The sequence below is a fragment of the Bradyrhizobium sp. TM233 genome (assembly GCF_036247965.1).
Classification (GTDB): domain Bacteria; phylum Pseudomonadota; class Alphaproteobacteria; order Rhizobiales; family Xanthobacteraceae; genus Bradyrhizobium; species Bradyrhizobium ottawaense.
The window spans coordinates 285,137-341,520 of record NZ_BTIG01000007.1; the positions used below are offsets into that span (position 1 = coordinate 285,137).

Consider the following 56,384-nt stretch of genomic DNA (forward strand, 5'->3'; position numbering starts at 1 on the left):
GACGGTGGCGCCGAAGAACTTTCGCTCCGCGAGATAGCCGGCGAACGCGTCATGCCCGAGCACGACGTCGTCGTGGCCGCCTTTGGCATCCGGCGCGATCAGCGCCTGCAACACCGCGCCATGGGTGATGACGCGCGCCTCGAACCCGCCCTCACCGCGCAGCACGATGCGTTCGACCTCGCGGCCGTCCGGCAGCGTCCCGAAAGCGTCTCTTGTGATTTTTGATGCGGCCATGTCTAATCCACGAACGGTTCGACGACGGTGCGCCTGCCGAGCAGGAAGGCGTCGGCGACGAGGCGAAGCGGCGTCAGATCGACGTCGCTTGCGCCGGTCGCCGCGAGCTCGACGAAGCGCCGGTAGAGCCCGCGATATTCCTCATCGGGCGCCTCGGCAAGCACCTTGCCGTCGACCTCCAACCGTGCGCCACCGCTGGACAAAGTCATCCGGCCTCGGTCGGTTTCGACGAGGATATCCCAGCTCTGCGGTCCGGTCTGGCGGAAATCGAACTCGGCGGTGACGGGTAGGCCGTCGATGTCCGTCAGCGTCAGGTTCGCCGCGATAGGTGCCTGGCAATTGGCGGGAAACGCCAACTCGGCCGCAGTGACGAACACGGGCTTCGGCAGAATTTTGGTCAGGATCGACAGCGCGTTGATGCCGGGATCGAACACGCCGAGGCCGCCTGGTTCCCAGATCCAGCCCTGACCGGGATGCCAGACGCGAACATCCTCCTTCCAGCTGATGTGCACCGACTTGATGCGTCGCTCAGCGAGCCATTGTCGCGCGGGCTCGACCGCCGGCGCATGGCGCGAATGCCAGGTCGCAAACAGCGTTCGCTTTGCCTCCGCCGCCATCGCGATCAGCGGATCGAGCTCGGCGACACCGATGCCCGGCGGCTTCTCCAGCATGACATGCTTGCCGGCGGCGAGCGCCGCGGCGGCCTGCGCGCGTCTCACCTGCGGCGGCGTGCAGAGTGAGACAGCATCGACCGGCGGCCCCTTTTCCAGCAACTCCTCGATAGTGGCGAAATGCGGCAATCCCGGCAGCGAGGCATTGCGGCTGGCAATTGCGGTCAGCGTCGCGCCCTCCACGGCGGCGATTGCACTGAGGTGCTGGTCGCGGGCGATCTTGCCGAAGCCGACGATGGCGATACGAAGTTCAGTCACGATCTTTCTCCGGACTGCACGGATGGCAGCGCCTCGGCCGGCGCGGTCTCGATGACCGTGCCTTCATGGCGGTACATGCCGTTGTGAATGACGAAGACCATCGCTTCCGATGCGGCGTCCGCATCGCCCGCCGCGATCGCATCGACGATCTTCTGGTGCCAGAGCAGCACCGTGTCGCGGTCCGCCGATTCCACCGGGGCGCTCAGCAGGAACGAGGCGCGCAAGGCCGCCTCGATGACGTGGCCGATCGAGCGCATGAACAGGTTGCCGGAGGCGCGCGCCACAGCGACGTGAAGCGCGAGGTCGGCATCGGCAAAGCCGACCGAGTCGGACGCTTCGAGCCGCATGCGCTCCATGCTGAGCCGAAGCTCGGCCAGATCCTCCTCCGACCGCTGCGCGGCCGCCAGCATCGCCGCGCGCGGCTCGACCGCGAGACGGATCTCGGCGAGGTCGTTGAGGAAGCGCTTGTCGATGCCGGCGTCCAGATGCCAGGCCAGCACGTCGGCATCGAACATGTTCCATGCCGCGCGTTCGCGCACGACGGTGCCGACGCGCGCCTTGGTCGTGAGCAGGCCCTTGGCGACCAGGGTCTTCACGCTCTCCCGCAGCACCGGCCGCGACACGCCGAACATCGCGATCATCTCGGCATCGCCAGGCAGGCGCGTGCCCTCCGCGTAGCGGCCGGCGATGATGTCGACGCCGATCGAACGGGCGACCTCCGCATGGTTGGAGTGAGCCCGCCGCGTCGGGATGACAACGATGCGCGAGGTCATGTGGCGGCTCCTGCGCTCTTCGTCAACGGCCGGCGCGCCAGCGCGACCAGTCCCTGCTGCAACGCGATGAAGGCGAACAGCAAGACGCCGGTCGCGATCTTGGTCCACCAGCTCGACAGCGTCCCGTCGAAATTGATGTAGGTCTGGATCAGGCCCTGGATCAGCACCCCCAGGAAGGTTCCGATCACCGAGCCCTGCCCGCCCGTGAGCAGCGTGCCGCCGATCACGACGGCGGCGATGGTGTCGAGCTCGACGCCGACAGCGGAGAGCGAATAGCCCGCGCTGGTGTAGAACGAGAACACGATGCCGGCGATGCCTGCGAGCAGGCTCGACAGCATGTAGATCTTCACGGTCATCTTGCCGACCGCAACGCCCATTAGGCTCGCGGTCGTCCGGCTGCCACCGAGCGCATACACATTGGCGCCGAACCGGGTGAGATGCAGCAGCAGCGCCCCGCCGGTCACGATCGCGAGCATGATGATCGCGATCGCCGTCAATCGCCCTCCACCCGGCAATCGCAAGGCGAAATCCGACACGGTGGAATAGACCGGCGCGGTGATCGGTATGGATTCGGTGGAGAGCAGAAAGCTCGCGCCGCGCGCCAGGAACATGCCGGCGAGCGTCACGATGAAGGGGGGCAGATCGAAGACATGGATCACCGCGCCCATCGCCGCACCGAAGGCCGCCGAGAGTGCGAGGACGGCGACGAAAGCAACCAGCGGCGGCATGCCCCAGCGCTCGATCGCGAGCGCAACGAAGACCGTCGTGAAGCCGATCACCGAGCCGACCGAGAGATCGATGCCGCCGGAGATGATGACAAAGGTCATGCCGGCCGCGACGATGCCGAGGAAAGCGTTGTCGGTGAGGAGATTGCCGACGACGCGGGTCGAGGCGATGCTCGGAAACTGCACCGCGCAGGCTGCGAAGCCCGCGACCAGCACGATCGCTGTAATGAGGGCGGGCGGCAGACCTCTCATGCCTTCGTCCTCCGCAGCCGCGCAGCGATGCCGGCAAAACCGGTCAGCTTCGGCGATTGCAACAACAGCACCGTGAGCACCACTACCGCCTTGACCAGCAGGTTGAACTCCGGCGGATAGCCGGACAAAAGGATGCCGGTGTTCATGGTCTGGATGATCAGCGCGCCGAGTACGGCCAGCACGAGGCTGAAGCGGCCGCCGAACAACGAGGTGCCGCCGATCACCACGGCCAGGATCGCATCGAGCTCGAGCCAGAGGCCGGCATTGTTCGCGTCCGCCCCCATGATGTCGGCCGCCGCGATCACGCCGGCCAGCGCGGCGCAGACGCCGCACCAGACATAGACCGACAGGATCATCGCACGAGTTCCGACGCCGGCAAGCTCGCTCGCCCGCGCATTGCCGCCGGTCGCCTCGATTAGGAGCCCGAGCGCGGAGCCACGCACCACCGCGCCGGTCAGGATGAGCATGCCGAGCGCAATCGCGACCGGCACGGGCAAGCCGAGAATGGCACCATTGCCGAGCCAGACCAGATCGGGCGACGAGAAGGTCACGATGCGCCCCTCGGTGATGAGCTGGGCGATGCCGCGGCCCGCCACCATGAGGATCAACGTCGCCACGATTGGCTGCATGCCGAGCACCGCGACGAGGAAGCCATTCCACAGGCCGCAAATCAAGCCCGCGCCGAGCGCTGCCGCCAGAACGACGGCCAGACTGTGAGTGTCGGCGAGGCTCGCCGCGATCGCGCCCGCGATCGCCATGACGGCGCCAACCGACAGATCGATGCCGCGCGTCGCGATCACCAGAACCATGCCGAGTGACAGCAGCGCCACCGGCGTGCCGCGGTTGAGCACGTCGATCAGGCTGCCGAACAGACGACCGTCCTGGAGGCGCAGGTCGAAGAATTGCGGCGACACCACACGGTCGACCGCGAGGATGACGATCAATGCGAGGATCTGGGCAAGGCCGCGGCGCGGCAACAGCGCTGTCATGTGTGGGCCTCAAGCGCAACAGCGGCGCTATCGGCGGCAATGGCCGCGAGAATGTTGCCGACGTCGACCGCCTCGCCCGCGAGCTCCTCGACATGGGCGCGGTCGCGCAGCACCACGACGCGGTCGGAATAGGTCACGATCTCATCGAGCTCGGAGGAGATCACGAGCAGCGACAGGCCGTCGTCGCAGAGCTCGCGGATCAGGCGGATGATCTCGGCATGCGCGCCGACATCGATGCCGCGGGTCGGCTCGTCCAGCACCAGAAGCCGCGGCGAGGTCGCAAGCCAGCGCGCCAGCAGAACCTTCTGCTGATTTCCGCCGGACAACAGGCCGACGGGGCGTTCAGGATCGGGCGGACGGATGTCGAGCATCTTGACGTAGCGGCGCGCGATCTCGTCCTGCTCGCGGCGCGACAGCGGCCGATGCAGGCCGCGCTTGGCCTGGAGCGCGAGCACGATGTTCTCGCGCACCGTGAGCTCGGCGACGATGCCGTCGGTCTTGCGCTCCTCCGGGCAATAGCCAAAGCCGTGGCGTACGCCGTCGCGAGGCGACTGTAGCCGCACCGGCACACCTTCCACCCTCGCCTTCCCGCCATCGGCGCGCTCGGCGCCGAACACCAGCCGCGCCGTCTCGGTGCGTCCCGAACCGAGCAGGCCGGCGAGACCGACGACCTCGCCATGGCGCAGCTCGAGATTGAACGGGGCGACATAGCCGGCCTTGCCGTAATTCTCGAAGCTCGCGCAGACCTCGCGCGCTTTGTGCTCGCCCACTGATGCGCGCGCGCTGGTGGTCTCGGCCAACTCGCGGCCGAGCATCAGCCGGATCAGCTCGAGGCGCGGCAGCGAGGCGGTCTCGCGCTCGCCGACGAGGCGACCGTTGCGCAGCACGGTGATGCGATCGGAGATCTCGTAGACCTGGTCGAGGAAGTGACTGACGAAGACGATGCCGATGCCGCGTTTCGCGAGCTGGCGCATGATGCCGAACAGGATCTCGACCTCGTGACGGTCGAGACTCGCGGTGGGCTCGTCCAGGATCAACACCCGCGCGGAGAGATCGACGGCGCGCGCGATCGCGGTGACGTGCTGCACGGCGACCGAATAGCTGCCGAGCGGCGCGGCAACGTCGACATCGAGGCCAAACTCCGCAAGCAGCGCCTTGGCGCGGCGGCGCATCTCGCCCTCGCGCACGATGCCGAAGCGCATTGGCTGGCGATCGAGGAACAGGTTCTGCGCCACCGACAGGTTCGGCAGCAGATTGACCTCCTGGTAGACGGTGGCAATGCCCGCTGCCAGCGCTGCCTTGGCCGAGCGCGGCGCGACCTCTTCACCGCCGATCCTGACGATGCCGGCGTCGCGTGGGAATACGCCGGTGACGACCTTGATCAGCGTGGACTTGCCGGCGCCGTTTTCGCCGAGCAACGCATGGATCTCGCCGGCGCGCAGCGTGAAGTCGACCTCCTGCAGCGCGCGCACAGCGCCGAAGCTCTTGCTGATCCCGTGCACCTCAAGAAGGGGCAGAGCAGGATCGGGGCTGTTCTGCATGGCAAATTCGCTCCCACGGGTGCCCGCCATTGAAGCGGACACCCAGCCTAGTCGTTCGTGCAGCGGTTTCGAAGGGGGGCGACGGACCACCGGAAGCGGTCCGGCGCGGCGCCCGCCTCAGTAACCGAGGCCCTTCTTGCTGTCGTAGATCTTCTGCGGATCATCGGCGGCAGTATAGAGCTTGGACTCGGTCTGAATCCACTTCGGCGGAACCGTGCCCTTGCCCTTGAAGGCTGCGACGGCATCCAGTGCTGGGCCGGCCATGTTCGGCGTCAGCTCCACCGTGGCGTTCGCTTCGCCGGCAACCATCGCCTTGAAGATATCGGGGACCGCGTCGATCGAAACGGTGAGGATATCCTTGCCGGGCTTGAGGCCGGCTTCCTTCATCGCCTGAATCGCGCCCACCATCATGTCGTCGTTGTGGGCGTAGACCGCGCAGATGTTCTTGCCGCCGCCTTCGGCCTTGATGAAGCTTTCCATCACCTCCTTGCCCTTGGCGCGGGTGAAGTCGCCGGTCTGGCTGCGCACCACCTTCAGGTTCGCGTGCTTGGCGACGGCGGTGTCGAAGCCTTTCTTGCGGTTGGTGGCGACGCTGGCGCCGACCGTCCCCTGCAGCTCGACGATGTTGCAGGCCTTGGCGCCGACTGTCTTGGCCAGCCAGTCGCCGGCGACCTCGCCCTCATGCACGCTGTCCGACGTCACGGCGGTGAGATAGAGCTCCTTGCCGGAGGGATCGATGTCGCGGTCGAGCAGCACGACCGGGATCTTGGCTTCCTTGGCCTCCTTCAACACCGAGTCCCATCCGGTAGAGACCACCGGCGCCAGGAAGATCGCATCGACATTCTGCGCGATGAAGGAGCGGATCGCCTTGATCTGGTTCTCCTGTTTCTGCTGCGCGTCGGCGATCTTGAGATTGACCTTGCGCTTGGCGGCCTCCTGCTTGGAGACCGACGTCTCGGCCGCGCGCCAGCCGGATTCCGATCCGATCTGCGAGAAGCCGATGGTGAACTCGGCGGCAGTCGCCGGCAGCGCGAGCAGCAAGGCGGCCGTGGCGCTGGCCGCAAAGAGGGCTTTGAGGATCATCAGGCGAGTCTCCCAAGATGTTATCCGGGGCGCCGATTGGTAGCATGGCACCCGCAGGCCGGCCTTTGAGGCGGCGGAAGGGACTATTTCACGGAAGATGGGTTCCGACTAGTCATATTATTTGACTATTTGGAGGAAATCGCGGCTCAGCGATTGTGAGCAGCCAGATGACACGCCCAGCGCGATTTTGTTCCAGCGATGCAACGGGAAGATGAAGGCAGTTTATAGGTGGGTCCAGCCACGGACACCGTCATGGCCGGGCTTGTCCCGGTCATCCACGCCTTACCTCGCCTGACAAAGAACGTGGATGCCCGGGCCTTCGCCGCGCCGAAGGGGCTTCGGCCCCGCAGGCGGGACAAGCCCGGGCATGACGGCCTCATAGACGTTCGCGTGGGAGGTCAGCTGCGAGACGTGAAGCGCTAAATCAGCTTCCGCTGCGCCAGGTTCTTCATCAGCGCACCGATGCCGAAGGTCCAGGGCTCGCACTCGTCGCTGGTGCGCATGCGGTTGACGAGCTTGCCCAGCTGCGGCGCTGCGATCGTGACGATGTCGTCGCGCTTGTGGGTGAAGCCCTGTCCCGGCGCATCGCGATCCTTGACCGGCGCGAACATCGTGCCGAGGAACAGCACGAAGCCATCAGGATATTGATGCACCTTGCCGATGGTCTGCTCGACCAGATCAGTCGGATCGCGGCTGATCTTGCTGATCGAGGAATGGCCGTCGAGAACGAAGCCGTCTGCTCCCTTCACGTTCAGGCTGATGTCGAGCTTGCGCGCGTCGTCGAGCGTAAAGCTGTCGTCGAACAGCCGCAGCAGCGGGCCGATTGAGCACGACGCGTTGTTGTCCTTGGCCTTCGACAGCAGCAACGCCGAGCGTCCTTCGAAGTCGCGCAAGTTCACGTCGTTGCCGAGCGCGCCGCCGACGATCTTGCCGCGGCTGGAGACGAACAGCACCAGCTCCGGCTCGGGATTGTTCCAGGTCGATTTCGGATGCAGGCCCGCATCCATGCCGGTGCCGACCGAGGACAGCGTCGGTGCCTTGGTGAAGACCTCGGCGTCGGGACCGATGCCGACCTCGAGATATTGGCTCCAGGCGTTCTGATCGATCAGCACCTGCTTCAGGTGCATCGCCTGGTCGGAGCCTGGCTTGAGCTTCGACAAATCATCGCCGATCAGCCGCGTCACTTCCTTGCGGATCGCTTCGGCCGAGGCCGGGTTGCCCTTGGCCCGTTCCTCAATCACGCGCTCCAGCATCGAGATGGCAAAGGTGACGCCGGCAGCCTTCAGCGTCTGCAGGTCCACAGGCGCAAGCAGCCACGGTTTTTGGCGATCGCGCTGGTCCGGCGCCGTGTTGGCCACGATGGCATCGAGATCGCCGATGCGCTCGCCCTTGGTCAGGCCAAGAGCCTTGGCCGGATTGTCCTCCTCGCAGAGCGCGCTGATGGTCGGAAATCTTGCGGTGACGTCGTACACGCCGTCGCCACGAACGGCGACCACGGCCGGGCCGTTCGCCTGCGGCAGCCAAACGCGACCGGCGAGTGTGCCGCGTGTTCCGTCCTCGGGGAGAAGGTCTTTCACCGTCAACGTCGTCATGGCCGCGCCCTCGCTGTTTTTAAAGATCAGCCGCAGCCGATCACATTGGCGAAGACCAATAAACGTCTGGCGGGGGAAGTCCAGAGAGCGCGCCCGCTCACTTGAACCAATGCACCAGTGCGATGCTGATGCCGAGCAGCAGCATCAGGGACAGCGTCACCGCGGCCGTCACCCGCCCGCCAACATTGGCGAGCACGCGCACGTCGACGCCGAGACCGAGGGCCGCCATCGACACCACGGTCAGAAAACTCGTGATCTTGGTCACCGGACCAACCACCGTGCCCGGCACGATTTCGAGGGAACGCAAGGTCGCCAGCGCCAGAAAGCCGAGGATGAACCAGGGCACCAGGCGGAAGAAGCCAACATGGGTCTTCTTGGCATCGCTCTGCCAGCGCGAGGCGGCGAGCGACAGGCCGACCACGACCGGCCCGAGCATCAGCACACGCATCAGCTTCACGAGCGTGCCGATCTGTGTCGAGACGAGCCCGGCCGGGACCGTCGCGGCCAGCACCTGCGGCACCGCATAGACCGTGAGGCCCGCGAGGATGCCGTATTGCGTGGCAGACAATTGCAACAGCGGAATCAGCAGCGGCAGGCCGAGCACCATCATCACGCCGAGGATCGCGGTGAAGGAGATTGAGGATGCGATCTCGTCATTGTTGGCGCCGATGATCGGGGCCACGGCGGCAATCGCCGAATTGCCGCAGATCGAGTTGCCGCAGGCGATCAGGATCGACAACCGCGTCGACAGACCCAGCATCCGGCTGATGCCAAAGGAGACGCAGAGCGCAATCACCACGACCGCTGCGATCGACGCCAGCAGCGCGACGCCGGAGGCCGCGATGGCGGCGAAGCTGATCGAGGCACCCAACAGCATGACCGCGACTTCGAGGAGCTGCTTGGCGCTGAAGGCGATGCCGGCCTGCCAGCGCGGCGCAGGTTTCCAGAAGCTGCGCAGGGCCATCCCGAGGAGGATCGCCATCACCAGCGCCTCGACATAGGGATGTTCGAAGACGCCGAGCTCCGCCCGCTCGAGCAGGGCCGAGACACCGGCGACCAGAACGCAGAGGAGGATGCCGGGAATCAGCGCGACGATGCGGCTAGTGGCCGTCGCCGGCTTGGCATCGGCCGGGCTGGATGCTTGATTCTGCGACACAAATCTCTCCCAGAGGAGAAAGATTTATACGCAGGGTCATCCGATTGGGAAATAAGTTTTCGACATATCAGGGCCGAGGGGAAGTTCTGTCCTCAACCCGGAATAAACCGCCTCAGAAGATCAGGCTTTTGGCCAGCGAGGCGACGCGGCTGAAGCCGTCATAGACGCCGGGCTCGAAGAAGGCCGCACGCGCAAGCACGATGCCGGCGACCAGCGACCAGAACAGGCCGGTACCCACCCGCAGCAGGATCTTTGACCCGCGCGACTTCGGCTGGGTGTCCGCTGCGGACACCAGCTGCTCGCCAAATGGCTCAAATCCAGTGCGTTCCATGGCTACGCCAATCCATCAAATTCTGAACGGAATGTCGTCGTTTCGGCCCTAAACGGCAATGGAAGCGATTGGCGTTTTTGACCCGAGAAGGGGAAACTCCTTCCGCAAGACAGTCTCGCGGCAATAGTTTTCTTCTGCCGCCCTATTTGGGCACCGGAGCTGCGCTACAGGGCCAGATAACGCCGGCGGATGGCGTCGTTGGCCTTCAGCTCCTCGATTCCGGCGGCATAGACGATCTGGCCCTTGTCGATGACCGTGGCGTGGCTCGCGAGCCCCAGGCAGAAATGCATGTTCTGTTCGGCGATCAGCACGGTCGATCCGATGCTTCGAAGCTGCCGCAACAGCTCGCCGATCCGCTGCACGATGATCGGCGCGAGCCCCTCGCTCGGCTCGTCCAGCAGCAACAGCGCCGGATTGCCCATCAGTGTGCGCGCAATGGCCAGCATCTGCTGCTCGCCGCCCGAGAGACGCCCGGCGATGCGATGGCGCAGCGGCTCCAGCAGCGGGAAGACTTCATAGATGCGCTTGATCGGCCATTCGTCCTGCCCCTCCGGCCCCCTCTTCTTTCCGATGACGAGATTGTCCTCGACGGTGTGCTCCGGAAAGATCTGGCGATCCTCCGGCACGAAGCCGAGACCGGCGCGCGCGATATGGTACGGCTTCCGGCCAGAGATCAGAGCACCGCGCAGGCTCACTTTGCCCCGTCGCGGCGGCGCCAGCCCCATGATCGCTTTCATGGTCGTGGATTTGCCGGCGCCGTTACGGCCCAGCAGTGCCATGGTCTCGCCTTGCCGCACCGAGAGGCCGACACCGAACAGGATCTGGCTGGTGCCATAATAGACGTCGAGATCGGCAACTTCGATGACGACAGCGCTCATGCGGCCGCTCCCGCATGTTCGGTGCCGAGATAGGCATCGATCACGGCGCTGTCGTTGCGGATCTCCTCGGGCGTGCCGGTGGCGAGGATCCGGCCGTAGCAGAGCACGACGATTTTTGGCGCAATCTTGAAGACGATGTCCATGTCGTGCTCGATGAAGACGACCGTGATTTTTTGCGTCTCCCAGAGCTCGCGCACCTTGTCGATCATGCGCCAGCGCTCCTCGGGGCCCATGCCGGCGGTGGGCTCGTCCAGCAGCAGCACCTTCGGTTCGAGCACCAGCGCAAGGGCAATATCGAGCAGCTTCTGATCGCCATGCGACAGCGTCGCGGCCGTGCGATGGCGCTTGCCGGCAAGGCCCAGCAGCTCCATCACGTGCTCGGCGCGATCGCGCGTCTCCGGCAGAGGAAAGCGCTTGTGCAGCACTGCCGAGGTGCGCTGGTCGGCACTGACGGCGGCAAGCATGGTCTCCTGCACCGTCAGCGACTTGAAGATGCTCGCGACCTGGAAGGCGCGGCCGATGCCGTGACGGACGATCTCCGGCGGCGAGCGGCCGGCAAGGTCGACACCGTCGAGCAGCACCTCTCCGGTGTCAGGCTTCAATGCACCGGTGATCAGGTTGAAGAAGGTGCTCTTGCCCGCGCCGTTCGGACCGATCACCGCGGTGAGCGAGCCGTCGGGGAAATCCAGCGAGACGTCGTTGGTCGCTTTCACGCCGCCAAAGGATTTTGCGAGGTTGCGGATCTCCAGCATCGTTAGCGCCCCTCGCCTGCGTCGCGCCGCTGCGAAAACCATTCGGCGACGAAATCCAGCAGGCCCTTGCGCAGGCCCAGCGCGAAGAACAGGATGACAACGCCGAGCACGATGCCATGATACTCGGTGAACCGCGTCACGGTGTCGTTGAGCAGCAAGAGCAACACGGTGCCGACCATCGGTCCCAGAAAGGTCGAGACGCCGCCGAGCATGTTGATGAAGATGCCTTCACCCGAGATGGTCCAATAGGCGAATTCCGGATAGGCGCCGGAAACGAACAGCGCCATCACCATGCCGCCCATCGAGGCAAACAGCGCCGCCAGCACGAACACGGTGAGCTTGGCGCGCCAGACGTCGATGCCGAGGAAGCTCGCGCGCGCGGCATTGTCGCGGATCATCCGCAACGTGTAGCCGAACGGTGATTGCGCGATCTGCCGCATCGCGAGCAACCCAAGGATCAACAGCGCGCAGCTCGCGATGTAGAGATGGACGTGGTTGGCCAGATCGATGCCGAGAAAGACGGGTCGCGGAATGCCGCCGCGCAGGCCCTGGTCACCGCCGGTGAACGAAGCCCAGGACAGGATGGTCGAGTGGATCAGCATCTGGAAGGCGAGCGTGACGAAGGCGAAATAGATCTCCTTCAGCCGCACGCAGATGGCGCCGATCACGGCCGCGATGAGCGCCGTGATCGCCAGCGTCGCCACGAAAGCGACCGGAATGGGCACGCCGAGCTTCTGCATGATCAGGCCGAAGCTGTAGGCGCCAAGGCCGAAGAACATGCCATGGCCGAACGAGGTCAGGCCGGTGTAGCCGACCAGGAGGTTGAGCGAAGTCGCGAACAGGCCGTAGGCGGAGCAACGGATGACGAAATCGAGCAGCGCCTTGCTGCCTGACAACAGCGGCAGGCTCGCCAGCACGGCAAAAGCGATCAGCGCAATCAGGACGTCGCGATAGCGTTGCAGCACCGAGCCACCGCGCACGGGTGCCAGCCCTTGCGCGCGTCCGGCCTCCAGCTCGGTCATGCCGCCTCCTTGCCGAACAGGCCGGTGGGTTTCGAGACCAGCACGATCACCATGAACAGGTACATCAGGCCTTCCGTGAACAGGGGAAAGCCGAGCGAACCGAACGAGCGGATCAGGCCGAGCAGCAGCGCGCCGATCAGGGCGCCCAGGATCGAGCCCATGCCGCCGATCACGGTGACGATGAAGGATTCGATCAGCACCGAGAATCCCATCCCGGGCGTGAGCGATCGCACCGGCGCGGCAAGCGCACCCGCGAGCCCCGCCAGCATGCCGCCGAGCGCGAACACGCCGCCATAGATCAGGCCGGTGTTGATGCCGAGCGCGGAGACCATGCCGGGATTTTGCGCGGCGGCGCGGATCACCTTGCCGATCCGGCTGCGCGACAACCCGATGCCGAGCACGATGGCCGCAACGAGCGCGACGCCGATCAGCAACAGATAATAAGGCGGCACCACGCCGCCGGCGATGAACAGCGGCATGACCTGGAACGCCGCCGGCATGCCCATCGACTTGAATTCGGGCCCCCAGATCAGACGCACGACATCGTCGAAGATCAGCACGAAGGCGTAGCAGACGAGGAGCTGCATCAGGACGTCCGCGCCATAGACGCGGCTCATGAAGACACGCTCGAAGATCAGGCCGAGGATCGCCGTGCCTGCCGCCCCGGCCAGCATCGCAAGGGCAAAGCTGCCGGTGAACTGATAGGCGGTCATCGCGAAATAGGCGCCGAACATGTAGAAGGCGCCGTGGCTGAAATTGACGACCTTGAGCACGCCGAAGATCAGCGTCAGCCCGACCGCGACCAGGAACAGCAGCATGCCGATGATGAGCCCGCTGGTGGTCTGCGTCACCATGCAGGCGGAGCTGGAGAGGCAGCCGGCAAGCGCGTCGAGATCCACGGGAGCACTTTCATTGCGGTGCGCCTGACACGGCGCGGAAAACGAAAACGGCGGGGACGGTCGCCCGTCTCCGCCGCACGTCAGATCAGGTGTAGCCCTTGCTCTTCTTCCACTCGGCCTCCAGCTCGAAGATCGTCTTCCAGTCACCGGCCTTGACCTCCGGCACATACGGCTCCTGCGGGATCGTGGTGCCCCAGCCGATGGCGTAGCCGACCAGCGTGTGGTCGTCGCCGCGCATCGTCACCGTGCCGTCGGCACCGAACGGGCACTTGATGGTGAGGCCCTTCAATGCCTCCGCGATCTTCTTGCCGTCGGCGGAGTTCGCCTTCTTTGCGGCCTCGGCCAGGAACATCACGGCGGTCGCGTTCTGCCACGACCAATTGGTCGGATACTCGTTGTACTTCGCCTTGTAGGCATCGCCCCAGGCCGCGTTCTCCGGCGTGGTCGGAAAGGTCTTGATGTAACGGTTGCCGGAGTGGATGCCCTTGGGCAGGTTCTTCACGACGGTGAGCGCGGTGTAGTCGGCCATGTTGACCGCGAACACCTCCATCTGGCTGAACATCGCGTAGATGTTGGCCTGGTCGATATAGGAGGTGAGATCGCCGCCCCACAGGCAGGAATAGAGCGCCTGCGGCTTGGCCTGAAGGATCTTCGTCACCACCTCGGTGTAGTCGGGCTGGAACAGCTTTGGCCAGGACTCGCTGATGATCTCCACATCAGGCGCAAAGCGCTTCAGGTACAGCGTGAACTCGCCGGTGGTGTCGCGGCCGTAGGCATAGTCGGGCGAGCACGTCGCCCATTTCTTCAGGCCCTTGGTCTTGGCGATCGCGGCGGCGTAGCTGCCGCCGACGATGGAATCGTGGATGCCCTGGCGCACGCAGCGGAACGCGTTCGGGATGTGCTGCTTCGGATCAGCCGTCAGCGAAGAGGCCTCCGAGCAGGTATGGACGCAGAGCACGCCGAGATCGCGCGCGACCTCATGCACCGCGAACGATCCGGAGGACGCCTCGCCGTCGAGCAACAACTCGCAGCCGTCGGTGTTGACGAGCTCGCGCGCGACGCGAGCCGCTTCCTGCGGCTGGCCCTTGGAATCGCGGATCACCATCTCGATCTGCCGGCCGGCAAGGCCGCCGGTGGCGTTGACCTTCTCGACCTCGAGCATCACCGCATTGCGCGAGGACGTGCCGAGCTGCGCCACGCGGCCCGACAGGATCGTCGGCATGCCGATCTTGATGGTCTTGGCTTGCGCACGCGCCACCCAAGGCGCGGCAACACTCATCGCACCGGCGCCCATCAGCGCCAGCGTCGAGCGGCGGCTGATGCCCGGCGTGCGGGTCCTCGTCATTTTTCCCTCCCTCTGTCGGGTCGGCGTGTCCAAATCCCTGTCGGAGATCGTCTCGTCTCCGTACTCCCAAGGATTTCAGAGGGTGGGGGGTGACGTCAAGCCGAAGATGAATTACGAGTCATAATTCATCAAGGGAGGTAGCGAGGCCGGTTACAGGCCCAAGATCGGCAAAATGATCAATCTTTCGAGCTTCATCGCCTTTCATGCCCGGCGCACGCCGGACCGGCCCGCGCTGAAATATCGCGGCGAGGAGATTTCCTACGCGGCGTTCGATGCGCGTGTCCGAACGGTGGCAGGCTGGCTCGCCGCGCAGGGCATTGGCGCCGGCGACATCGTCGCGGTGCTGATGAAGAACAGCGCGGCGTTCCTGGAGCTCGTCTTCGCCACCAGCCATCTCGGCGCGGTGTTCCTGCCGATCAACTTCCGCCTCTCCCGCGACGAGGTCGGCTACATCGCCGGCAATGCCGGCGCGCGGCTTCTGATCGTCGATGAGGAATTGGCGACGAATGCCGCGGGCACCGGGATTGTCGTGCTGAACGAAGCCGCGCAGCAGAGCCTCACGCATCTTGCAGGCGATGCGCCGCCCGCGCCGATGCACGGCCGCGCATCATCCGACCTGATGCGGCTGATGTACACTTCGGGTACGACCGACCGCCCCAAGGGCGTAATGCTCTCTTACGACAATTTCTACTGGAAGTCGGCGGACCAGACGATCGCGCTCGGCCTTAGCGCCGAGACGCGGCTGCTCGTCGTCGGCCCGCTCTATCACGTCGGCGCGCTCGACCTGCCCGGCCTCGCCGTGCTCTGGCATGGCGGCTTCATCCGCATCGAACGTAATTTCGAGCCGGAGACGGCGCTTGCGGCGATCGCCGAGGACAAGCTCAACGCAGCATGGTTCGCGCCCGTCATGACCAGCGCGATGCTCACCTGCCCGACGCGTGAGCGCTACGACGTCTCCAGCCTGCAATGGGCCATCGGCGGCGGCGAGAAGACGCCGGAGCTGCGCATCCGCGCCTTCTCGCAACTTTTCCGCAATGCGCGCTACATCGATGCCTATGGCCTCACCGAGACCGTCGGCGGCGACACCTTCATGGAGGCCGGCCGCGAGATCGAGAAGATCGGCTCGACCGGGCGCGCCATCGCCCATGTCGAGATCGAGATCCGCGACGAGGACGGCAAGGCCGTGCCGGCGAACGTCAACGGCGAGATCTGCCTGCGCGGGCCGAAGATCACGCGGGGCTATTGGAAGGATCCGGACAAGACGGCGTCCGCCTTCTTCGGCGACTGGTTCCGCAGCGGCGACGTCGGCTATCTCGACGACGAGGGCTTCCTGTATCTGACCGACCGCAAGAAAGACATGATCATCTCCGGCGGCGAGAACATCGCCTCCTCCGAGGTCGAGCGCGTCATCTACGAATTGCCCGAAGTGCGCGAAGTCGCGGTGATCGGCCTGCGCGATCGGCGCTGGGGCGAACGGCCGGTCGCGATCGTCGTGCTGACTGAGGGCGCCAGGCTCGAGCTCCCTGCCCTCACCGAACACTGCCGCGCGCGACTCGCGAGCTTCAAGGTGCCGAAAGAGCTGATCATCCGCGACAGCCTGCCGCGCAACCCCTCGGGAAAGATCCTCAAGCGCGTGCTGCGCGCCGAACTGGAGACCGTGGCATGACGCAAGGCCCAGCCACCGCCAAGATCACAAAGCTAAACCGCGTCGAGCGCAACGCCTGGACCAAGCAGAAGATCTTCGAGGCCGCCACCAAGGTCGTCGGCAAGCATGGCTATGCCGAAGCCTCCGTCGCCCGCATCACCGAAGTAGCCGGCGTCGCGCAAGGCACCTTCTACAATCATTTCGAGAACCGCCAGGAACTGCTCGACCAGCTGCTGCCGAAGATCGGCCTCGACATGGTCGAGTTCATCCGCGCCCGCACCGGCACGGCGGATGCGGCGCGGCAGGAGATCGAGCGCTTCGCCGCCTTCTTCGACTTCATCCGCGAGGTGCCGGAGTTTTTGCGGATCCTCAACGAGGCCGAATTCTTCGCACCCATCGGTTACCAGAAACATCTCGACAACATCTCGGTCGCCTATGTCCGTATCCTCCGCCGTGCGCGCCTTGCCGGCGGCATCGAGGATTTCAGCGACGACGAGTTCGAGGCGATCGTCCACATGCTGATGGGCGCGCGCGGCTATCTCAGCCGCCGCTACTCCTACTCGGCCGACGGCGTCACCGCCGTGCCCGAGCACGTCGTCTCCGCCTATCGGAAGCTCATGACGCGCGGCCTCTTCACCGCCTCCGGAGACCAGGACACGCCATGAACATCGAATCTCCGCACAGGCCGCTCGACCTTGCCTCGACCATCGCGGAAGGCGACATCCGCTGCCTCCTGATGGTGCTGGTGCACATGACCGGCGACGAGAAATGGCTTGCGCCGCCGTACTTGCCCGAGCGCGACATCCGCCTGATCCCGGATCCCGAGGCCGGCGTGCCCAGGGAAATCCAGGACGAAATCCGCGCCGCGGTGGTCAAGCTTTTCGCCGATGGCACGCCGAAGCCCGTCATCACCGATCCCGGCGACGAGCTGCTGCTGAAGATGATGCGCGCCTGCCTCGGCGAGAACGTCGCGCCGGAATATGCCCCGCTGATGCGCGAGGAGATGGGCTTTGTTGCGCGCGAGGCGCGTTGGACGAGGCGCCCCTCTGACGACAAGCTCGCCGAGCAGCACGTCCTGATCGTCGGCGCTGGCGTCTGCGCCATTGCGCTCGGCGTGGCGCTCGGGCATCTCGGCATTCCCTACACCATCGTCGAGAAGAACGCCGATCTCGGCGGCACCTGGTGGATCAACCGCTATCCCGGCTGCGGCGTCGACACGCCGAACCACTCCTATTCTTATTCCTTCGGCTCGGGGAATGCGTGGACGCGCTATTTCTGCCAGCGCGAGGAGCTGCTCGGATATCTCCAGAAAGTCGCCGACGAATACGGCATTCGCAAACATCTGCGCGTCAACACCGAGCTGACCTCGTCGCGCTGGGACGAAGGCAAGCGGCGCTGGATCTCGACGCTCAAGACCGAGAGCGGCGAGGAGACCTTCGAATCCACCGCGCTGGTCTCCGCCATCGGCCAGCTCAACGATCCCTCCCGTGCTCGCTTCAACGGCGAAGACAAGTTCAAGGGAACGATCCTGCATTCGGCGCTGTGGTCCGATGACATCAACATCGACGGCAAGCATGTCGCCGTGATCGGCACCGGCGCAACGTCGATGCAGCTGGTGCCGTCGGTCGCCGGCCGCGTCGCCTCGATCACCGTCTATCAGCGCAGCGCGCAATGGGCGCGGCCGGTGAAGGGCTATGCCGATCCAATCAGCGAGGGCGCGCGCTGGCTGCTGGCGCACCTGCCGTTCTATGTGCAATGGTACCGCTTCAACATGTTCTGGCGCTATGGCGACGGATTGCTGCCTTTCCTGCGCAAAGACCCGGCGTGGCCGCATCCCGAGCGCGCCGTCAACAAACGCAACGACCGGCACCGCCAGGAGCTGACCGACTTCATCCGGTCGGAATTACAGGGCCGGCCGGACCTGATCGAAAAATGCGTGCCGACCTACCCGCCCTACGGCAAGCGCATCCTGCTCGACAACAACTGGTTCAAGACGTTGACGCGGCCGAACGTGGAGCTCGTCACCGACGCGATCGACCATTTCGATCAGGGCGGCATCGTCACCGCCGACGGCAGGCACCGCCCAGCCGATGTCATCGTGGTCGCGACCGGCTTCAAGGTGACGGAGATGGCGGCGCGCCTCAACATCAGTGGCCGCGACGGCAAGGATTTGCGCCAGGCCTGGGCCAACGACAACCCCACTGCGTTCCTCGGCCTCACCGTGCCCGATTTCCCCAACTTCTTCTGCATGCTCGGCCCCAACTCCGGCCCCGCGCATGGCGGCAGCGTCATCTTCCAGTCGGAATGCCAGAGCCGCTACATCTCGGCGTGTCTCGCCAGCATGATCGAGCACGACGTCGCCGCGATCGACATCCGCCCTGATGTGCTCGACGACTACGTCCGCAAGGTCGACGCCGAGCATGAAACGATGATCTGGACTCACCCGGGCATGAGCACCTACTACCGCAATGCGAGTGGCCGGGTGTTTTCGGCGATGCCGTGGCGGTTCGTGGACTACTGGCGCATGACGCATGACCCGGATCTGGGACAGTACCGGCTGACGAAGGCGTGAGCCAATTCGTCAGCGGACTCCGGCCGAAACTTGAGCCGCTCTCGTCCCCACATCGTCATTGCGAGCCATCGGGCCGCGCTTCGCGCGGACCTGTTGGCTCGCAATGATGGAGATTGCGGCTGCTCAGGCCGCCAGCCCACTCTCCACCGGCGCAAACTCCAGCCCGAGACTTTCCGCCACCGCCTTGTTGGTGAGCCGGCCGCGATGGACGTTCAGCCCGTTGCGCATATGCGGGTTTTCCAGCACCGCGGCAAAACCCTTGTTCGCGAGCATCAGGCCGAACGGCAGCGTCGCATTGTTCAGCGCCTGGCTCGACGTCACCGGCACCGCGCCCGGCATATTGGCGACGCAATAGTGCACGACGCCGTCGACCTCGTAGGTCGGGTGGGTGTGCGTGGTCGCGTGCGAGGTCTCGAAGCAGCCGCCCTGGTCGATCGCGACGTCGACCAGCACGGCGCCCGGCCGCATCGATGTCAGCATCGCGCGCGTGACCAGCTTGGGGGCGCTGGCACCCGGCACCAGCACGGCACCGATCACGACATCGGCGGCGAACACCTCGTCCTCGACCGATTCGATGGTCGAGAATCGGGTGCGCACGCGTCCGGCAAAGAGATCGTCCAATTCGCGCAAGCGCGGAATCGAGCGGTCGATCACGGTGACTTCGGCACCGAGGCCTGCGGCCATGCGCGCCGCCTGCGTTCCGACCACGCCGCCGCCGAGCACGACGACGCGCGCCGGCTGCACGCCGGGCACACCGCCCAGCAGCACGCCGCGTCCGCCGGCCGAGCGCTTGAGCGCGGCGCCGGCGGCCTCGATGGCGAGGCGGCCGGCGACTTCGCTCATCGGGGCGAGCAGCGGGAGGTGACCGTTCGCGTCCGTGACGGTTTCATAGGCGATCGCGGTACAGCCGGAGGCAAGCAGGCCCTTGGTCTGCTCGGGATCCGGCGCAAGATGAAGGTAAGTAAACAGTATCTGGCCTTCTCGGAGCTGGACCCACTCGCTCTTCTGCGGTTCCTTCACCTTCACGATCATGTCGGACTTGGCAAAGATATCGCGGGCGCTCTCGGCGATGGTGGCCCCTGCCCGCCGATACACCTCGTCGGACGCACCGATGCCGCCACCGGCGTCGGTCTCGACCGTGACCTGGTGTCCGGCCGCGACATATTCGCGGACCGCGCCCGGGGTGAGCCCGACGCGATATTCCTGCACCTTGATCTCCTTGGGCACACCGACGCGCATCTTCCGGCTCCCTTGCCACCGCCATGATTCCGTTCCTCATCGTAGCGACGGGGCCGGTTTGGTTTCGTGCAAATATCCGCTAGTTTCGGCAGGTCCGCGCCGGTTTCCGGCGCCAAGCCGCCCTTTCACGCTGGAAACGAAACCTTGGCCCTCGACCGGAAAGACCTCGCGATCCTCGCGGAACTCACGACCAATGCACGTGCCAGCCACACCGAGCTTGCCAACAAGGTCGGATTATCAAGCACGGCGCTGGCCCGGCGGCAGAAGGCACTGGAGGACGACGGCTACATCCAGGCCTACCAGGCCGCACTCGATCTCTCGCAGTTCGGCCTCACCACCACCGTGCTGGTTCGCATCGCGCTGGAGAGCCAGAGCGATGACGCATTGAAGGCGTTCGAGGCGGAAGTGGTGAAATGCCCCTCCGTCGTGCGCTGCTTCCTGATGTCGGGGACCGACGACTACATCCTGATCGTGCTTGCCCGCGACATCCAGGATTTCGAGCGCATCCACCGCACCGAGTTGTCCCGCTTGCCGCGCGTCGCGCGCGTGCAATCGAGCTTCGCGCTGCGCGACATCGTCAACCGCGCGGTGCCGACCGTGGTGTTCGGCGAAGCGAAGCGGTAGCCGGGGTCATCCCGCGCCGCCGTCATAGAACTGTCATCAAATGTGCCGAGAGCTGTGCTTCTGGCACATTCGGGACTGACCATGGATTATTTCAAGCGCTTCAACTTCCTGTTCGCCGCACCAGTGTTCGACGCCGACGATCTCGAAGGCGTCCGCTTCAACCAGATCATCGAGCAGATCCAGCGCTCCGGCTTCGAGGTGGTCCGGGCCCGCAAGCTCGAAGACGCCGAAATGGCGGTACAGACCGATGCCGCGATCGGCTGCATGGTGGTGGACTGGGGCAAGAAGGGCCTGGAAGGCAAGACATCGGCGCTGATCAATCTGATGCGGCGCCGCGGCCTCGATTTCCCGATCATCCTCCTGATCCGGCGCAAGCGCTTTGAGGACCTGCCGGTCGAGGTGCTCGATTTCATCGACGGCTATGTCTTCCTGTCCGAGGAGACGCCGACCTTCATCGCCAAGAATCTCATCAGCCGGCTCAAGCAATATGCCGAGACGCTGAAGACGCCGTTCTTCGGCGCGCTGGTCGACTATGCCGAGGAAGGCAACCAGCTCTGGACCTGCCCCGGGCACAATGGCGGCGTGTTCTACAACCGCAGCCCGATCGGCCGGGTCTTCGTCGAGCATCTCGGCGAATCCGTATTCCGCGACGACCTCGACAATTCCGTGCTCGATCTCGGCGACCTCCTCACCCATGAAGGACCGGCGCTGAAGGCGCAGAAGGAAGCCGCCCAGATTTTCGGCGCGGAGAAGACCTATTTCGTGCTCAACGGCACCTCGACCTCGAACAAGGTCGCGCTCGGCGCCCTCGTCACCGACGGCGACCTCGTGCTGTTCGACCGCAACAACCACAAGGCCGCCCATCACGGCGCCCTGATGATCAACGGCGGCGTCCCGGTTTACGTGCCGACCATCCGCAACGCCTGGGGCCTGATCGGCCCGATGCGCTGGGACGTGCTGGACGAGAAGACCTTGCGCGAGGCGATCCGCAATCACCCGCTGGTCACTGACAGGGAGGCTTGGCGCAAGGAGCGGCCGTTCCGCGTCGCCGTCGTCGAACAGTGCACCTATGACGGGACGATCCACAGCGCCGAGATGATCCTGAAGCGCATCGGCCATCTCTGCGAGTACATCCTGTTCGACGAGGCCTGGGCGGGCTTCATGAAGTTCCACCCGCTCTATGCCGGCCGCTTCGCCATGGGGCTGGCGAACCTTCCCCCGGAAGCGCCGGGCATCATCGCGACGCAATCGACCCACAAGCAGCTTGCCAGCTTCTCGCAGGCCTCCCAGATCCACATCAAGGACCGCCACATCCGCGGCCAGAAGCGACGCGTCGAGCACCGCCGCTTCAACGAAAGTTTTATGCAGCACGCTTCCACGTCCCCCTTCTATCCATTGTTCGCCTCTCTCGACGTCGGCGCGCAGATGATGAAGGGCCGCTCCGGCGAGGTGCTGTGGGACGACACGATCCGCCTCGGCATCGAGCTGCGCAAGAAGATCCGTGCGATGCGCCGCGAATTCGAAGAGAAGGAGCAGAGCCCGGACCGGCGCTGGTTCTTCGAACCCTTCGTCCCCGATCGCGTCGCCATTCCCGACGTCAGCCGCCCCGGCGCTGCGCACAACGTCGCCTGGGAAACCCTCTCCACCGACGAGCTCGCCACCAACGCCGCGCTGTGGCAGCTCTCGCCCGATACCAACTGGCATGGCTTTCCCGACCTCACGGAAGGCTTCGCCATGACCGATCCGAACAAGCTGACGCTGCTGACGCCCGGCTTCGACCGCGCCACCGGCGCCTATGCCGAGCATGGCATCCCCGCCCCCGTCGTCGCGCAATATCTGCGCGAGAACCGCATCGTCCCCGAGAAGAACGACCTCAACTCCCTGCTCTTCCTGCTCACGCCGGGCGTCGAGGCGAGCAAGGCCGGCACGCTGATCTCCGGCCTCGTCGCGTTCAAGAGGCTGCATGACGACAACGCGCTGCTGGCGGACGCGATCCCGGAATTCTATCAGCGGCGGCAGGCGCGCTATGCCGGTGTGCGGCTACGCGATCTCTGCGGCGAGATGCATCGCTTCTTCCGCGCCGCCAATGTCAGCGTGCTTCAGGCGAAGCAGTTCATGCCGGAGCACATGCCCGAGATCGCGATGTCGCCCCGCGATGCCGCGCGCTATCTGTTCCGCAACGATGTCGACTATCTGCCGATCGAGGCGATCGCGGGGCGCATAGCCACCACGCCCTTCGTGGTCTATCCGCCCGGCATCGCCACCATCGTGCCCGGCGAGCGGCTGACGCAACAGGCCAAGCCCATGATCGACTATCTCAAGATGTTCGAAACCTGCTTCAACACATTTCCGGGCTTCGACGTCGAGATCCAGGGCGTCTACAAGGAGATCGATGCCCAGGGGCGCATCGGGCTCTATACTTACGTCGTTGCCGAGTAGGTGCGAATGAACGAAACAGCGGTTGCGCGTGACGGTGACGAACAGGTCTGGGTCCGGCCCTCACGCGAGAGCGATGTCGAGGCGATGCTGGCGATCTACCGCCATCACGTCCGCAACGGCGTGTCGCGCGACATCGAGGGAACCGGCGCGCCCGAGCCGGACGATCTGCGCGACCGGCGCAGGAACCTCAAGCAGACCCGCCTGCCGCATCTGGTCGCGACCTTTCGCGGCGAGGTGGTCGGCTATGCCTATGCGGTGCTGTTCCGCAAGCGCCCGGCCTATCGCTACACGGCCAAGCATTCGATCTACGTCCATCACGAGCAGCTCGGCCGCGGGGTCGGACGGCTGCTGCTACAGGACTTGATCGATGCCTGTGCGGCTGCCGGCTTCCGCCAGATGATCGGCTATATCGACGCCGACAACGCGCCCTCGCTGGCGCTGCACGAGAAGTTCGGCTTCGCGCGCGCCGGCCTGCTTTGCGGCGTGGCCTATCGCCACGGCCGCTGGTCCGACACTGTCATGGTGCAGCGATCGCTCGGCGCGGGGAGCACGGCGCCCCCGCCCGTCACGGCGCCCGGCCGGTAGCCTCAAGACGGAAAGTCGGCCGCTCTCACATGGATGCGGTCGGCATGCAGCGACCAATGATGCAGCGCCTGGTCCTTGCAGAACCTGGCCTTCGCCCGCTCCCTGGCCTCGTCCTCGTCGGAGGCGTCGATTTCCAGCGTACCCTGGCAAATCTCGCTCTGCCGGCCGTACTCGCCGAGCACATCCTTCATGAACTTGACGACATAGGTTGACATGGGACCTCCCTGCTGCCCCGGCCGCACTCTAGTCCCATTTAAGCCGGACCGGGGAAGGAGATTTTGACGCGGATCAATGCGCGGCAAGGTTCCCACCGCCCATTCAGGCAGCAATCCGCCCTTATGTGGTTATGTCGAGCAGCGACTCTGTCGTCTCGGAGTAGGCCTCAATGACCTTCGCATTGGCGATGAAGCTGTACTTTGCGGCCGCCAGCTGAGCGAATTCGTTGGCGATATCGACGTTCGGCGCTGCGACCAGGCCATCCTTGTTGGCAAAGGGAGCGCTTGGGTCGGATTGCGCGGTATAGCTCGGCGATACCGTCGACACCTTCGCGATCGTGCCGCCCGGCGTCGCGCCGCTCGATTGGGAGACCTGGTCGACGCGCAATGGCACGTAAGGTGCGGGAAACGCCGGAGCAATGCCGGGACTGCCGGCGCCGGCCGACGGGCTCGATCCGCCCGACGCCGGCAGCGCGCCGGTCGTTTGAACATTGGCGATGTTGCTCGCGGCCACGTTCACGCGCAAGCTGGCCGCGGAAAGTCCGGATGTCGCAATCGAGAAGATGCTCATGGACTTTCAACTACAGGATAAGTGATACGCGTTCACTTACCCGATCGATAAGATGCGGCGCCTTGCCTTTCCGTCGTGGTAACCAATGATCGGAGCGCACTGCACCTTCGTCCCTATCCCGGCGTCACGCCAAATGCCTGCTTGAAGCGCTCGGCATAGACCGGCCAGACCTCGGGATTGATGATGCGCGGCGGCCGCTTGCCGTCGAGGACGTCCAGAACCTGCTCGGCGGCGATGCGGCCCATGTTCTGGCGCGCCTCGATCGTCACCCCCGCGGTATGAGGGCTTGCCAGCACGTTGTCGAGCTGGAGCAGCGGATGCTCCGGCGGCGGGGGCTCCTTGGACCAGACGTCGAGGCCGGCACCGGCGATGCGCTTGTCGCGCAGGGCCTGGAGCAGCGCATCCTCGTCGTGGATGAAGCCGCGCGCCGTGGTGATGAAATACGCATGCGGCTGCATCAGCGCGAACTCGCGCACGCTGATCATGTTGCGGCTGCCCTTGTTGAGCGGGCAGGAGATCGAGACGAAATCGGCGCGGCGCAACAGCTCGTCGAGCTCGACCTTCTCCCCGCCCCGCTCCGCCATCACTTCAGCCGACAAATACGGGTCATAGGCCAGCACCTTCATGCCGAGCAGGCCCTTGCACAGCGCGGCGATGCGACGGCCGACATTGCCGAGGCCGATGATGCCAACGGTCTTGTGCTCGACCTCGTTGCCGACGAGGTCGTTGCGGTTGACGTCGCGCTCGCGGCGCAGGCGGCGGTCGGACTGGATGATGCGCTTGGACAAGGTCAGCATCATCGCCAGCGCGTGCTCGGCGACGGAATGGGCATTGCCGCCGGACTGGTTGACGACCAGCACGCCCGCGTCGGTGCAGGCCTCGACATCAACGGGATCGAAGCCCGCGCCATTGCTGGAGACCAGCAGCAAATTCGGCGTGCGCTTCAGGAAGGTGGCATCGACATGGAAATGCTGGGCGAGCTCGTCCCGGGCCGCGCCGATCTGGTAGACATGCGCCGCATTCAGGATCGGCGCGTAGACATCTTCGGGACTCTCGTTCTCGATGCGGTCGAGCCGGACGTCAGGCCGCGCCTTCAGGATGTCGACATAGATCGGATTGGCCAAATAATTGGAGTAGAAGACACGCTTGCTGTTGACGGACATCGGGACCCTTCCGGCTCTCTCGAGGGAGAGACGCAAGGCCAGTGCAGCGCGCGCCTTCCATGCCTCCCCCCTTTTCGTTACCCATTTTATGACATGGCGGTGCCGACCACGACAGGCCGTCCAGCGCAGATCACGGTGCGGGCCCGGACATGTTGACAATCCCGCCCGCTCCGTCAAGTTCGGCCGATCGCCGCGACGGCCTGAACCAAGAAGCATGCGCGGCGCAAGGGAGAGCGCAATGGCGATTGCGGAACAGCAGACGCAGGCGGGACAGGCGTCCGGCGACAACAGCTGGCACGGCATCGTTCTGCAGACCCTGAAGCGGAACGAGATCAGCCTCGTCCCTTACGTGCCCGACCGGGTGCTGACACCCCTGATCAAGAACCTGCACGCCGATCCCTTCTTCACCACCTTCGCCACCGCCCGCGAGGAGGAAGCCGTCGGCATCGTCTCAGGCGCCTGGATGGGTGGGCGGCGCGGCGCAGTCCTGATGCAGACCTCCGGCTTTGCCACGCTCGCCAACGTGCTCGCCTCGCTCGCAGTGCCCTACCAGATCCCGCTGATCATGTTCGTGTCCGAGCGCGGCACGCTCGGCGAGTTCAATTACGGGCAATCGCTGGTCTGCCGCACCATGCGCCCGGTGCTGGATTCGCTGGCGCTGGAGCACCACACCATCACCCGGCTTGACGAGCTCGAATTCATCACCGACCGCTCGATCAAGCAGGCCGTCACGACACAGGCGCCGGTGGCGCTGATCCTCAACCCGCTGCTGACCGGCGGCAAGGTTTTCGACAAGTGAGCGCCACCATGAACACGCCCAACACCAAGGTGATGAACCGGTTCGACGTGACCTCGCGCCTGATCGGAAAGCTCAAGCACGAGGAGGCCGTGATCGGCGGCATCGGCAACACCAATTTCGACCTCTGGGCCGCCGGGCATCGACCGCAGAATTTCTACATGCTGGGCAGCATGGGCCTCGCCTTCCCGATCGCGCTCGGCGTGGCGCTGGCGCAGCCCGACCGACGCGTCTTCGCGCTCGAAGGCGATGGCTCGCTGTTGATGCAGCTCGGCGCGCTCTCGACGATCGCGACCCTGAAGCCGAAAAACCTCATCATGATCGTGATGGACAACGGCATCTACCAAATTACCGGCGCACAGCCGACGCCTGCGGCAAGCGTCGCTGACATCGTTGCCATCGCCGCAGGCTCCGGCCTCGCCAACAGCACCTGGGCCGCGGACGAGGAGGATTTCGAGCGCCTGGTCGATGCGGCGATGTCCGCCGCCGAGCCGAGCCTGATCGCAGTCCGCATCGACGACAAGCCCGGCGTCGGCACCACAAGGCGCGATCCCGTGCAAATCCGGGAGCGCTTCATGCACGGGCTCGGCGTGCGCGAGCCGCTTTAATTTTTCGTCATTAACTACACCCTGATCTGATGGAGGGACTGTACCGGCCCCCTGCCAATCTGTGCTAAGCGAACCGGATGTCCATTTTGGTTCGTTCCTTTGCCTGGCTGCTCGCCGCCGCCGTTACTTTCGCCACCCTCGGTCCCCCCGGCCTGCGGCCCCATTCCGACCTCGGCCAGGACGGGGAACATGCGCTCGCCTTCATTCTGGTGGGACTGGCCTTCGGCCTCGCCTATCCGCGGCGGCGCCTGCCGGGCGCAGGAGCCGCGGTCGTCCTGATTGGCGTGCTCGAGCTGATGCAATTTTGGGCACCCGGACGCCACGCCCGGCTGGAGGACTTTCTGGTCGACGCGCTCACGGCCAGCTTCGGCTTTGCGCTGGCGGCGGTCACCGATTGGGCTATGACACGCTTTCGCGCAAGCGCCTCTGCGGCAAGCGAAGGCCCCGCGGAGTAAAACTCCACAGGGCCCTTTCCCCTCCACGCCTGTCCGGCTTGGATCAGTCGATGATCTTGACCACGCGACGCGTGCGCGGTTCGACGATCACACGGCGATCATTGACGACCGCATAGCGATACTCGGTGTAGTTCGGTACGGGGCGGAGCACCACGGTCGGCGGCAGCGGCTCGCCCACCACGACGCGCTCCTCGACCACGACGGAATCGCTGCGAGGAATTCCGCCAAGAACCGCATTCGGAATCTCGAGGCCAGCGCCGACGGCCGCACCGACGGTACCGCCGACCATCGCGCCGATCGGTCCGCCAATATCGCCACCCGCACGCGCGCCGTCGCGGGCGCCTTGTTCGGTGGTCGATTGGGCAAAGGCTGCGCTCGACGCCAGCAGCGACGCGGCAGCCAACGTAATCGCAAGACGGGTTTTCATGTCCTTATGTCTCCAGTGATTGTTGTGCGCCTTCAACCGCGGGGCCGGAGCATTGTTCCGGTTCCCCCGTCGCGAAGACGCCTCAAAAACTGGCGACTGTTACCGCGTAACAGTTCAGGCTGCGGCGATCTCGTGGCCTGCCATCAGTTCCAGTGCCCGCACCATCGCGGAATGATCCCAGCCCTTGCCGCCATGCGCGGTGCAGGCCGAGAACAATTGCTGCGCCACCGCCGTGCTCGGCAACGACAGGCCGAGCGTGCGCGCGCCTTCGAGCGCAAGATTGAGATCCTTCTGGTGCAGCTCGATGCGGAAGCCGGGATCGAAATTTCGCTTCACCATGCGCTCGCCGTGTACTTCGAGGATGCGCGACGAAGCAAAGCCGCCCATCAGCGCCTGTCGCACCAGCGCCGGATCGGCCCCGGCTTTCGATGCGAACAACAGCGCCTCGCTCACCGCTTCGATCGTCAGCGCGACGATGATCTGGTTAGCGACCTTCGTCGTCTGGCCGTCGCCATTGGCGCCCACGCGGGTGACGTTCTTGCCCATCTTGTCGAAGACCGGCTTCATGGTGGCAAAGGACCGCTCGGGCCCGCCGACCATGATGGTGAGGCTCGCCGCCTTGGCGCCGACCTCCCCGCCTGAGACCGGCGCGTCGAGATAGTCCGCCCCGAGCGCCTCGATCTTCTTCGCGAACTCCTTCGTCGCCAGCGGCGAGATCGAGCTCATGTCGACGACGATCTTGCCCTTGGAGATGCCGCTCGCAACGCCGTCCTTGCCGAACAGCACCGCTTCCACATGCGGCGTATCCGGCACCATGATGATGACCGCATCGGCCTCCTCGGCGACCTGCTTGCCCGTCTTGCAAGCGATGCCGCCGGCCACAATCAGCTCCGGCGCGACCGGCGCGACATCATGCAGGAGAACACGATGGCCTGCGCTAAGGAGATGGCCGGCCATCGGCCGTCCCATGGTGCCAAGTCCGATGAAGCCGATGTCGATCATGGTTTGATGTCTCACAGTTGTAGTAACAAAACTTCATCCACGCGTTCGGTGCACCTCTCCCGCTTGCGGGAGAGGTCGGCACGTCCGGGCGATGCGGAGCATCGTCCCGCGTGCCGGGTGAGGGTTCTCTCCGCGTTGGGATTTCTTCCGCGAGAATCCCATTGCGGAGATACCCTCTCCCCAACCCTCTCCCGCAAGCGGGAGAGGGAGCGCACCGCCTCACGTCTCAAACGTCTGCGCGGCGTGCCACGAAAGCCCTTCGAGCGTCGTGGTGCGCGGCTTGTATTCGCAGCCGATCCAGCCGCGATAGCCGATCGCATCGAGGTGGCGGAACAGGAAGGGATAATTGATCTCGCCGGTCCCGGGCTCGTGCCGGCCGGGATTGTCGGCAAGCTGAATGTGGGCAATCTGCGGGAGATATTCCTGCATGGTGCGGGCGAGATCGCCCTCCATGATCTGCATGTGATAGATGTCGTACTGGACGAACAGATTGTTCGACCGCACCTCGGAGATCAGCTGCACCGCCTGCTCGGTGCCGTTGAGGAAGAAGCCGGGAATGTCGAGCGTGTTGATCGGCTCGACCAGCAGCTTGATGTTTTCGCGCGCCAGCGTCGAGGCCGCAAAGCGCAGATTGCCAACAAGCGTCTCGTTGAGCTCGCGTGGATCCGCATCAGGAGGCGCGATGCCGACGAGGCAATTGAGCTGGTCGCAATCGAGCGCCTTAGCGTAGTCGATGGCGCGAAACACGCCGTCGCGGAATTCGGCGGTGCGATCGGGCAGGATCGCAATGCCGCGCTCGCCCCCCGCCCAGTTTCCGGCCGGCAGATTATGCAGCACCTGCGTCAGCCCGTGAGCTTCCAGCTGCTCGCGCAGCTGCGCCCTGTCGAAATCATAGGGAAAGAGATACTCGACCCCGGAAAAGCCTGCGGCCTTCGCAGCAGTGAAGCGATCGAGGAACGGCATCTCGTTGAAGAGCATGGTGAGGTTGGCGGCGAATTTCGGCATGATGAGGTCCTTCCCTATTCCGCCGGCTGCAGCACGCCCGGGCGCGCGCGCTCGACTTCGTCGAGCGGAAGGTCCAGCACCTCCTCGAACTCGACGATGTTGTCGATCTCCGTGCCCATCGCGATGTTGGTGACGCGTTCGAGGATGAACTCGACCACCACGGGCACGCGGTGCTTGGCCATCAGCTCGCGCGCCGTCGCGAACGCGGCTTGCGTGTCCTTGGGATCGGTGACGCGGATCGCCTTGCAGCCGAGGCCTTCGGCGACCGCGACGTGGTCGACACCGTAGACGCCGATCTCCGGCGCGTTGATGTTCTCGAAGGAGAGCTGGACGTGATAGTCCATCTCGAAGCCGCGCTGGGCCTGGCGGATCAGGCCGAGATAGGAATTGTTCACGACGACGTGGATATAGGGCAGATTGAACTGCGCCCCGACCGCGAGCTCCTCGATCAGGAACTGGAAGTCGTAATCGCCGGAGAGCGCGACGATGTCGCGATCCGGGCACGCGGCACGCACGCCGAGCGCGGCGGGCAGTGTCCAGCCGAGCGGCCCCGCCTGACCGGCATTGATCCAGTTGCGTGGGCGATAGACGCCGAGGAACTGCGCGCCGGCGATCTGCGACAGGCCGATCACGGTGACGTAGCAGGTGTCGCGACCAAACGCCTTGGTCATCTCCTCATAGACGCGCTGCGGCTTGATCGGGACGTTCTCGAAGTGACTCTTGCGCAGCATCGTCTTCTTGCGATCGCGGCAGGCCGCGGGCCACGCCTGGCGCTCGCGAAGCTTGCCTGACCGCCGCCACTCCCTGGCGACGGTGACGAAGAGTTCGAGCGCGGCCTTCGCATCCGAGACGATGCCGAGATCGGGATTGAACACGCGCCCGATCTGCGTCGGCTCGATGTCGACATGCACGAAGGTGCGGCCCTTGGTGTAGGTCTCGACCGAGCCGGTATGGCGGTTGGCCCAGCGGTTGCCGATGCCGAGCACGAAGTCGGATTCGAGCATGGTGGCATTGCCGTAGCGGTGGCTGGTCTGAAGGCCGACCATGCCCGCCATCAGCACGTGATCGTCGGGAATCGCGCCCCACCCCATCAGCGTCGGCACCACAGGCACGTTGGCGATCTCGGCGAATTCGACCAGCAGGTCCGAAGCATCGGCATTGATGATGCCGCCACCCGCCACGATCAGCGGCCGCTCGGCGGCGTTGAGCATCTCCAGCGCCTTCTCGACCTGCTTGCGCGTGGCGGTAGGCTTGTAGACCGGCAGCGGCTCATAGGTCTCGTCGTCGAACTCGATCTCGGCGAGCTGCACGTCGAGCGGCATGTCGATCAGCACCGGTCCCGGCCGGCCCGAGCGCATGACATGAAACGCCTGGCTGAACACGCGCGGCACCAGCGCCGGCTCGCGCACCGTCACCGCCCATTTCGTCACGGGCTTTGCGATCGACTCGATGTCGACGGCCTGAAAATCTTCCTTGTAGAGCCGCGCGCGCGGAGCCTGCCCGGTGATGCAGAGGATCGGAATGGAATCGGCGATCGCCGAATAGAGCCCGGTGATCATGTCGGTGCCGGCCGGCCCCGAGGTTCCGATGCAGACCCCGATATTGCCGGCCTTCGCCCGCGTATAGCCCTCGGCCATGTGCGAGGCGCCCTCGACATGGCGTGCCAGGATGTGGCGGATCGAGCCGCGCTTCTTCAGCGCCGAGTAAAGCGGATTGATCGCGGCTCCGGGAACGCCGAAGGCGGTGGAGATGCCTTCCTTCTCCAGAATTCGCACGGCAGCATCGATAGCTCGCATCTTCGCCATATCGGACCTCGCTCAGGTTGCGTCAGCGAGCGAGATCATCGGGTGCGCAGAAGCCGATCTCAACGAGATCGATTTTATTTTCCACGATGCGGCAGCCGCGGAAAAATGGCGGCGGTCTCAAACGGTTAGATCGAGAGTTGCATGAAAGCGGATCACTCGAACAGCGGCGCCAGCTCCATCTGCGGCACCAGCACGAGGCCCTTGTCGGTGATGCGAATTTCCGGAATGACCGATAGGGGAATCAAATTGAAGCCCATATAGGGGATGGTGCAGCCGGCCTCGGCCCATTCCTTCTTGAGCATCTTGACCTCTTCGGCCACCTCCGTGACGCGCTTGTCCGAGAGAAGCCCCGCGATCGGCAGCGGAACCAGCGCCCTTACCTTCCCATCGGCGACGACGCAGACGCCGCCCTGCTGGTCCTTGATGGCCGCGATCGCGACTTGCATATCGGGCTCGTTGGTGCCGGCGACGATGATGTTGTGGCTGTCATGCCCGACACTGGACGCGACCGCGCCGCGCTTGAGGCCAAAGTCCTTCAGCAGTCCGTAAGCGACGTTGCCGGCCGACTTGCCGTGGCGCTCGATGACTGTGACGAAGCACAGGCCGTAACGCGCGAACAGCGACGGCCAGTCCTTTGCTGGCTCGATCGCGACTTTGTCATGGATCAGCGTGATGCCCGGCAACGCTGTCTTGATGGCATTGACGGTGCAGGCCTTCGCCGGCAGATCCGGCGTCAGCTTGACCTTCTCCGGCAGCTTCACGGTCGCGTAGGCCGCCTTTGGATATTGATAGCGCTGCGACAGCGCCTGATCGAGCAGCCCGGTGATCTCGCGGTTCTCGACCACGAGCTCGCCGCCATACCAGGTGCATTGCGGTTTGAGCTGGTCGTCCATCAGCACGAGATCGGCGCGGCGGCCGCCGCCGAGGCCACCGATGTCGCCGTCCATGCCGAAGCGCGTGGCGCCGTGCAGCGAGCCCATCGACCAGGCCTGCTCCGGTGACATCCCGGCCTTGACCGCCTCGCGCACCACCCAGTCGAGGCCGAACATCAGGAGATCGTCGGCGTCGCGGTCGTCGGTGCACACGGCCGTGCGCTTGTGCGAGGCGCCGAGCTCGGTGATGGTGCGGATCGCCTGCGGCAGCGAGTGCCATGGCGTGGTCGGCGGACCGCCGCGCAGGAATATCCAGACGCCGGCATCGAGCAGGTCGTCGGCGATGTCGCGGTCGATCGCCTCATGGGTATCCGTTACGCCGCTGGCCGCATAGGCCGCGACGAAGTCCCGGCCGTAGACGTGGCCGGACACGGGACGGCCGCGCTTCAGGGCGGCTGCGAGGATCGCATGGCTGCGTTCGTCGCCCATCGTGACCGGGACAAAATCCATCTTCTCGCCGAGCGCGACAGCCTCCGGCCAGCGGTCGAACAGGCCGGCGATCTTGTCCGGCGTGAGATCGCCGCCGGCCGTTTCCAACTCGGCCGACGTCGCCGGCACCGTGCTCGGCACAGTCAGGAAGATCGAGAGCGGCGCCTCGCGCGCGTCTTCCAGCATCGCCTCCACCCCGGCGACATCCATGACGTTGCCGATCTCGTGGCTGTCGCAAAAGATCGTGGTGGTGCCGTTGAGTAGCGCGGCCTCCGCATAGGCGCAGGCCGTCACCATCGAGGATTCGATGTGGATGTGCGGATCGACCAGCCCGGGCGCGATGACGCCGCCAGCGGCATCGTAGAGCGGCACGTCGGGCCAGATCTTCTTCGCCGCGCCTGATGGCTTCACCGCCGCGATGCGCCCGCCGGTGATCCAGACCTCCCGACCGGGATGAATGCGTTCCGAATAGGTCGAGAGCACCCGCGCGCCGGTAATGACCAGATCTGGCGCGAGACGCGCGGACGCGACATCGGCGAGGCGCCGGGTCATCGCATGCAGCGGGGCGACGGAGAAGCGGGTGAGTTTGGTCATCGGGACCCTCGCGCGGCGTTACGGCCCGGCGATGGTTACGCCCTGCACCAAACCGGGCAAGTGCAAATATGACGGCACGCCCTGCTTACGCCTTGGGCGCCGCACCGCCTGCCGTTCCCGACCTTGCAGGCCGGCGCCGGTTCCGCGCTCTCGTCGGCGGTGCCGCAGCGGGCTTGACCCGGATCCGCATCGACCGGCCCTTTGGCTCATCGATCTCGAACGAATTCGTCTTCCGCACGAGGTCGCTCAGCTTGCGAAAGCCGTAGGTCCTCGGATCGAAATCGGACGCCAGATTGGCAAGTTGCCGGCCGACTTCCCCGAGCGTCACCCAGCCGTCCTCGCTCTCCATCTGGGTGATGACCTTCTTGATGATGGGGGTCGCGGCATCAAGCGGCTGAAGCGACGTCGATCTCGAGGCGGCGTCCTGGGTGTTCGCCGGGGCGGCAAGCAGGTTCTCGGTGTAGACGAACCTGCGGCAGGCCTGCCGGAAGCTCTCCGGCGTCTTCTGCTCGCCGAACCCAAAGACATCGATGCCCTGCTCCCGGATGCGGGCCGCCAGACGGGTAAAGTCGCTGTCGGATGACACCAGGCAGAAGCCGTCGAACCGGCCGCTGTGAAGCAGGTCCATGGCGTCGATGACCAGCGTGATGTCGGATGCATTCTTGCCCGTCGTATAGGCGAACTGCTGCTGCGGGATGATGGCGTGCTTCGACAGAATGTCGGCCCACCCCCTGGACCGCGCGTTGGAGAAGTCGCCGTAGATACGGCGGACGCTGGCCTCGCCGATCTTGGCGATCTCCTCGAACAGTCCGTCCGCGATTTTTGCCGACGCATTGTCGGCATCGATCAGGACGGCGAGACGGGGCGAACGAAGTTCTGACGGCATGGAATGTCCCCACGAGATGGACGCAGCATCACAAGATGCCAGCGCCGGGATGACTAATCTTCGGTCGCCTTGAACCGCCCGAGCCCCTTCAGCACGAAGGGCGCCAGTAGCGCGATCAGTGCCAGCCCCAGCAGCGTCGCCGAGATCGGGCTCTGCAGCAACGTCATGGGATCGCCGAGGCTGATTGCGAGCGCGCGGCGCAACTGGCTCTCCGCGATCGGACCGAGGATGAGGCCGACCACGACGGGGGCGATCGGAAAATCGAACCGGCGCATCAAAAAGCCGAGCACGCCGAAGCCGGCCAGCATCGACAATTCGACCACCGACGGTTTTGCGGCGATGGTGCCCATGGTCGCGAATACGAGGATGCCGGCATAGAGCCATGGCTGCGGGATCGCAAGCAGCCGCACCCAGAGGCCTACCAGCGGCAGATTGAGCACCAATAGCATCACGTTGGCGATGAACAGGCTCGCGATCAGGCCCCACACGAGATCAGGCCGCTCGGCGAACAGCAGCGGTCCCGGGTTGAGTCCGTATTGCTGAAAGCCCGCCAGCATCATCGCGGCCGTCGCCGAGGTCGGCAGTCCCAACGTCAGCAGCGGCACCAGCGTGCCGGCGGCGGAGGCGTTGTTGGCGGCCTCCGGCCCCGCGACACCTTCGATCGCGCCCTTGCCGAACTCCTCGGGGTATTTCGTCAGCCGCTTCTCGGTCGAATAAGACAGGAAGGTCGGGATCTCCGCGCCGCCCGCGGGCAGCGCGCCGATCGGAAAGCCGAACATGGTGCCGCGCAGCCACGGCTTCCACGACCGCTTCCAGTCCTCCTTGGTCATCCACAGCGAGCCGCGCACCGGCTCGAGCTTCTCCTCGCTGTGGTGACGGCGCGATGCGACGTAGAGCGCCTCGCCCACCGCGAACAGGCCGACCGCGAGCGTCGTCACCTCGACGCCGTCGAGCAGTTCAGGGACGCCGAACGCAAGCCGCGCCTGACCGGTCAGCTTGTCGATGCCGACGAGACCGAGCGTCAGGCCGATGAACAGGCTGGTCAGGCCGCGGATCGGGGAATCGCCGAAGGTCGCCGACACCGTGACGAAGGCGACGCACATCAGCGCGAAATAGTCCTCAGGGCCGAAGCGCACGGCGAAGTCGACCAGCCACGGCGCGAGGAAGGCGAGCCCGATGGTGGCGATGGTGCCGGCGACAAAGGAGCCGATCGCGGATGTCGCAAGCGCCGGCCCGCCGCGGCCGGCCTTGGCCATCTTGTTGCCTTCGAGCGCGGTCGCCATCGAGGCGCTCTCGCCGGGCGTGTTGATCAGGATCGCGGTGGTCGAGCCGCCATACATGCCGCCATAATAGATGCCGGCGAACATGATCAGCGAGCCGCCGGGGTCGAGCTTGTAGGTGACCGGCAACAGCAGCGCGACCGTCAGCGCCGGGCCGATGCCGGGCAGCACGCCCACGGCCGTGCCGAGGAATACGCCGATCAGGGCATAGAGCAGGTTCATCGGCTGAATGGCGACGGCCATGCCGTGCGCCAGCGCCGCAAAAGTGTCCATCACAGCAGTCGCTCCAGCGGGCCGGTCGGAAGGCTCAGCGTCAACAACCGGTCGAACGCGAGATAGATCAGGATCGACATCACGAGGGCGATGATGCTGTCGACGAGGATGGCGCGGCGCCCGAACGCGGCCGACGTCGTCACGAACAGCGCCGACGTCGCCAGGATGAAGCCGCCGCCGAAGCCGATGATGGCGATCAGCAGCGCAAGGCCGACCAGGATCAGGACCACGGGCACGGGATCGGCGCTCTCGCGCGCCGGCAAATTGCCGCGCAGCGCGTCGATGAAATTGCCGATCGCAAGCAGCGCAAGGCCGCTGGCGACCACGACCGGCATCGCCTCCGGCCCCATGCCGTACATCGCGGTGGATGACAGGCCGCGCGCGTCGAAGACCAGCACCGCGGCGAGGCCTGCGAGCAGTGCAGCGATGACGATACCGGCGCGATCGACGCGCCGCGGCGGCTGGGCCGGATCGCCCGAGGTCATGACTTGACCAGGCCGACCGATTTCAGCACGTCGGTGACCCGCACGGTTTCCTTCTTCAGGAAGTCGGCGAAGGCGTCACCGCCGAGATAGGCGTCTTCCCAGCCCTTCTGCTTGAGGATTTCCTTCCAGGCGTCCGACTTCACCATCTTCTCGACCGCATCGCTCAGGGTTTTGCGCTGCTCCGGCGTGATGCCGGGAGGCGCCACGACCGAGCGCCAGTTGGCGATCACGAGGTCGATGCCCTGCTCCTTGAAGGTCGGGATGTCGCTGCCCGGGATGCGCTTCTCCGAGGTCACGCCGATCGCGCGCAGCTTGCCGGACTTGATCTGCCCTTCATATTCGCTGAGGCCCGAAATGCCCGCGGTGACCTTGCCGCCGAGGATCGCCGCCAGCGACTCGCCGCCGCCGGAGAACGGGATGTAGTTGATCTTCTTGGCGTCGGCACCGACCGCGCCGGCGAACAACGCTGCCATCACATGGTCGACGCCGCCGGCGGAGCCGCCGGCGAAGGTCACCTTGGCAATATCGGCCTTCACCGCGGCGGCCAGATCCTGCGCAGTCTTGATCGGCGAATTCGCGGGAACCACGATCACCTGGATTTCCTCGGTGAGGCGCGCGATCGGCGTCACCTGCTCGAGCGTCACCGGCGACTTGTTCATGGCGAGCGCGCCCACCATGACGAAGCCGTTGACCATCAACTGGTTGCCGTCGCCCTTGGCGCCGTTGACGAATTGCGCGATGCCGACACTGCCGCCGGCACCGGGAACGTTGGTGACCTGCACGCTGCGCGCGACGCCCGCCGCCACCAGCGCCTGCTGCATGGAGCGCGCAGTCTGGTCCCAGCCGCCGCCCGGGGCCGCCGGCGCCATCAGCTTGAGCTCGAGCTGCTGGGCAAGGGACGGCGTCGCTGCCGCAAGGGTCAGCGCGACGGCTGCGCCGGCAAGGCGCGCGGAAAATTGAAACATGAGGACGCTCTCCAGGCTCATGCGGACGTTTGCCGCATTGTGTCGTTTGGTCGCATATCAGCCAAAACGGCCGATGCTGTCCAGCGACAGTGCCCGGGTTCCCCAATCAGCGCGGCGCCGGCATCACCCCACCGAGCGTGACCGTCAGCTCGCCGGCGACCTCGCGCACGATTTGGCCGATTTCCGGCAGCCTGTCGTCGGTCAGGCGGCTGGTCATGCCCGAGACGGAAATTGCCGCGAGCGGCTCGGCACAGTCGTTGTAGACCACTGCGGCAATACAGCGCAGCCCCATGCTGGCTTCTTCATCGTCGAGCGCAAAACCCTGCTTGCGGATCTTTTCGAGCTCCTTGAACAGGTCGCTCGGCCGCACGATCGACTTCTCGGTCAGCCGGGGCATGCCGTGATGGCGGATGACGGCGCCGACGTCCTCGTCGGAATAGGTCGCGAGCACGGCCTTGCCGACGCCGGACGTCACCATGGGGACGCGGCCGCCGACCAGGGTCAGCGAGCGCATGATCTCGCGGCTCTCCATGCGGGTCAGCACGATGATGAACTCGTCGTCGACCACGGCGAGATTGGCGGTCTCGCGGGTGAGATCGCGCAGCTTGCGCAAGTAAGGAATCGCCTGCGCGGAAAAGTTGCGCCGCCGCGCAAAGCTCGCACCCACCGTGAAGGCGCGCGAGCCGACATGCCATTTTGATTGCGTGCGGTCGAACTGCACGAAGCGGCGGCTCTCCAGCGTTGCCAGCAGGCGGTGTACGGTGGAAGCCGACAGGCCGGTCCGCACCGCGAGATCGCTGAGGCGATAGCCTTCGTCGTCCTCGGCCAGCGTTTCCAGGATCGACAGCGCGCGATCGACGGACTGCACGCCGCCGTCGCGCGTGTCGTTGTCGGCCTCCGATGATCGAGGCTCGAGCGATTTGCGCCGGATCACGTTCTTGCTCATCGCGACCTGACAGTTGTCACCTCTCCCCGCAGGCGGGGAGAGGTGAAGTCTTCGTCTCAGAGCAGCCCTGCCCCGCGCGCCCATTTGTACTTGGCGCCGAGGACCTCGACCGGAAGCTCGGTCGAGTAGGCGTAGGCTGGGATGCCGTTCTGGTAGAGATATTCGGCGGCTTCCTCGACCTCGACGTCGCCCGCGAGCGAGGCGACGATCGGCTTCACGAAGCCCTTGGCCTCCATCTCCTTCTTCACCTCGACCATGTTGCGGGCGAACACCATCGGCGGCGTCACGATGGTGTGCCAGTAGCCGAGGATCAGCGAGTGGATGCGCTCGTCCGAGAGGCCGAGCTTCACCGTGTTGACGTAGGTGATCGGCGGCTCTCCGCCGGTGATATCCACAGGATTTCCGGCCGCGCCAAACGGCGGGATGAACTTGCGGAAGGCCGCGTCGAGATCCGCCGGCATCGACATCAGCGACAGGCCGTTGTCGACGCAGGAGTCCGACAGCAGCACGCCCGAGCCGCCGGCACCGGTGATGATCAGCACGTTCTCGCCCTTCGGCGTCGGCAGCACCGGCACGCCGCGGGCGAATTCGAGCAGTTGCCGCAAGCTGCGGGCCCGGATCACGCCGGACTGCGCCAGGACGTCCTCGTAGATCTTGTCGTTACCGGCGAGCGCGCCGGTATGCGACGAGGCCGCCTTGGCGCCCGCCGAGGTGCGGCCGGCCTTGAGCACGACGACCGGCTTCTTCTTGGAGACGCGTTTGGCGGCCTCCGCGAAGGCGCGGCCGTCCTTGAGGTCTTCGCAGTGCTGCGCGATCAGGTTCGTGTTCGGATCCTGCTCGAAGAAGGCGAGCAGATCGTCCTCGTCGATATCGGACTTGTTGCCGAGGCCCACGATGGCCGACACACCCATTTTCGCCGAGCGCGAAAAACCGATGATGGCCATGCCGATGCCGCCCGACTGCGACGACAGCGCCGCGTGGCCCTTGACGTCGTAGGCGGTGCAGAAGGTCGCGCAGAGATTGGCGGGCGTATAGTAGAAGCCGTAGATGTTCGGCCCCATCAGGCGGATGTCGTATTTCTTGCCGACCTCGACGATCTCGGCCTGCAGCTCCGGCGCACCGGCTTCGGCAAAGCCCGACGGAATCAGCACCGCGCCCGGGATTTTCTTCTCGCCGCATTCGGTGAGCGCCGCCGCCACGAACTTCGCGGGGATCGCGAACACCGCCGTGTCGATCACACCCGGCACGTCCTTGACGCTCTTATAGGCCTTGTAGCCGAGGATCTCGGCGGCCTTGGGATGGATCGGATAGATGTCGCCCTTGTAGCCACCGTTGATGAGGTTCTTCATCACGGAGTTGCCGATCTTGCCGTCTTCGGCGGAGGCGCCGACCACGGCGACCGCCTTCGGCTGCATGATGCGGCTCATCGCCGCGACGATTTCCTCGGTCGGGCGCGGCTTCGGCTTCGGCACATAGGCGAAGTCGACGACGATGCGCACGTCGGCGGCGGTCGCGCCCTTCGCCGTCGCGAACACCGGATTGAGGTCGAGCTCGACAATCTCCGGGAAATCGGTGACGAGCTGCGAGACCTTGACGATGACATCGGCAAGGGCGTTGCGGTTCACCGCCTCGCCGCCGCGCACGCCCTTCAGGATCTCATGCGCCTGGATGCCGTCGAGCATCGAGAGCGCGTCTTCCTTGGTCGCGGGCGCGAGGCGGAAGGTGATGTCCTTGAGGACTTCGACCAGCACGCCGCCGAGGCCGAAGGCGACCAGCTTGCCGAACGAGCCGTCGGTGATCGAGCCGACGATGACCTCGGTGCCGCCGGCCAGCATCTGCTGCACCTGGACGCCGTCGATCTTGGCATCGGCCTTGTACTTCCTGGCGTTGCCGAGAATGGTCTCATAGGCCTTTTCGGCGTCTTCGGCCGTCTTGAGGCCGACGATGACGCCGCCGGCTTCGGTCTTGTGGAGAATGTCCGGCGAGACGATCTTCATCACGACCGGGAAGCCCATCGACGAGGCCATCTTGCCGGCCTCGCCCGCCGACTTCGCCACGCCCTCCTTCGGCACCGGAATGCCATAGGCGTCGCAGACCAGCTTGCCTTCCGGGGCCGTCAGGCTGGTGCGGTTGTCCGCCTTGACCTGGTCAAGCACCTTGCGGACGGCATCTTTGGAATTGGACATGTGGCTTCTCCCTTGACCTCAGTTCGTTCTTTTCAAAGCGCGGGCGTGGTTTTGCAGCTGCCCGTGATGCTTGCCATTCGCCGCGCTCTGTTCCATTTCCGCGGAACGGAGCGGCATAAAGCGCCAGGTTACTCCGCCGCCGTGGATCAAAAATGGCTGGCGATGGCATTTGGTATGCCAGAAGCCAACTTGTCAAGCTGCAGCATGGCTTAGAACGCCGCAAAAAATAGCCAGCTTGACATTCTGGCATTTGGTATGCCAAAAACTTTCCCGTTAATAATCCTGTAAAAGACGACTCCCACTGGAGGAGATTCGTCGTGTCACTGCGGAAACCAACCAAGGCGTTGCCGAACATGGCCGAGGCAGATATCGCAATCGTTCGTATTGCCCCGGAGAGCAGCTTCAAGAACAAGGCGTATGACGCCTTGAAGGAAGCCATCCTCAAGATGGACATCTACTCGACGCCCGAGCCGGTGATGCTCGACGAGCGCGCGCTGTCCGAACGTCTGGGCGTCAGCCGCACCCCGATCCGCGAAGCCATCGCGATGCTCGAGCAGGACGGCTTCGTGAAGACGGTGCCGCGCCGCGGCATCATGGTGGTGCGCCGGACCAAGAGCGAGATCGTCGACATGATCCGCGCCTGGGCTGCGCTGGAGAGCATGGCCGCGCGCCTCATCACCACCACCGCGCGCAAGAAGGACATCACGGCGCTGCGCGACTACTTCAAGGACTTCGGCAAGGATCGCCTGCCCGAGGATCACGTCGAGGAATATTCGCGCGCCAATATCGCCTTCCATCAGGCGCTGATCTCGCTGTCGGAATCGCCGGTGCTGGTCGATCTCACCAACGACCTGCTGCTGCACGTGCGCGGCTATCGCCAGCTGACCATCGGACGCAAGGACCGCACCGCGACCTCGCTGCCCGAGCATCTCGGCATGATCGAAGCACTGGAGGCGCGCGACACCGAGCTCGCCGAGAAGCGCGCTCGCGACCACACTCTCGGCCTTGCCGCTTACGTCGAAGCGCACGGCCAGGAACTGTTTACGTAACCAAGCAACGTTCACCAGAAGGGCGAATAATTCGCCCCACTATCTTGAGACCAGGGAGACAAGGCCCATGCTGAACACCGCGACCAAGTCCGAAGCACCGGGCACCGAGCAGGAGCTGACGGATGGCTTTCATCTCGTCATCGACGCGCTCAAGCTGAACGGCATCAACACCATCTATAATGTGCCGGGCATCCCGATCACGGATTTGGGCCGCATGGCGCAGGCCGAGGGCATTCGCATGATCTCATTCCGCCACGAGCAGAATGCCGGTTATGCGGCGGGCATCGCCGGCTATCTCACCAAGAAGCCCGGCATCTGCCTCACCGTCTCCGCGCCCGGCTTCCTCAATGGTCTCACCGCGCTCGCCCACGCCACCACCAACTGCTATCCGATGATCCTGATCTCGGGCTCGTCCGAGCGCGAGATCGTCGACCTCCAGCAGGGCGACTACGAAGAGATGGACCAACTCGCGATTGCCAAGCCCCTGTGCAAGGCGGCCTATCGCGTGCTGCACGCCCAGGACATCGGCATCGGCCTGGCCCGCGCCATCCGCGCCGCGGTCTCGGGCCGTCCGGGCGGCGTCTATCTCGACCTGCCGGCCAAGCTGTTCGGCCAGGTGATGAGTGCCGATGCCGGCCAGAAGTCGCTGGTCAAGGTGATTGATGCTGCGCCCGCGCAGATCCCCTCGCCCGCTTCGATCAAGCGCGCGCTTGATGTCTTGAAGAGCGCAAAACGTCCGCTCATCATCCTCGGCAAGGGCGCGGCCTATGCGCAGGCCGACGAGGAGATCAAGACCTTCGTCGAGAAGAGCGGCATCCCCTTCCTGCCGATGAGCATGGCCAAGGGCCTCCTCTCCGACACCCATCCGCAATGCGCCGGCGCGGCGCGCTCGACGGTGCTGAAAGAGTCCGATGTCGTGCTGCTGATCGGCGCGCGGCTGAACTGGCTGCTCTCGCACGGCAAGGGCAAGAACTGGGGCGAAGCGCCCAAGAAGTTCATCCAGGTCGATATCGAGCCCAGGGAAATGGACTCCAACGTTGAGATCGTCGCCCCCGTGGTCGGCGACATCGGCTCGGTCGTCTCCGCCTTCAACCAGGCGATGGCTACGGGCTGGACCGCCCCACCCGCCGAATGGACCAAGGCGATCTCGTCCAAGCGCGAAGAGAACGTCGCCAAGATGGCGCCGAAGCTGATGAACAACAAATCGCCGATGGACTATCATGGCGCGCTCGGCGTGCTGAAGAACGTCATCAAGGAGCACCCCGAAGCGATCCTCGTCAACGAAGGCGCCAACACGCTCGACCTCGCCCGCGGCGTCATCGACATGTACCGCCCGCGCAAGCGTCTCGACGTCGGCACCTGGGGCGTGATGGGCATCGGCATGGGCCAGGCGATCGCCGCCGCGCTCGAGACCGGCCACCCCGTGCTCGCAGTGGAAGGCGACAGTGCCTTCGGCTTCTCCGGCATGGAGGTCGAGACCATCTGCCGCTACAACCTTCCGATCTGCGTCGTCATCTTCAACAATGACGGCATCTATCGCGGCACCGACGTCAACGGCGCCAACGCCGATCCCGCGACGACGGTGTTCGTCAAGGGCGCGCGCTACGACAAGATGATGGAAGCCTTCGGCGGCGTCGGCGTGAATGCGACCTCGCCGGACGAGCTCAAGCGCGCCGTCAACGAGGCCATGAAGTCCGGCAAGCCGACGCTCATCAACGCGGTGATCGATCCGGCCGCGGGCTCGGAGAGCGGCCGCATCGGCAACCTCAATCCGCAGAGCGTTCTGCAGAAGAAGAAGTAAGTCCACCCCTCAACCCTTAATTCCCTGCGGTTGGCGGGGGCAGACACAGAGTACGGAGCAACAGCATGACCAAAGCGCTCGAGGGCGTTCGCATTCTCGACTTCACCCACGTTCAATCAGGACCGACCTGCACGCAGCTGCTGGCGTGGTTCGGCGCCGACGTGATCAAGGTGGAACGTCCGGGCGTGGGTGACATCACCCGCGGCCAGCTGCAGGACATCCCGAACGTGGACAGCCTGTATTTCACCATGCTCAACCACAACAAGCGCTCGATCACGCTCGACACCAAGAACCCCAAGGGCAAGGAAGTCCTCACCGAGCTGATCAAGAAGTGCGACGTGCTGGTTGAAAACTTCGGCCCCGGCGTGCTCGACCGCATGGGCTTCCCCTGGGAGAAGATCCAGGCGATCAACCCGAAGATGATCGTCGCCTCGATCAAGGGCTTCGGCCCCGGACCGTACGAAGACTGCAAGGTCTATGAGAACGTCGCGCAGTGCACCGGCGGCGCCGCCTCCACCACCGGCTTCCGCGACGGCCTGCCGCTCGTCACCGGCGCGCAGATCGGCGATTCCGGCACCGGCCTGCACCTGGCGCTCGGCATCGTCACCGCGCTCTATCAGCGCACGCATTCGGGCAAGGGCCAGCGCGTCACCGCCGCGATGCAGGACGGCGTGCTCAACCTCGCCCGCGTCAAGCTGCGCGACCAGCAGCGCCTTGCCCACGGTCCCCTCAAGGAATACAGCCAATTCGGCGAAGGCATTCCGTTCGGCGATGCCGTGCCGCGCGCCGGCAACGATTCCGGCGGTGGCCAGCCCGGCCGCATCCTGAAGTGCAAGGGTTTCGAGACCGATCCGAACGCCTACATCTACTTCATCACCCAGGCGCCGGTCTGGGAGAAGATCTGCGACGTGATCGGCGAGCCCACCTGGAAGACCGATCCGAACTACGCCAAGCCGGCGGCCCGCCTGCCGCGCCTCAACGAGATCTTCGCCCGCATCGAGAAGTGGACGATGACGAAGACCAAGTTCGAGGCGATGGAGATCCTCAACAAGGACGACATCCCCTGCGGCCCGATCCTGTCGATGAAAGAGATCGCCGAGGACCAGTCGCTGCGCGCGACCGGCACCGTGGTCGAGGTCGACCACCCCACCCGCGGCAAGTACATCTCGGTCGGCAACCCGATCAAGCTGTCGGATAGCCCTAGCGACGTCGAGCGCTCCCCGCTGCTCGGCGAGCACACCGACGAGATCCTGCGCTCGGTGCTCGGCTTCTCCGACCATCAGGTCGCCGAGATCCACAAGTCCGGTGCGCTCGACCCGCCGCAGAAGCAGGCCGCGGAGTAACGGACCTATCAGTGAACGACGAAAGGCCGCCGGTTTCGGCGGCCTTTTTGTTCGGGCCAAAGGAACCGAACCGCACACCGTCCGTTACCCTCTTCGACCGGCATGCTCTCAGAAATGCGAACGTGCCGCCTCCACGGCGAGTGACCCAACCTCGCGCCAGACCCGCCCAACACTGAAGGATGATTCACCCTCCCGTTCAGAGGGTGACCAATCGATCCATATCGGCTTGCAGGCGGGAGGCGTCGCGTCAGGCGCTCCCGGGCTACGCCCATTGATCGAAGTGAGGTCGAAATGTTGAGAGATCAATCCTCTGATCGGGCCAAGCGCGAAGCCAACAAGGCGTTCAAGCCAGTCAAGACGCAGAAGCCGATGAACGACTATGCGAAGGGCCAGCACTCCCTCAACGAGAACCGCGAGCGGCTCAAAGCGGAGCGATTGGCCCGCGAGGCGAAGTCGAAAGAGCTGCTTGAAAAAGAGCCGCTTGAAAAAGGCTTGCCCGAATAGCTTGCCCGAATAGGAAGCGTCTTGTCGCCGGTTACGATCTGCATCCGGCCGGCTGAAAACCGCCGTGCAGTTTTCCGGATCATGCTTTAGAGCATCGAGAGAAGGACGACGCCGTCCTCGAGCTCCCCGGACGCCAGCCGGGTCCGCGCGATGCGCTCGAACTCAGTGCGGTGCTTCTGAAGATAGCTGAAGGCCTGTTTCTGCGTTTGGAACGTGGTCGCGAGCCGGCATATCTGTCGGCCAGCGCCAAGCGCCAGAAAAAAGGTGATTGTGCCACCGCCGTCCGACTTGGCTCTAGGCACGACCCGCACTCTTCGGCATGTGACCGGTCCTCTCCAGATTTCGTCGGTGGCGCTGCTGAAGTCGATTATTGCGGCGGCTTCCTCTTGCGCTTCGTCGGAGTCGATGCCGGCAACGATGCTCGAAGGGTCGCGTCGGCCGCTTCCTTGGCTTCGCGCAGTTCGCGCAGCCGCGCCATGTTCTTGCGAACGTCGACCGCCTGTTTTACGGCATCCGCCATGGCGCGCGCTCCTTCTTCAGCCGCCAATCGCTGGCGGTTGGAACGCGCGATACCTTCGGGTGACGGTTCTGCCGATTTCCTGGCGCTCATCCCTCACCCTGCTCCGAAAACAGACAAAACCCGCTCAATCCCTAGGATCGAGCGGGCAGCGTGGCCGTTTCAGTACATCCGTGAAACGGCACCAGGGAGCTCAGACCAGCGAGAGATTCTCTGCGCTGACTTTGCCCCGCATCTTGTCGGTCTTGGCCTCGAAGTTGACCTTTTGGCCTTCAGCGAGACCCGCAAGACCAGCCCGCTCGACCGCGCTGATGTGAACGAACACATCTTGGCCGCCGTCGTCGGGCTGAATGAATCCAAAGCCTTTCTGGCCGTTGAACCACTTCACGGTACCTGTCGTCATTTTCTTCTCCAAAGCGCGCAAGCGCACATTCCGCGTGACGCTCACGCAGAACCAATTCAATTCGTCGATGTCTCTGGAAAAGGAGCCCGCGGGCGCATTCAACAAGGCACAGCGGCTGAACGAACAGCTTTTAAGGTATACCTCACCGTCTCTACTTGCAAGGCTTGAGCAAGCTTAATTGTGCCAGTGGCTTCGGCGGAACATTTCCAGGTTCGAGGCGGCTACGCGAGGCTCCTCTGGCGAAACGCTTAGTGCGCACCGCTCGCGAGCTGCTCGCGGAAGAACTTCACCACCGACGCATTGAACTCGCGGTGAAAGCCAGCCCGGTCGAAGCCCGCCGGCACGTCTGTGCAGATGCGCGGCACGGCCACCGCCTGCTCCGGCGTGCACGGTGCGAGGAAGGCGAAGTGGCCGGCAGGAACCACATGCATCTCGGGCTTGCCCGTGAGCCACCCCGCAACACGCGCCACGGGCGAACCGTCGCCCACGCCGGGACCGCCGAACTGCGATCGCCATAATTGGAAAGGGAGTTTGATCGCGGCGAGATTCTTCCGGGTCAGAACTGCGGGTGCAGGATCGACGATCACCGCGGCGCGGATCCGAGCATCCTGCGGCGGGTCAGGCAGCGTTTCTCCGTTGTGGAGCTGGGCGCATGTTCCGGTCGTCTCCTTGCAGTTTTCGGCAAGCCAAGAGAAATCCGGCTTGGTTCCCATCAGCGCCAGACCGGTATAGCCTCCGAGCGAAAAACCGAAGAAGCCGACCTTGGCGGAATCGATCACCGCCCTGTCCTTCCAGTCCTTCAGCATGAAGTCGAGCAGACGCACCATGTCCGCCGGACGCGATCCCCACACCGGCAGCGTATCGCGCCGCGACGAGTCGTTGGTGGTGTCACCAGGGTGATTGATGGCGGCGACGATGAAGCCGGCATCGGCCAGCGCCTCCTCGGTGTCATGGTTCGCACCGAACCACCCGCCCCGGCCGTGCGAGAAGACGACGAGCGGCAACTTTGCACCCGTGACCGGACAATCCTTCACGCCCTTCAGGTCGAAATCGGCGCCGACTGAAAGACCGCCCAGCGCCACATGCGTCGGCTCGGCAGCGCACGGATACCAGATCGCGCCCGACAGCGCCGGATCGGATTGAAGCAGCTGAATGCCCGCGGCCCTGGCAGGCGAAGCAAGACAGCAGAGAATGACGGCAAAAGCCCATAGCGTCCTGTGCAACGGAAGCCCCCCTATTTCGCGCAGGAGTTGAATGGGGAACGGCAGCGGAATTGTGGCTTTTGTTGATGAGGCGTAGACATTGGGGCTGATCTTGCTGCGCAGGATGGGAGGTCACCATGTCACTACTGGGCAAGGCCGCCGTCGCGATGTGGTGGAGCGTTCGCCCCGAACAGCGCAGCGAGTTCGGCGACTGGCATTCGCATGAGCACTTTCCGGAGCGGATGAGCATTCCCGGCTTCCGGCGCGGTTCGCGCTGGACCAGCACGTCGGACGCGCAAGGCTTCTTCGTGCTCTACGAGCTCGCGCAGTACGAGGTCCTCACCTCGAGCGGATATCTCGACCGGCTCAACGCGCCGACGCCGTGGTCGACCAAGATGATGCCGCATCATCTCGGCATGGTCCGCAGCCAGTGCCGGGTGGCGGCGAGCTTTGGCGGCGGCGTCGCGAGGGCGCTGGCGACCATCAGGCTATCGCCCCAGGCCGGACGGGAGGCGGAGCTTCAAACGCGCCTCTCGGAAACGCTCAGCGCATTGGCGCTGCAGCCGGGGCTGACAGGCGCCCACCTCCTCTTCACCGACACGCCTCGCACGAGCGCGCCCACCACAGAGCAGCAGATCCGCGGCAGGGACGGCGCTGCCGACTGGATCGTCCTGCTGTCGGGTTACGATGCCGATGTGGTTGACGCCGGGATCGCCGGCCAATTCTCGCCGTCGTCGCTTCACGCGGCGGGTGCTCGCGAGGATATCAACATCGGCCGCTACAGGCTGGCATTCACGATGACGCCACAGGATGTCGCAGCGATCTAGCAACCCGGCCAGAAGGACCGCCGACAAAAAAAACGAGATGCCATGTCGGATCGGCGGCTTCCCGGTCGTCCTCGTGACATGAATGGGCCATAGACGCCAATCTCGGGCCCATCAATCACTGAGGATAACAACCATGCCCAGCACGATCCGCCTGCACCGCGTTCTCGCGACCAGCCCGCAAAAAGTCTATCGCGCCTTCCTGGAGGCCGATGCGATGGCGAAATGGCTGCCGCCGAATGGCTTCACCTGCACCGTGCATCATTTCGAGCCCAAGGTCGGGGGCACGTTCAAGATGTCGTTCCGGAATTTCACGACGGGCAACAGCCATTCGTTCGGCGGCGAATATGTCGAGCTCGTGCCCGGCGAACGTCTCCGCTACACCGACAGATTCGACGATCCCAACCTGCCCGGCGAGATCGAGGTCACCGTGATCCTGAAGAAGGTCTCGGTCGGCACCGAGATCGACATCACGCAGGCCGGCATCCCCGACGTGATCCCGCCGGAGGCCTGTTATCTCGGCTGGCAGGAATCGCTGCGCAATCTGGCGAAGCTCGTCGAGCCCGAGATCAATCAGTAGCCGTGACGAAAGTATCGTAGTTGGTGTCGTAGGGTGGGCAACGGCGCACTTGCGCCGTGCCCACGATCTTTCTCGTACGGCGACAGACGCGTTGGCACGCTTCGCTCTGCCCACCCTACGGCACTGTTCGATCAGATGCGCCGCTCTACCCACGCGGTCATTCCGAGCGCAGCGAAGCAATGACGGACAATCGTCAAGCGCCCGCCTTCGCCTCGAGCCCGCCGCCGGCAGTCCAGCGGTCCGGGTCGGGACTGTGCCCGATCAGCGCGAGGCCATAGGCGATCGACTCGAACTGGTCGCCCGACATCAGCCGTTCGTTGCCGAACCGTTCGGCGAACAGCTTTCGGACGGCGGGCACAAAAGAAGTGCCGCCGGTCAAGAACACCTTCTCGACCTCGCGCGCGGTGATGCCGGCTTCGGCCAGCACCTTGTCGACGGTGGCCCCCAGCCGGGCGATGTCGTCTGCAATCCAGGATTCGAAATTCTTCCGCGTGATGGTCGATCCGATATCGACCCCGCCGCCCTTGAAGCGGAAATCCACCTCGTCCTGCGCCGACAGCGCGACCTTGGCATCTGACACCGCGCGGTACAGCGAAAAGCCGAGGTCGAGATCGACGATGGTGATGAAATCCTCGAGCAGCTTCGGCTTCAGCGCGCTACGCGCAAGCTCCCGCAGCTCACGCAGATCGCCGTTGCTCTTCATCATCGCGAGCTGATGCCAGCGCGCGAGGTTGGTGTAATGGCCGCTGGGGACCGGCAGCACCTTGTCGAACGAACGGAAGCTGGAGCCCTTGCCGAGCCGCGGCGAGACGACGTGGTCGACGATGCGGTAGTCGAACGTGTCGCCGGCGATGCCGATGCCGGCGTGGCCGAGCGGCTCGGCGCGAAGGGCACCGCCCGCGCGCGAGAAACGCATCACGGAGAAATCGCTGGTGCCGCCGCCGAAATCCGCGACCAGCACGGTGGCATCGCGCTCGAGCCTTCGGGCAAAGGAGAACGCCGCGCCGACGGGCTCGTAGACGTAGCGCGCATGGCCGGCACCCAGGCGCTCGAACGCGGCGCGGTAGCGTTGCATCGCCAGCGCCTCGTCTGGATTGCCGCCGGCGAAGCGCACCGGGCGGCCGACCGTGATGGTCGAGGTCTCGAAGCCGAACCGCTCGCCACCATGGCGCGCCAGCGTCCGCAGGAACGCCGCCAGAATATCCTCGAACTTGAAGCGCTGCCGGAACACCTGCGTGGTGTTGAAGCTGCTGCTCGCCGCGAACGTCTTGAACGACTGCAGGAAGCGGTAGACGTGGCGTCCTTCGAGGAACGTCTCGATCGCCCACGGGCCGCCTTCGGCCTGGGCGCCGGCGCCCGGCCGGTCCTCCCAGAAGCACAGAGCCGACACGTAGACGCTGTGGCGTTGTCCGCCGTGGTCGAAGCGGATGGCCTCGACCCGGCGGTCGTCCGCCGCAAGCGCGACGACCGTGTTGCTGGTCCCAAAATCGATGCCGATCGAGACGGCGGGCGAGGCGCTCGACATGAACCACTCTGACAGATGATTGGAAGGGGGCAGACCACTAGCGGCTTTGACTTGCCCTGCCAAGCCTTGCCCTGCAAAGCTCTCGGCCATTGCGGCTCGCTTCAGGTTCGCGCGGTGGGCCCCGGTTTCCCCTTCAAGCGCATGGATATGCCTCTGGCAGGTACGCTTCGGCGTCCGGAGACGGCGTCTAAGCCCCGTTTGGAGGCCATTTAAGCCCGAACCGGCCTCATTAACCCGGCATTATGCTGCAATGCGGGACTTTGTATGCTGCTATGCAAACAAACGCGTAGACAGTGGCATCTGGTATACATAGTTTCATCCCCAGACGAGACGCCAAGACTGATCGTCTCAAGAAAGGGAATTCCAATGTCCAAGACCGCTTCCGTCGCTTTCGCCCCCTCCTCCTCGCTGTTCAGCCGCTTTATGGCTGCGGTTGACCGTTTCCTGATGGCGAGCGCCGAGATCTCCAATCACAACGGCGACCTGCCGCGTTTCGGCCTGTAAGTAAGGGCTCCCGGCGCAGCCGAAACGGCGCGGCCGGCAACCGCAGACGCTAGGTTTGATCAATGGCCCCCTCGTCGGGGCCATTTTCTTTTGGTCCTCGCTTCGGCCCGCGAACACGACTGCGACGATTGGTCCGCCGATCTGGCCGGCCGTCTAATTGTGAGCCGGCTGGCATCTCTCATACCATTCGACAACCAAAAACGATTGCGCGGCAAGGTGCTAGACGGGGATGCAGAGCGCGGGACGGGAACGGCCAAGGACATGGCACATTTGCCGATCCTGGCGGAGCCTTAGCCCAAAGGAGCGGATGTCGCGCCTTGTCCCCGCTCATAAACTTCTAGTTGGTGAGGCTGCAATGGGAGATCGACCGCAAAGGTGACCCCAAGCGCGTGAATCCGGATGGGCTGACGCGAGCCGGCAAAGAACGGCCGCGTTTCGACAGGGAGAGAAACGAGATGAAGTCATTCGTTCTGAATGTCGCTTTGGCGACAATGGCGATGTCGTGCGCCGACAGCACGGCAAGTTTTGCGGCCTGGGAGCCGGTTCGTCCGGTCGAGTTCATCGTGCCCGCAGGCACCGGTGGCGGCGCCGATCAGATGGCACGAACCATCCAGGGCATCGTCACCAAGCATAATCTCATGAAGCAGCCGATGGTCGTCATCAACAAGGCCGGCGGTGCAGGCGGCGAAGGTTTTCTCGATGTGAAGACGTCGTCGGGCAATCCGCACAAGATCATCATCACGCTCTCGAACTTGTTCACGACGCCGCTGGCGACGGGGATTCCGTTCAACTGGAAGGATTTGAGTCCGGTCGCGATGCTGGCACTGGATGAATTCGTGCTCTGGGTGAATGCCGAGAAGCCGTTCAGCACCGTCAAGGATTACGTCGACGCCGCGAAGAAGGCACCAAGCGGCTCGTTCAAGATGGGCGGCACCGGCTCGAAGCAGGAAGACCAGATCATTACGGTCGGCATCGAGAAGGCGATCGACGCCAAGTTCACCTACATCCCCTACAAGGGCGGCGGCGAGGTCGCGGTTCAGCTCGTCGGCAATCACATCGATTCCACCGTCAACAATCCGATCGAGGCCGTCGCGCAATGGCGCGGCGGCAAGCTCCGTCCGCTCTGCGTCTTCGACGCCCAGCCGATGGCCTATGACGAGCCGATCGCCGAGGGCAAGGCCTGGAAGGATATTCCGACCTGCAAGTCGCAGGGCCTCGCGATGGAATATCTCATGCTGCGCGGCATCTTCATGTCGCCCAAGGCCACCAAGGATCAGGTCGAGTATTACGTCGAGCTGTTCAAGAAGGTCCGGGCCACGCCGGAATGGCAGGATTTCATGAAGAGCGGCGCCTTCAACACGACCTTCCTGGCTGGAGCCGACTACGCCAAATGGATCGAGGCGGAGGAGAAGCGCCACGAAGGCCTGATGAAGGAAGCCGGCTTCCTCGCGCCGGGAAATTGATTCCCGAATTGACCCGCGACATCGTTGACGGATGAGGACGCCGGCCGTCCTCCCGTCTGCCGCGAAACACTGCGATTCCGCCTGGAGGCCCCATGACTGAACAATCCGAATCCGGCCCGACCCACAAGACGCTGGAGATCGGCATGGCGCTGTTGATCGGCGCCTTTGGTCTCGTCGTGATCTTCGGCAGCATCAAAGCCGGCATCAACTGGGGCGCGGAAGGCCCGCGTGCCGGATTCTTTCCGTTCTATGTCGGCGCCGCCATCGTCGGCGCCAGCGCAATCAACCTCTGGAGCGCGCAACGCGACGACGACGGCCGCCTGTTCGCGGCATGGGGGCAGCTTCGCCAGGTCATGAGCGTCGTCGTGCCCACCGCGATCTATGTCGGCTCGATGCCGTTCGTCGGCCTCTACGTCGCCTCGATGGTCTTCATCGCCTGGTTCATGCGCCGGCTCGGCGGCTATCGCTGGCTGACGGTCATCGCGGTGGCGGTCGGCATGCCGGTGGTGACCTATCTCGTTTTCGAGCGCTGGTTCCTGGTCCCGCTTCCCAAGGGGCCGTTCGAGGAATGGCTCGGCTTGTAGGATGTAAGAGCTGCACGCCGTCATCCCGTTATTGCTGCAGGATTCATCGATATGGAAGAGTTGGCCAATCTATTTCACGGCTTCGCGGTCGCCCTGCAGCCCTACAACATCATGCTGATGATCATCGGCATCACGCTCGGGGTCATCATCGGCGTGCTGCCGGGGCTCGGGGGCGCCAACGGCGTGGCGATCCTGCTTCCCCTGACCTTCAGCATGCCGCCGACGTCGGCGATCATCATGCTGTCATGCATCTATTGGGGCGCATTGTTCGGCGGCGCCATCACCTCGATCCTGTTCAACATCCCCGGCGAGCCCTGGTCCGTGGCGACCACCTTCGACGGCTATCCCATGGCGCAGCAGGGCAAGCCCGGCGAAGCCCTGACCGCCGCCTTCACCTCCTCCTTCGTCGGCGCGCTGTTTGCCGTCATCATGATCACGCTGGTCGCACCACTGGTCGCGGGCTTTGCGCTGCGATTTGGTCCGGCGGAGAAGTTCGCGGTGTACTTCCTCGCCTTCTGCAGCTTCGTCGGCCTCAGCAAGGAGCCGCCGTTCAAGACCATCGCTGCGATGATGATGGGCTTTGCGCTCGCAGCGGTTGGCCTCGATTCGATCACCGGCCAATTGCGGCTGACCTTCGGCGTCACGGAGCTGCTCAACGGGTTCGACTTCCTGATCGCCGTGATCGGCCTGTTCGGGATCGGCGAGATTCTGCTGACCATGGAGGAAGGGCTCGCCTTCCGCGGCGGCAATGCCAGCATCAACCTTCGGGTCGTGCTTCAGACCTGGCGCGAGCTGCCCGCCTACTGGATGACCTCGCTGCGCTCCTGCCTGATCGGCTGCTGGATGGGCGTCACGCCCGCCGGAGCGACGCCGGCATCCTTCATGAGCTACGGCATCGCCAAGCGCCTGGCGCGGCGCGGCAACAACTTTGGCAAGGGCGAGATCGAAGGCGTGATCGCGCCGGAGACGGCGGCGCATGCGGCGGGCACCTCGGCGCTGCTGCCGATGCTGTCGCTCGGCGTGCCCGGCTCGCCGACGGCTGCCGTGCTGCTCGGCGGCCTCCTGATCTGGGGCCTGCAGCCGGGGCCGATGCTGTTCGTCGAGCAGAAGGAGTTCGTCTGGGGCCTGATCGCATCGATGTATCTCGGCAATCTCGCCGGCCTCATCGTCGTGCTCACCTGCGTGCCGCTCTTCGCCGCGATCCTGCGCGTGCCCTTCGGCATCATCGCCCCGCTCATCCTGGTGCTGTGCGCGATCGGCGCCTATTCGGTGCACAACAGCACCTTCGACGTGATGCTGATGCTGGTGTTCGGCGTGCTCGGCTATCTCCTGAAGAAGTGCAACTACCCGCTGGCACCTCTCGTGCTCGCCATCGTGCTCGGCGACAAGGCGGAGGAGGCCTTCCGCCAATCGCTGCTGGGATCGCAGGGCTCGCTCGGGGTGTTCTTCTCCAACGGCCTCGTCAGCACCATCATGGCGCTCGGTCTGGTCGCCCTGTTCTGGTCCGCGATCCAGGAAGGCTACAGCCGGCTGCGCATGTCGATGGCGTGAGGCGCGCGCCGGCGCAAGCGGCCGCCGAATCCGCCGTGCGGCCGGACTTCTGGAATATAGAATTCCAGGATTGAGCGGTCATGGCACGGCCGTGCACCGATGTGCCCGGGGGCAGCGCGCACCGCCGACCGGAAGCTGGAAGCTCTGGATGCGCGGGTTCCAGCAGCGCTTGCGGCTTCGCCGCAACAAGGAAGACTTCTCACGAAATCAATGCGTTGATCGCAGGCCGAAAACGATTGGGCTTTACAAGCGAGCAGCCATGGCGCATGTGAAGAATCCGCGATATTTCGCCGCACCCTCCAGTCCGTCGCTTGAATCTTGGCATAATGAATACCAGGATGCGGACCAGCGCACGCATAAAAATGATCGGCGCCTTCGGGAGGGTTTTTTATGACAGACATGGTGCAGTCAACAGCGGCCCCAGGTGTCGCGCGCGTCAGCGATGCCTATCGCTGGACGCAGTTGGCGGTTGGCGTCGCGGCGATGGTGATGATCGCCAATTATCAATACGGCTGGACGTTCTTCGTCCCCGACATCCAGAAGAAGTTCGGCTGGGATCGCGCGTCGATCCAGTGGGCCTTTACGCTCTTTGTCCTGTTCGAGACCTGGCTGGTCCCGATCGAAGGATGGTTCGTCGACAAATACGGTCCGCGCATCGTGGTGCTGGTCGGCGGCGTGCTCTGCGCCATCGGCTGGGTGATCAACGCGCAGGCCACCACGCTCAACGGCTACTATCTCGGGATGATCATCGCGGGCATCGGCGCCGGCGGCGTCTACGGCACCTGCGTCGGCAACGCGCTGAAGTGGTTTCCGGACAAGCGCGGTCTCGCCGCGGGCATCACGGCGGCGGGCTTCGGTGCGGGCTCCGCGCTGACCGTCGCGCCGATCCAGGCCATGATCAAGGACAGTGGATTCCAGACCACCTTCCTCTATTTCGGCCTCGGACAGGGCATCATCATCTGCATCCTCGCCTTCTTCCTGCTCGCGCCGAAAGCTGGCCAGGTGCCGAACGTGGTGGCCAACGCCAATCTGCTGCAGACCCGGCGCAACTACCAGCCGACCGAGGTGCTGCGTCAGCCGATCTTCTGGCTGATGTACTTCATGTTCGTGATCGTCGGCGCCGGCGGCTTGATGGTGACGGCCAACCTGAAGCCCATCGCGGCCGACTGGAAGGTCGACAACGTGCCGGTCACGCTGATGGCGGTGACGATGACGGCAGTGACGTTCGCGGCCACGATCGACCGCGTGCTCAACGGCCTGACGCGTCCGTTCTTCGGCTGGATCTCCGACATGATCGGCCGCGAGAACACGATGTTCATCGCCTTCGGCATGGAAGGCGTCGGCATCTGGATGCTCTACCTCTGGGGCCACGATCCGGTCTGGTTCGTGCTGCTCTCGGGCTTCGTGTTCTTCGCCTGGGGTGAGATCTACTCGCTGTTCCCCTCGACCTGCACCGACACGTTCGGCGCCAAGTTCGCGACCACCAATGCCGGCCTGCTCTACACTGCGAAGGGCACCGCCGCACTGTTGGTCCCGATCGGCAATTACATGCAGCAATCGTCGGGCAATTGGGACAACGTGTTCATCATCGCGGCCGGTGCCAACATCCTGGCTTCGCTGCTGGCGATCGCGCTGCTCAAGCCGTGGCGCAAGGTCGTGGTCGCAAAGTCGACCGTCTGACACGCTCCACCACAGCTCATCATCGAGCAAACGCCCGGCCTCGCGGCCGGGCGTTTTTCGTTTTGCACGAGGTCTTTGCGCATCGGCGCATTTTCTTGGCCGGCCCGCCAAGTTAGCCCTTGCATTCTGGGATATGGTATACCAAGCTCCGCGCCGCGCTTGCGACGATAAGCCACAACATTTGCGACACTGGGTCATCTTGCAATCCCAAGTCGCATTCAATCAG

General features: G+C 64.6%; 56 protein-coding genes (1 of these 56 cut by a window edge). 21 read left to right on the forward strand and 35 right to left on the reverse strand.

The features are described from left to right. The 15 genes from AABA86_RS15990 to AABA86_RS16060 form a co-directional block, all read right to left on the reverse strand. Window positions 1–234, reverse strand: partial view of an aldose epimerase family protein gene (locus AABA86_RS15990; protein WP_338307486.1) — the 5' end (the start) only. Its footprint begins 843 nt before the window's first position; 234 of the gene's 1,077 nt are visible here — the first part of the coding sequence; the start codon lies at window positions 232–234; its stop codon lies beyond the left edge, outside the window. 2 nt (window positions 235–236) lie between these two features. Continuing rightward, the gene (locus tag AABA86_RS15995; protein ID WP_338307487.1) at window positions 237–1,163 is read right to left on the reverse strand and encodes a Gfo/Idh/MocA family protein; all 927 of its coding nucleotides are present in this window, start codon (window positions 1,161–1,163) and stop codon (window positions 237–239) included. Next, window positions 1,160–1,936: a FadR/GntR family transcriptional regulator gene (locus AABA86_RS16000; RefSeq protein WP_338307488.1), complete on the reverse strand. Its 777-nt coding sequence runs from the start codon at window positions 1,934–1,936 to the stop codon at window positions 1,160–1,162. The genes AABA86_RS15995 and AABA86_RS16000 overlap by 4 nt, the downstream gene beginning before the upstream one ends. Then, window positions 1,933–2,913 carry a galactofuranose ABC transporter, permease protein YjfF gene (gene yjfF / locus AABA86_RS16005; protein ID WP_338307489.1) on the reverse strand — a complete coding sequence of 327 codons (981 nt, stop codon included), beginning with the start codon at window positions 2,911–2,913 and terminating at the stop codon, window positions 1,933–1,935. Before yjfF ends, AABA86_RS16000 begins: the two co-directional genes overlap by 4 nt. Next, window positions 2,910–3,902, reverse strand: a complete 993-nt coding sequence (locus AABA86_RS16010; RefSeq protein WP_212248538.1) for an ABC transporter permease — start codon at window positions 3,900–3,902, stop codon at window positions 2,910–2,912. Before AABA86_RS16010 ends, yjfF begins: the two co-directional genes overlap by 4 nt. Beyond that, a complete protein-coding gene (locus AABA86_RS16015) occupies window positions 3,899–5,443 on the reverse strand; it encodes a sugar ABC transporter ATP-binding protein (protein ID WP_338307490.1) in 1,545 nt (514 codons plus the stop codon). Before AABA86_RS16015 ends, AABA86_RS16010 begins: the two co-directional genes overlap by 4 nt. A 117-nt stretch (window positions 5,444–5,560) precedes the next feature. Beyond that, the gene (ytfQ, locus tag AABA86_RS16020) at window positions 5,561–6,526 is read right to left on the reverse strand and encodes a galactofuranose ABC transporter, galactofuranose-binding protein YtfQ (protein ID WP_338307491.1); all 966 of its coding nucleotides are present in this window, start codon (window positions 6,524–6,526) and stop codon (window positions 5,561–5,563) included. 419 nt (window positions 6,527–6,945) lie between these two features. After that, on the reverse strand, window positions 6,946–8,118 hold the full coding sequence (locus AABA86_RS16025; RefSeq protein ID WP_338307492.1) for a fumarylacetoacetate hydrolase family protein: 1,173 nt from the start codon (window positions 8,116–8,118) through the stop codon (window positions 6,946–6,948). Between the two features lie 97 nt (window positions 8,119–8,215). Continuing rightward, entirely contained in the window at window positions 8,216–9,274 is a 1,059-nt protein-coding gene (locus AABA86_RS16030; RefSeq protein ID WP_338307493.1) for a YeiH family protein, read from the reverse strand. A 112-nt stretch (window positions 9,275–9,386) separates the two neighbouring features. After that, complete coding sequence (locus AABA86_RS16035) at window positions 9,387–9,566, reverse strand: hypothetical protein (RefSeq protein WP_338307494.1); 180 nt, start codon at window positions 9,564–9,566, stop codon at window positions 9,387–9,389. A gap of 203 nt (window positions 9,567–9,769) precedes the next feature. After that, window positions 9,770–10,483 (reverse strand): ABC transporter ATP-binding protein, encoded by a 714-nt coding sequence (locus AABA86_RS16040; protein ID WP_338307495.1) that lies wholly within the window; start codon window positions 10,481–10,483, stop codon window positions 9,770–9,772. Continuing rightward, window positions 10,480–11,235 (reverse strand): ABC transporter ATP-binding protein, encoded by a 756-nt coding sequence (locus AABA86_RS16045; RefSeq protein ID WP_338307496.1) that lies wholly within the window; start codon window positions 11,233–11,235, stop codon window positions 10,480–10,482. Before AABA86_RS16045 ends, AABA86_RS16040 begins: the two co-directional genes overlap by 4 nt. Before the next feature lie 2 nt (window positions 11,236–11,237). Beyond that, the gene (locus AABA86_RS16050; protein WP_338307497.1) at window positions 11,238–12,257 is read right to left on the reverse strand and encodes a branched-chain amino acid ABC transporter permease; all 1,020 of its coding nucleotides are present in this window, start codon (window positions 12,255–12,257) and stop codon (window positions 11,238–11,240) included. Further along, complete coding sequence (locus AABA86_RS16055; protein WP_338307498.1) at window positions 12,254–13,156, reverse strand: branched-chain amino acid ABC transporter permease; 903 nt, start codon at window positions 13,154–13,156, stop codon at window positions 12,254–12,256. The genes AABA86_RS16050 and AABA86_RS16055 overlap by 4 nt, the downstream gene beginning before the upstream one ends. 85 nt (window positions 13,157–13,241) lie before the next feature. Continuing rightward, window positions 13,242–14,501: an ABC transporter substrate-binding protein gene (locus AABA86_RS16060; protein WP_338307499.1), complete on the reverse strand. Its 1,260-nt coding sequence runs from the start codon at window positions 14,499–14,501 to the stop codon at window positions 13,242–13,244. 172 nt (window positions 14,502–14,673) lie between these two features. Here AABA86_RS16060 and AABA86_RS16065 point away from each other — a divergent pair, with 172 nt between their 5' ends. From AABA86_RS16065 to AABA86_RS16075, 3 genes are read left to right on the forward strand one after another with little or no spacing between them, the layout of a single operon-like run. Further along, window positions 14,674–16,167, forward strand: coding sequence for an AMP-binding protein (locus AABA86_RS16065; RefSeq protein ID WP_338307500.1), 1,494 nt, complete (start codon window positions 14,674–14,676; stop codon window positions 16,165–16,167). Continuing rightward, a complete protein-coding gene (locus AABA86_RS16070) occupies window positions 16,164–16,811 on the forward strand; it encodes a TetR/AcrR family transcriptional regulator (RefSeq protein WP_338307501.1) in 648 nt (215 codons plus the stop codon). Before AABA86_RS16065 ends, AABA86_RS16070 begins: the two co-directional genes overlap by 4 nt. Continuing rightward, on the forward strand, window positions 16,808–18,718 hold the full coding sequence (locus tag AABA86_RS16075) for a flavin-containing monooxygenase (protein WP_338307502.1): 1,911 nt from the start codon (window positions 16,808–16,810) through the stop codon (window positions 18,716–18,718). Before AABA86_RS16070 ends, AABA86_RS16075 begins: the two co-directional genes overlap by 4 nt. A gap of 123 nt (window positions 18,719–18,841) precedes the next feature. Here the strand turns inward: AABA86_RS16075 and ald are convergent, their stop codons facing one another. Beyond that, the gene (gene ald, locus AABA86_RS16080) at window positions 18,842–19,957 is read right to left on the reverse strand and encodes an alanine dehydrogenase (protein ID WP_212248524.1); all 1,116 of its coding nucleotides are present in this window, start codon (window positions 19,955–19,957) and stop codon (window positions 18,842–18,844) included. Window positions 19,958–20,101: 144 nt separating this feature from the next. Here ald and AABA86_RS16085 point away from each other — a divergent pair, with 144 nt between their 5' ends. From AABA86_RS16085 to AABA86_RS16095, 3 genes are all read left to right on the forward strand, one after another. Beyond that, complete coding sequence (locus AABA86_RS16085; RefSeq protein ID WP_212248523.1) at window positions 20,102–20,581, forward strand: Lrp/AsnC family transcriptional regulator; 480 nt, start codon at window positions 20,102–20,104, stop codon at window positions 20,579–20,581. Window positions 20,582–20,662: 81 nt separating this feature from the next. Beyond that, on the forward strand, window positions 20,663–23,020 hold the full coding sequence (locus AABA86_RS16090) for an Orn/Lys/Arg decarboxylase N-terminal domain-containing protein (protein ID WP_338307503.1): 2,358 nt from the start codon (window positions 20,663–20,665) through the stop codon (window positions 23,018–23,020). 6 nt (window positions 23,021–23,026) lie between these two features. Then, a complete protein-coding gene (locus tag AABA86_RS16095) occupies window positions 23,027–23,605 on the forward strand; it encodes a GNAT family N-acetyltransferase (protein ID WP_338307504.1) in 579 nt (192 codons plus the stop codon). 2 nt (window positions 23,606–23,607) lie between these two features. Here AABA86_RS16095 and AABA86_RS16100 read toward each other — a convergent pair whose 3' ends face one another. The 3 genes from AABA86_RS16100 to AABA86_RS16110 all read right to left on the reverse strand — a co-directional run bounded on the left by AABA86_RS16100 (window position 23,608) and on the right by AABA86_RS16110 (window position 25,554). Beyond that, a complete protein-coding gene (locus AABA86_RS16100) occupies window positions 23,608–23,820 on the reverse strand; it encodes a hypothetical protein (RefSeq protein ID WP_018315882.1) in 213 nt (70 codons plus the stop codon). A gap of 121 nt (window positions 23,821–23,941) precedes the next feature. Then, window positions 23,942–24,391 (reverse strand): flagellar basal body rod protein FlgC, encoded by a 450-nt coding sequence (locus tag AABA86_RS16105; protein ID WP_338307505.1) that lies wholly within the window; start codon window positions 24,389–24,391, stop codon window positions 23,942–23,944. Between the two features lie 113 nt (window positions 24,392–24,504). Then, on the reverse strand, window positions 24,505–25,554 hold the full coding sequence (locus AABA86_RS16110; protein ID WP_338307506.1) for a hydroxyacid dehydrogenase: 1,050 nt from the start codon (window positions 25,552–25,554) through the stop codon (window positions 24,505–24,507). Between the two features lie 238 nt (window positions 25,555–25,792). Here AABA86_RS16110 and AABA86_RS16115 point away from each other — a divergent pair, with 238 nt between their 5' ends. From AABA86_RS16115 to AABA86_RS16125, 3 genes are all read left to right on the forward strand, one after another. Next, window positions 25,793–26,353: a thiamine pyrophosphate-binding protein gene (locus tag AABA86_RS16115; protein WP_212248519.1), complete on the forward strand. Its 561-nt coding sequence runs from the start codon at window positions 25,793–25,795 to the stop codon at window positions 26,351–26,353. Window positions 26,354–26,361: 8 nt separating this feature from the next. Beyond that, window positions 26,362–26,958: a thiamine pyrophosphate-dependent enzyme gene (locus AABA86_RS16120; RefSeq protein WP_212248518.1), complete on the forward strand. Its 597-nt coding sequence runs from the start codon at window positions 26,362–26,364 to the stop codon at window positions 26,956–26,958. A 77-nt stretch (window positions 26,959–27,035) separates the two neighbouring features. Then, entirely contained in the window at window positions 27,036–27,413 is a 378-nt protein-coding gene (locus tag AABA86_RS16125) for a VanZ family protein (RefSeq protein ID WP_338307507.1), read from the forward strand. Between the two features lie 43 nt (window positions 27,414–27,456). Here the strand turns inward: AABA86_RS16125 and AABA86_RS16130 are convergent, their stop codons facing one another. From AABA86_RS16130 to AABA86_RS16180, 11 genes are all read right to left on the reverse strand, one after another. Beyond that, a complete protein-coding gene (locus AABA86_RS16130) occupies window positions 27,457–27,840 on the reverse strand; it encodes a DUF1236 domain-containing protein (RefSeq protein ID WP_018315876.1) in 384 nt (127 codons plus the stop codon). 114 nt (window positions 27,841–27,954) lie between these two features. Beyond that, window positions 27,955–28,842: a 2-hydroxy-3-oxopropionate reductase gene (locus tag AABA86_RS16135; RefSeq protein ID WP_338307508.1), complete on the reverse strand. Its 888-nt coding sequence runs from the start codon at window positions 28,840–28,842 to the stop codon at window positions 27,955–27,957. A 219-nt stretch (window positions 28,843–29,061) separates the two neighbouring features. After that, window positions 29,062–29,847 carry a hydroxypyruvate isomerase gene (hyi, locus tag AABA86_RS16140; RefSeq protein ID WP_212248515.1) on the reverse strand — a complete coding sequence of 262 codons (786 nt, stop codon included), beginning with the start codon at window positions 29,845–29,847 and terminating at the stop codon, window positions 29,062–29,064. Window positions 29,848–29,861: 14 nt separating this feature from the next. Continuing rightward, the gene (gcl, locus tag AABA86_RS16145; RefSeq protein WP_338307509.1) at window positions 29,862–31,652 is read right to left on the reverse strand and encodes a glyoxylate carboligase; all 1,791 of its coding nucleotides are present in this window, start codon (window positions 31,650–31,652) and stop codon (window positions 29,862–29,864) included. Window positions 31,653–31,804: 152 nt separating this feature from the next. Beyond that, window positions 31,805–33,607 (reverse strand): adenine deaminase, encoded by a 1,803-nt coding sequence (locus AABA86_RS16150; protein WP_338307510.1) that lies wholly within the window; start codon window positions 33,605–33,607, stop codon window positions 31,805–31,807. A gap of 85 nt (window positions 33,608–33,692) precedes the next feature. Then, complete coding sequence (locus tag AABA86_RS16155) at window positions 33,693–34,493, reverse strand: NYN domain-containing protein (protein WP_212248513.1); 801 nt, start codon at window positions 34,491–34,493, stop codon at window positions 33,693–33,695. A gap of 53 nt (window positions 34,494–34,546) precedes the next feature. Beyond that, window positions 34,547–36,046, reverse strand: a complete 1,500-nt coding sequence (locus AABA86_RS16160) for a tripartite tricarboxylate transporter permease (RefSeq protein ID WP_338307729.1) — start codon at window positions 36,044–36,046, stop codon at window positions 34,547–34,549. Continuing rightward, on the reverse strand, window positions 36,046–36,531 hold the full coding sequence (locus AABA86_RS16165; RefSeq protein WP_338307511.1) for a tripartite tricarboxylate transporter TctB family protein: 486 nt from the start codon (window positions 36,529–36,531) through the stop codon (window positions 36,046–36,048). The genes AABA86_RS16160 and AABA86_RS16165 overlap by 1 nt, the downstream gene beginning before the upstream one ends. Continuing rightward, window positions 36,528–37,496 carry a Bug family tripartite tricarboxylate transporter substrate binding protein gene (locus AABA86_RS16170; RefSeq protein ID WP_338307512.1) on the reverse strand — a complete coding sequence of 323 codons (969 nt, stop codon included), beginning with the start codon at window positions 37,494–37,496 and terminating at the stop codon, window positions 36,528–36,530. The genes AABA86_RS16165 and AABA86_RS16170 overlap by 4 nt, the downstream gene beginning before the upstream one ends. A gap of 106 nt (window positions 37,497–37,602) precedes the next feature. Beyond that, on the reverse strand, window positions 37,603–38,442 hold the full coding sequence (locus tag AABA86_RS16175; RefSeq protein ID WP_338307513.1) for an IclR family transcriptional regulator: 840 nt from the start codon (window positions 38,440–38,442) through the stop codon (window positions 37,603–37,605). A gap of 56 nt (window positions 38,443–38,498) precedes the next feature. Further along, window positions 38,499–40,628, reverse strand: coding sequence for an acetate--CoA ligase family protein (locus tag AABA86_RS16180; RefSeq protein ID WP_212248510.1), 2,130 nt, complete (start codon window positions 40,626–40,628; stop codon window positions 38,499–38,501). 12 nt (window positions 40,629–40,640) lie between these two features. Between AABA86_RS16180 and AABA86_RS16185 the strand changes: the two genes are divergently transcribed. The 5 genes from AABA86_RS16185 to AABA86_RS16205 all read left to right on the forward strand — a co-directional run bounded on the left by AABA86_RS16185 (window position 40,641) and on the right by AABA86_RS16205 (window position 45,325). Further along, a complete protein-coding gene (locus AABA86_RS16185) occupies window positions 40,641–40,841 on the forward strand; it encodes a hypothetical protein (RefSeq protein WP_338307514.1) in 201 nt (66 codons plus the stop codon). Between the two features lie 140 nt (window positions 40,842–40,981). After that, window positions 40,982–41,677 (forward strand): GntR family transcriptional regulator, encoded by a 696-nt coding sequence (locus tag AABA86_RS16190; protein WP_166819518.1) that lies wholly within the window; start codon window positions 40,982–40,984, stop codon window positions 41,675–41,677. 67 nt (window positions 41,678–41,744) lie between these two features. After that, window positions 41,745–43,478, forward strand: a complete 1,734-nt coding sequence (gene oxc, locus AABA86_RS16195; RefSeq protein ID WP_338307515.1) for an oxalyl-CoA decarboxylase — start codon at window positions 41,745–41,747, stop codon at window positions 43,476–43,478. A 65-nt stretch (window positions 43,479–43,543) separates the two neighbouring features. After that, window positions 43,544–44,821 carry a formyl-CoA transferase gene (frc, locus tag AABA86_RS16200; RefSeq protein ID WP_212248508.1) on the forward strand — a complete coding sequence of 426 codons (1,278 nt, stop codon included), beginning with the start codon at window positions 43,544–43,546 and terminating at the stop codon, window positions 44,819–44,821. A 291-nt stretch (window positions 44,822–45,112) separates the two neighbouring features. After that, window positions 45,113–45,325, forward strand: coding sequence for a hypothetical protein (locus tag AABA86_RS16205; protein WP_212248507.1), 213 nt, complete (start codon window positions 45,113–45,115; stop codon window positions 45,323–45,325). Window positions 45,326–45,411: 86 nt separating this feature from the next. Here the strand turns inward: AABA86_RS16205 and AABA86_RS16210 are convergent, their stop codons facing one another. From AABA86_RS16210 to AABA86_RS16225, 4 genes are all read right to left on the reverse strand, one after another. Then, window positions 45,412–45,636 carry a hypothetical protein gene (locus tag AABA86_RS16210; protein WP_212248506.1) on the reverse strand — a complete coding sequence of 75 codons (225 nt, stop codon included), beginning with the start codon at window positions 45,634–45,636 and terminating at the stop codon, window positions 45,412–45,414. 56 nt (window positions 45,637–45,692) lie between these two features. Further along, entirely contained in the window at window positions 45,693–45,935 is a 243-nt protein-coding gene (locus tag AABA86_RS16215; RefSeq protein ID WP_212248505.1) for a transcriptional regulator, read from the reverse strand. 100 nt (window positions 45,936–46,035) lie between these two features. Beyond that, window positions 46,036–46,245: a cold-shock protein gene (locus AABA86_RS16220; protein WP_212248504.1), complete on the reverse strand. Its 210-nt coding sequence runs from the start codon at window positions 46,243–46,245 to the stop codon at window positions 46,036–46,038. Window positions 46,246–46,493: 248 nt separating this feature from the next. Beyond that, complete coding sequence (locus tag AABA86_RS16225; protein WP_212248503.1) at window positions 46,494–47,468, reverse strand: alpha/beta hydrolase family protein; 975 nt, start codon at window positions 47,466–47,468, stop codon at window positions 46,494–46,496. A gap of 116 nt (window positions 47,469–47,584) precedes the next feature. On the opposite strand from AABA86_RS16225, the gene AABA86_RS16230 reads away from it, so the two are divergent. Both AABA86_RS16230 and AABA86_RS16235 read left to right on the forward strand, forming a co-directional pair. Beyond that, complete coding sequence (locus AABA86_RS16230) at window positions 47,585–48,274, forward strand: hypothetical protein (RefSeq protein ID WP_338307516.1); 690 nt, start codon at window positions 47,585–47,587, stop codon at window positions 48,272–48,274. Between the two features lie 133 nt (window positions 48,275–48,407). Continuing rightward, a complete protein-coding gene (locus tag AABA86_RS16235) occupies window positions 48,408–48,851 on the forward strand; it encodes an SRPBCC family protein (protein ID WP_028143036.1) in 444 nt (147 codons plus the stop codon). Window positions 48,852–49,044: 193 nt separating this feature from the next. Here AABA86_RS16235 and AABA86_RS16240 read toward each other — a convergent pair whose 3' ends face one another. Next, window positions 49,045–50,376 carry an Hsp70 family protein gene (locus AABA86_RS16240; protein ID WP_338307517.1) on the reverse strand — a complete coding sequence of 444 codons (1,332 nt, stop codon included), beginning with the start codon at window positions 50,374–50,376 and terminating at the stop codon, window positions 49,045–49,047. Between the two features lie 366 nt (window positions 50,377–50,742). Here AABA86_RS16240 and AABA86_RS16245 point away from each other — a divergent pair, with 366 nt between their 5' ends. The 5 genes from AABA86_RS16245 (at window position 50,743) to oxlT (ending at window position 56,158) form a co-directional block, all read left to right on the forward strand. Next, window positions 50,743–50,880: a hypothetical protein gene (locus AABA86_RS16245; protein ID WP_162832240.1), complete on the forward strand. Its 138-nt coding sequence runs from the start codon at window positions 50,743–50,745 to the stop codon at window positions 50,878–50,880. A 455-nt stretch (window positions 50,881–51,335) separates the two neighbouring features. Next, window positions 51,336–52,343, forward strand: a complete 1,008-nt coding sequence (locus AABA86_RS16250; RefSeq protein WP_212248499.1) for a Bug family tripartite tricarboxylate transporter substrate binding protein — start codon at window positions 51,336–51,338, stop codon at window positions 52,341–52,343. Between the two features lie 92 nt (window positions 52,344–52,435). Continuing rightward, window positions 52,436–52,927, forward strand: a complete 492-nt coding sequence (locus tag AABA86_RS16255; RefSeq protein ID WP_338307518.1) for a tripartite tricarboxylate transporter TctB family protein — start codon at window positions 52,436–52,438, stop codon at window positions 52,925–52,927. Between the two features lie 51 nt (window positions 52,928–52,978). After that, window positions 52,979–54,478, forward strand: a complete 1,500-nt coding sequence (locus tag AABA86_RS16260) for a tripartite tricarboxylate transporter permease (RefSeq protein WP_212248497.1) — start codon at window positions 52,979–52,981, stop codon at window positions 54,476–54,478. Window positions 54,479–54,868: 390 nt separating this feature from the next. Next, entirely contained in the window at window positions 54,869–56,158 is a 1,290-nt protein-coding gene (gene oxlT, locus AABA86_RS16265) for an oxalate/formate MFS antiporter (protein WP_212248496.1), read from the forward strand. Window positions 56,159–56,384 lie beyond the last annotated feature (226 nt).

Coding starts and splice junctions, on each gene's coding strand:
- AABA86_RS16255 (WP_338307518.1), top strand. CDS start 52,436: ATGACTGAACAATCCGAATCCGGCCCGACCCACAAGACGCTGGAGATC.
- AABA86_RS16130 (WP_018315876.1), bottom strand. CDS start 27,840: ATGAAAACCCGTCTTGCGATTACGTTGGCTGCCGCGTCGCTGCTGGCG.
- ald (WP_212248524.1), bottom strand. CDS start 19,957: ATGCGCGTCGGTGTGCCCAAGGAGATCAAGGTGCAGGAATATCGCGTC.
- AABA86_RS16015 (WP_338307490.1), bottom strand. CDS start 5,443: ATGCAGAACAGCCCCGATCCTGCTCTGCCCCTTCTTGAGGTGCACGGG.
- AABA86_RS16060 (WP_338307499.1), bottom strand. CDS start 14,501: ATGACGAGGACCCGCACGCCGGGCATCAGCCGCCGCTCGACGCTGGCG.
- AABA86_RS16125 (WP_338307507.1), top strand. CDS start 27,036: ATGTCCATTTTGGTTCGTTCCTTTGCCTGGCTGCTCGCCGCCGCCGTT.
- AABA86_RS16070 (WP_338307501.1), top strand. CDS start 16,164: ATGACGCAAGGCCCAGCCACCGCCAAGATCACAAAGCTAAACCGCGTC.
- AABA86_RS16115 (WP_212248519.1), top strand. CDS start 25,793: ATGGCGATTGCGGAACAGCAGACGCAGGCGGGACAGGCGTCCGGCGAC.
- yjfF (WP_338307489.1), bottom strand. CDS start 2,913: ATGAGAGGTCTGCCGCCCGCCCTCATTACAGCGATCGTGCTGGTCGCG.
- AABA86_RS16120 (WP_212248518.1), top strand. CDS start 26,362: ATGAACACGCCCAACACCAAGGTGATGAACCGGTTCGACGTGACCTCG.
- AABA86_RS16260 (WP_212248497.1), top strand. CDS start 52,979: ATGGAAGAGTTGGCCAATCTATTTCACGGCTTCGCGGTCGCCCTGCAG.
- AABA86_RS16000 (WP_338307488.1), bottom strand. CDS start 1,936: ATGACCTCGCGCATCGTTGTCATCCCGACGCGGCGGGCTCACTCCAAC.
- AABA86_RS16180 (WP_212248510.1), bottom strand. CDS start 40,628: ATGTCCAATTCCAAAGATGCCGTCCGCAAGGTGCTTGACCAGGTCAAG.
- AABA86_RS16220 (WP_212248504.1), bottom strand. CDS start 46,245: ATGACGACAGGTACCGTGAAGTGGTTCAACGGCCAGAAAGGCTTTGGA.
- AABA86_RS16215 (WP_212248505.1), bottom strand. CDS start 45,935: ATGAGCGCCAGGAAATCGGCAGAACCGTCACCCGAAGGTATCGCGCGT.
- gcl (WP_338307509.1), bottom strand. CDS start 31,652: ATGGCGAAGATGCGAGCTATCGATGCTGCCGTGCGAATTCTGGAGAAG.
- AABA86_RS16235 (WP_028143036.1), top strand. CDS start 48,408: ATGCCCAGCACGATCCGCCTGCACCGCGTTCTCGCGACCAGCCCGCAA.
- AABA86_RS16175 (WP_338307513.1), bottom strand. CDS start 38,442: ATGAGCAAGAACGTGATCCGGCGCAAATCGCTCGAGCCTCGATCATCG.
- AABA86_RS16240 (WP_338307517.1), bottom strand. CDS start 50,376: ATGTCGAGCGCCTCGCCCGCCGTCTCGATCGGCATCGATTTTGGGACC.
- ytfQ (WP_338307491.1), bottom strand. CDS start 6,526: ATGATCCTCAAAGCCCTCTTTGCGGCCAGCGCCACGGCCGCCTTGCTG.
- AABA86_RS16095 (WP_338307504.1), top strand. CDS start 23,027: ATGAACGAAACAGCGGTTGCGCGTGACGGTGACGAACAGGTCTGGGTC.
- AABA86_RS16050 (WP_338307497.1), bottom strand. CDS start 12,257: ATGACCGAGCTGGAGGCCGGACGCGCGCAAGGGCTGGCACCCGTGCGC.
- AABA86_RS16100 (WP_018315882.1), bottom strand. CDS start 23,820: ATGTCAACCTATGTCGTCAAGTTCATGAAGGATGTGCTCGGCGAGTAC.
- AABA86_RS16110 (WP_338307506.1), bottom strand. CDS start 25,554: ATGTCCGTCAACAGCAAGCGTGTCTTCTACTCCAATTATTTGGCCAAT.
- AABA86_RS16135 (WP_338307508.1), bottom strand. CDS start 28,842: ATGATCGACATCGGCTTCATCGGACTTGGCACCATGGGACGGCCGATG.
- oxlT (WP_212248496.1), top strand. CDS start 54,869: ATGACAGACATGGTGCAGTCAACAGCGGCCCCAGGTGTCGCGCGCGTC.
- AABA86_RS16090 (WP_338307503.1), top strand. CDS start 20,663: ATGGATTATTTCAAGCGCTTCAACTTCCTGTTCGCCGCACCAGTGTTC.
- AABA86_RS16170 (WP_338307512.1), bottom strand. CDS start 37,496: ATGTTTCAATTTTCCGCGCGCCTTGCCGGCGCAGCCGTCGCGCTGACC.
- AABA86_RS16065 (WP_338307500.1), top strand. CDS start 14,674: ATGATCAATCTTTCGAGCTTCATCGCCTTTCATGCCCGGCGCACGCCG.
- AABA86_RS16045 (WP_338307496.1), bottom strand. CDS start 11,235: ATGCTGGAGATCCGCAACCTCGCAAAATCCTTTGGCGGCGTGAAAGCG.
- frc (WP_212248508.1), top strand. CDS start 43,544: ATGACCAAAGCGCTCGAGGGCGTTCGCATTCTCGACTTCACCCACGTT.
- AABA86_RS16160 (WP_338307729.1), bottom strand. CDS start 36,046: ATGGACACTTTTGCGGCGCTGGCGCACGGCATGGCCGTCGCCATTCAG.
- AABA86_RS16230 (WP_338307516.1), top strand. CDS start 47,585: ATGTCACTACTGGGCAAGGCCGCCGTCGCGATGTGGTGGAGCGTTCGC.
- AABA86_RS16165 (WP_338307511.1), bottom strand. CDS start 36,531: ATGACCTCGGGCGATCCGGCCCAGCCGCCGCGGCGCGTCGATCGCGCC.
- AABA86_RS16105 (WP_338307505.1), bottom strand. CDS start 24,391: ATGAGCATCTTCTCGATTGCGACATCCGGACTTTCCGCGGCCAGCTTG.
- AABA86_RS16245 (WP_162832240.1), top strand. CDS start 50,743: ATGTCCAAGACCGCTTCCGTCGCTTTCGCCCCCTCCTCCTCGCTGTTC.
- hyi (WP_212248515.1), bottom strand. CDS start 29,847: ATGCCGAAATTCGCCGCCAACCTCACCATGCTCTTCAACGAGATGCCG.
- AABA86_RS16150 (WP_338307510.1), bottom strand. CDS start 33,607: ATGACCAAACTCACCCGCTTCTCCGTCGCCCCGCTGCATGCGATGACC.
- AABA86_RS16075 (WP_338307502.1), top strand. CDS start 16,808: ATGAACATCGAATCTCCGCACAGGCCGCTCGACCTTGCCTCGACCATC.
- AABA86_RS16250 (WP_212248499.1), top strand. CDS start 51,336: ATGAAGTCATTCGTTCTGAATGTCGCTTTGGCGACAATGGCGATGTCG.
- AABA86_RS16025 (WP_338307492.1), bottom strand. CDS start 8,118: ATGACGACGTTGACGGTGAAAGACCTTCTCCCCGAGGACGGAACACGC.
- oxc (WP_338307515.1), top strand. CDS start 41,745: ATGCTGAACACCGCGACCAAGTCCGAAGCACCGGGCACCGAGCAGGAG.
- AABA86_RS16155 (WP_212248513.1), bottom strand. CDS start 34,493: ATGCCGTCAGAACTTCGTTCGCCCCGTCTCGCCGTCCTGATCGATGCC.
- AABA86_RS16040 (WP_338307495.1), bottom strand. CDS start 10,483: ATGAGCGCTGTCGTCATCGAAGTTGCCGATCTCGACGTCTATTATGGC.
- AABA86_RS16205 (WP_212248507.1), top strand. CDS start 45,113: ATGTTGAGAGATCAATCCTCTGATCGGGCCAAGCGCGAAGCCAACAAG.
- AABA86_RS16010 (WP_212248538.1), bottom strand. CDS start 3,902: ATGACAGCGCTGTTGCCGCGCCGCGGCCTTGCCCAGATCCTCGCATTG.
- AABA86_RS16190 (WP_166819518.1), top strand. CDS start 40,982: ATGGCCGAGGCAGATATCGCAATCGTTCGTATTGCCCCGGAGAGCAGC.